The organism is Algoriphagus sp. NF (assembly GCF_028823735.1).
GTDB lineage: Bacteria > Bacteroidota > Bacteroidia > Cytophagales > Cyclobacteriaceae > Algoriphagus > Algoriphagus marincola.
In genome coordinates this window covers 1-42,551 of the sequence record NZ_JAPEIB010000033.1, presented here as the reverse complement: position 1 = coordinate 42,551, position 42,551 = coordinate 1, and the positions used below count along the sequence as shown (strand labels likewise).

33 protein-coding genes are annotated in these 42,551 nt (G+C 42.0%); 13 read left to right on the top strand and 20 right to left on the bottom strand.

The genetic code is table 11. From position 1 onward, the window contains the following. The 7 genes from OU792_RS14520 to OU792_RS14490 all read left to right on the top strand — a co-directional run. Positions 1 to 359: ABC transporter permease (locus tag OU792_RS14520; RefSeq protein ID WP_342453739.1), on the top strand; the 359-nt coding region annotated here is incomplete at its 5' end. A 191-nt stretch (positions 360 to 550) separates the two neighbouring features. Further along, a complete protein-coding gene (locus OU792_RS14515; RefSeq protein ID WP_274670550.1) occupies positions 551 to 2,911 on the top strand; it encodes an ABC transporter permease in 2,361 nt (786 codons plus the stop codon). An 85-nt stretch (positions 2,912 to 2,996) separates the two neighbouring features. Beyond that, complete coding sequence (locus OU792_RS14510) at positions 2,997 to 5,441, top strand: FtsX-like permease family protein (RefSeq protein ID WP_274670549.1); 2,445 nt, start codon at positions 2,997 to 2,999, stop codon at positions 5,439 to 5,441. A gap of 136 nt (positions 5,442 to 5,577) precedes the next feature. After that, entirely contained in the window at positions 5,578 to 7,989 is a 2,412-nt protein-coding gene (locus tag OU792_RS14505) for an ABC transporter permease (RefSeq protein WP_274670548.1), read from the top strand. An 11-nt stretch (positions 7,990 to 8,000) separates the two neighbouring features. Beyond that, positions 8,001 to 10,412, top strand: coding sequence for an ABC transporter permease (locus OU792_RS14500; RefSeq protein WP_274670547.1), 2,412 nt, complete (start codon positions 8,001 to 8,003; stop codon positions 10,410 to 10,412). A 133-nt stretch (positions 10,413 to 10,545) separates the two neighbouring features. Further along, positions 10,546 to 11,220, top strand: coding sequence for an ABC transporter ATP-binding protein (locus tag OU792_RS14495; RefSeq protein WP_134202526.1), 675 nt, complete (start codon positions 10,546 to 10,548; stop codon positions 11,218 to 11,220). Beyond that, a complete protein-coding gene (locus OU792_RS14490) occupies positions 11,207 to 12,568 on the top strand; it encodes a TolC family protein (protein WP_274670546.1) in 1,362 nt (453 codons plus the stop codon). The genes OU792_RS14495 and OU792_RS14490 overlap by 14 nt, the downstream gene beginning before the upstream one ends. A gap of 208 nt (positions 12,569 to 12,776) precedes the next feature. On the opposite strand, the gene OU792_RS14485 is transcribed toward OU792_RS14490, so the two are convergent. Then, positions 12,777 to 13,706 carry an EamA family transporter gene (locus OU792_RS14485; RefSeq protein WP_134202528.1) on the bottom strand — a complete coding sequence of 310 codons (930 nt, stop codon included), beginning with the start codon at positions 13,704 to 13,706 and terminating at the stop codon, positions 12,777 to 12,779. Positions 13,707 to 13,974: 268 nt separating this feature from the next. Between OU792_RS14485 and OU792_RS14480 the strand changes: the two genes are divergently transcribed. Beyond that, on the top strand, positions 13,975 to 15,006 hold the full coding sequence (locus OU792_RS14480) for a proline iminopeptidase-family hydrolase (protein ID WP_134202529.1): 1,032 nt from the start codon (positions 13,975 to 13,977) through the stop codon (positions 15,004 to 15,006). 38 nt (positions 15,007 to 15,044) lie between these two features. On the opposite strand, the gene trhA is transcribed toward OU792_RS14480, so the two are convergent. The 11 genes from trhA to purH form a co-directional block, all read right to left on the bottom strand. Next, on the bottom strand, positions 15,045 to 15,722 hold the full coding sequence (gene trhA, locus OU792_RS14475; RefSeq protein WP_274670545.1) for a PAQR family membrane homeostasis protein TrhA: 678 nt from the start codon (positions 15,720 to 15,722) through the stop codon (positions 15,045 to 15,047). Continuing rightward, positions 15,694 to 16,539, bottom strand: coding sequence for a sulfurtransferase (locus tag OU792_RS14470; protein WP_134202531.1), 846 nt, complete (start codon positions 16,537 to 16,539; stop codon positions 15,694 to 15,696). Before OU792_RS14470 ends, trhA begins: the two co-directional genes overlap by 29 nt. A 94-nt stretch (positions 16,540 to 16,633) precedes the next feature. Further along, positions 16,634 to 17,233, bottom strand: coding sequence for a DUF2911 domain-containing protein (locus tag OU792_RS14465; protein WP_134202532.1), 600 nt, complete (start codon positions 17,231 to 17,233; stop codon positions 16,634 to 16,636). A gap of 120 nt (positions 17,234 to 17,353) precedes the next feature. Further along, entirely contained in the window at positions 17,354 to 20,800 is a 3,447-nt protein-coding gene (locus OU792_RS14460) for a ThuA domain-containing protein (RefSeq protein ID WP_274670544.1), read from the bottom strand. Between the two features lie 215 nt (positions 20,801 to 21,015). Next, positions 21,016 to 22,173: a galactokinase gene (locus OU792_RS14455; protein WP_274670543.1), complete on the bottom strand. Its 1,158-nt coding sequence runs from the start codon at positions 22,171 to 22,173 to the stop codon at positions 21,016 to 21,018. A 1-nt stretch (position 22,174) separates the two neighbouring features. Further along, positions 22,175 to 23,200 carry a LacI family DNA-binding transcriptional regulator gene (locus tag OU792_RS14450; RefSeq protein WP_026947391.1) on the bottom strand — a complete coding sequence of 342 codons (1,026 nt, stop codon included), beginning with the start codon at positions 23,198 to 23,200 and terminating at the stop codon, positions 22,175 to 22,177. A gap of 133 nt (positions 23,201 to 23,333) precedes the next feature. After that, positions 23,334 to 24,311, bottom strand: a complete 978-nt coding sequence (locus OU792_RS14445) for a M28 family peptidase (protein WP_274670542.1) — start codon at positions 24,309 to 24,311, stop codon at positions 23,334 to 23,336. Then, a complete protein-coding gene (gene cysS / locus OU792_RS14440; RefSeq protein WP_274670541.1) occupies positions 24,301 to 25,794 on the bottom strand; it encodes a cysteine--tRNA ligase in 1,494 nt (497 codons plus the stop codon). The genes OU792_RS14445 and cysS overlap by 11 nt, the downstream gene beginning before the upstream one ends. 307 nt (positions 25,795 to 26,101) lie before the next feature. Continuing rightward, positions 26,102 to 26,320 (bottom strand): type II toxin-antitoxin system HicB family antitoxin, encoded by a 219-nt coding sequence (locus OU792_RS14435; RefSeq protein WP_026947394.1) that lies wholly within the window; start codon positions 26,318 to 26,320, stop codon positions 26,102 to 26,104. Further along, complete coding sequence (locus OU792_RS14430; RefSeq protein WP_134202537.1) at positions 26,310 to 26,573, bottom strand: type II toxin-antitoxin system HicA family toxin; 264 nt, start codon at positions 26,571 to 26,573, stop codon at positions 26,310 to 26,312. The genes OU792_RS14435 and OU792_RS14430 overlap by 11 nt, the downstream gene beginning before the upstream one ends. A 148-nt stretch (positions 26,574 to 26,721) precedes the next feature. Continuing rightward, positions 26,722 to 28,248, bottom strand: a complete 1,527-nt coding sequence (purH, locus tag OU792_RS14425) for a bifunctional phosphoribosylaminoimidazolecarboxamide formyltransferase/IMP cyclohydrolase (protein ID WP_134202538.1) — start codon at positions 28,246 to 28,248, stop codon at positions 26,722 to 26,724. Positions 28,249 to 28,463: 215 nt separating this feature from the next. On the opposite strand from purH, the gene OU792_RS14420 reads away from it, so the two are divergent. From OU792_RS14420 to OU792_RS14410, 3 genes are all read left to right on the top strand, one after another. Next, positions 28,464 to 30,308, top strand: a complete 1,845-nt coding sequence (locus OU792_RS14420) for a histidine kinase dimerization/phosphoacceptor domain -containing protein (RefSeq protein ID WP_274670540.1) — start codon at positions 28,464 to 28,466, stop codon at positions 30,306 to 30,308. Beyond that, positions 30,284 to 30,907 (top strand): response regulator transcription factor, encoded by a 624-nt coding sequence (locus OU792_RS14415; RefSeq protein WP_134202540.1) that lies wholly within the window; start codon positions 30,284 to 30,286, stop codon positions 30,905 to 30,907. The genes OU792_RS14420 and OU792_RS14415 overlap by 25 nt, the downstream gene beginning before the upstream one ends. A gap of 94 nt (positions 30,908 to 31,001) precedes the next feature. Next, positions 31,002 to 32,330: a hypothetical protein gene (locus OU792_RS14410; RefSeq protein ID WP_134202541.1), complete on the top strand. Its 1,329-nt coding sequence runs from the start codon at positions 31,002 to 31,004 to the stop codon at positions 32,328 to 32,330. Between the two features lies 1 nt (position 32,331). Here OU792_RS14410 and OU792_RS14405 read toward each other — a convergent pair whose 3' ends face one another. From OU792_RS14405 to OU792_RS14375, 7 genes are all read right to left on the bottom strand, one after another. Further along, on the bottom strand, positions 32,332 to 33,534 hold the full coding sequence (locus OU792_RS14405; protein ID WP_166669418.1) for a succinylglutamate desuccinylase/aspartoacylase family protein: 1,203 nt from the start codon (positions 33,532 to 33,534) through the stop codon (positions 32,332 to 32,334). After that, on the bottom strand, positions 33,527 to 35,398 hold the full coding sequence (locus tag OU792_RS14400; protein WP_274670539.1) for a CBS domain-containing protein: 1,872 nt from the start codon (positions 35,396 to 35,398) through the stop codon (positions 33,527 to 33,529). Before OU792_RS14400 ends, OU792_RS14405 begins: the two co-directional genes overlap by 8 nt. Positions 35,399 to 35,736: 338 nt before the next feature. Next, entirely contained in the window at positions 35,737 to 36,132 is a 396-nt protein-coding gene (locus OU792_RS14395) for a hypothetical protein (RefSeq protein WP_134203232.1), read from the bottom strand. 55 nt (positions 36,133 to 36,187) lie between these two features. Continuing rightward, complete coding sequence (gene purN / locus OU792_RS14390; protein WP_134203233.1) at positions 36,188 to 36,748, bottom strand: phosphoribosylglycinamide formyltransferase; 561 nt, start codon at positions 36,746 to 36,748, stop codon at positions 36,188 to 36,190. A gap of 77 nt (positions 36,749 to 36,825) precedes the next feature. After that, positions 36,826 to 38,145, bottom strand: coding sequence for a S41 family peptidase (locus tag OU792_RS14385; protein ID WP_274670538.1), 1,320 nt, complete (start codon positions 38,143 to 38,145; stop codon positions 36,826 to 36,828). 49 nt (positions 38,146 to 38,194) lie between these two features. Continuing rightward, the gene (locus tag OU792_RS14380; RefSeq protein WP_274670537.1) at positions 38,195 to 38,503 is read right to left on the bottom strand and encodes a Dabb family protein; all 309 of its coding nucleotides are present in this window, start codon (positions 38,501 to 38,503) and stop codon (positions 38,195 to 38,197) included. 245 nt (positions 38,504 to 38,748) lie between these two features. Further along, positions 38,749 to 39,177, bottom strand: coding sequence for a winged helix-turn-helix transcriptional regulator (locus OU792_RS14375; protein WP_134203235.1), 429 nt, complete (start codon positions 39,175 to 39,177; stop codon positions 38,749 to 38,751). A gap of 117 nt (positions 39,178 to 39,294) precedes the next feature. Between OU792_RS14375 and OU792_RS14370 the strand changes: the two genes are divergently transcribed. Both OU792_RS14370 and OU792_RS14365 read left to right on the top strand, forming a co-directional pair. Then, complete coding sequence (locus tag OU792_RS14370) at positions 39,295 to 40,182, top strand: nuclear transport factor 2 family protein (protein WP_274670536.1); 888 nt, start codon at positions 39,295 to 39,297, stop codon at positions 40,180 to 40,182. A gap of 271 nt (positions 40,183 to 40,453) precedes the next feature. Continuing rightward, positions 40,454 to 41,821: a hypothetical protein gene (locus OU792_RS14365; protein WP_208325335.1), complete on the top strand. Its 1,368-nt coding sequence runs from the start codon at positions 40,454 to 40,456 to the stop codon at positions 41,819 to 41,821. 180 nt (positions 41,822 to 42,001) lie between these two features. Here OU792_RS14365 and OU792_RS14360 read toward each other — a convergent pair. Beyond that, positions 42,002 to 42,551, bottom strand: a 550-nt coding sequence (locus OU792_RS14360; RefSeq protein WP_274670535.1) for a PCMD domain-containing protein, incomplete at its 5' end; no start/stop codon positions are given.

The window sequence follows — 42,551 nt, the reverse complement described above, 5'->3', positions numbered from 1 at the left end:
CCGGGCTATCTATTTTAGTTTCCTGTTTGGGTTTGTTTGGTCTGGTTTCTTTCGCCACCGAACAGCGTGTGAAGGAAATTGGTATCAGAAAAGTGTTGGGCGCCAGCGTTTTAGGGGTAGTCTCCTTAATTTCTGGAGATTTTATCAAACTGATTTTAATATCCATACTCATTGCCGTTCCTATCTCCTGGTTTGTGGTAAAAGAATGGGTCAACGATTTTGCTTATCAGATTGAATTGGATTGGTGGGTTTTTGTGCTTGCGGCTTTGAGTGCGATAGTCGTTGCCTTATTTACCATTAGTACTCAGGCCACGAAGGCGGCCTTGATTAATCCTGCGAAAACTCTGAAAAGTGAGTAGGGGAATAGAGTAGGAAGTAGGAGGTTGAGAGGGGGAAAAGGGAAAAGTGAAGTAAGAAGTAAGTGATCAGAAGTAAAAAATTATAGTCAAGAGATAAGAAATAAGATGGTTGAGCTAGAAAATGAGATTAAGAGTTTTAGCTAGTCTCTATTTAAGATTCCAACCTTCAAACTTATAAACCTTCCAACGGTATGTGGAAAAACTACTTTAAAATAGCTTGGAGAAATATCCAAAGGAGTAAGGGATATGCGCTGATCAATATTTTTGGACTGGGTATTGGCATGGCAGCTTCCATCCTGATCTTGATCTGGGTTCAATTTGAACTTTCGGTAGATCGATACCATGAAAATTCAGGTCGCGTTTATGCAGTTTGGAGAAATTCTGAAATGCAGGGGGAAATATTCACTTGGGATTATACTCCTGCACCCTATGGCCCCACACTAAAAGAACAATATCCTGAAGTGGAGGAAGTAGCAAGGATTACCGAATGGGACCCTCAATTATTGACTGTGGGGGAAACTAGTTTCTATGAAGAATCAACCTTTACCGATCCCGGTTTTTTCAAGATGTTCAGTTTCGAAGTGATAGCTGGTGATCCTGTGAGTGCCATGGAAGAGCCTGAAAGCGTGGTGTTGACCGAGTCTGTGGCTCGTAAGTTATTTGGCAATGAGTCTGCTATGGGTGAAACAGTCACTGTTGAGAAACAAATGGATCTGGAGGTAAAAGCTATTATCAAGGACCTGCCTGAGAACACTAATTTTCCATTCACCACATTTTTTTCTATGAAAAAACTGGATCAAATGGGTTGGCTGGGGGACTTTTGGGGCAATAACTCCATGCGCACATTCGCGATGCTGAAAGAAGGTTCTTCATTGCCGGATTTTAACGAGAAGTTTCAAGGTTTTACTGCCAAAAACTCTGTATACGATGATATCTCCGACTTCCTTTTTCCCGTTGCCGATCTTCATTTGTATTCCAAATTTGAAAATGGGAAGTCTGTTGGTGGTAAAATCGAACTGATCAGAATGTTTGGAATTGTTTCAGTTTTGGTTTTACTGATCGCTGGAATCAATTTTGTCAATCTCAGCACCGCCCAAAGCGATAAGCGATCCAAAGAAGTTGGCATCCGAAAACTTTCTGGTGCTGGTCGCGAGATGCTTATTGGGCAATTTTTAGCAGAATCCACCTTGATTGCTGTTGCTGCATATTTGGTGGCCTTAGTTTTGGTTTCCCTAGCATTCCCGTGGTTTAATGGACTCATTGGTAGGGATTTGCAAAACCCGATGACCCAGCCATTTTTCTGGATGATATCTATGGCTTATGTTTTGGTGATTGGGATTTTGGCTGGAAGCTACCCTGCATTTTTGATGAGCTCGTATCGTCCAGCAATTGCACTTAAGTCGCAAATGAATAAATCAAGGAGTTTTGGTGTGAAGCCAAGAGAAGTTTTGGTTGTCTTTCAGTTTGCTGTGGTTGTAATTTTGATTTCCAGCGTCTGGATCGTTAGAGATCAAATGAATTTCGTTCAGAATCGGGACATTGGGTTGAACAAGGATAATTTGATTTTTCACCCTGTGACCCAAAACATAAGGAATAATAAGGCCGCACTCAGAAACGAGTTGTTAGCCTTGCCTGGAGTGACTTCAGTTAGCTATACGTTTTCTCCTCTAACCAATATTTATAGCGATTCGAATGAAATGAATTGGCAGGGCAAAGACCCTGGCTTCAAACCTAGTATCAGCCGAATGGGATCAGATGCGGACTTGGTGAAAACAGCAGGAATGGAACTGATCGCGGGAAGAGATATAGATATTTACACATATGCTATGGATAGTCTTTCAGTATTGATCAATGAAAAAACAGTAGCGATTATGGGTTTTGAAGACCCCATTGGTCAGGTGATCGAGGATGATGGCTATAATTTTACTGTGGTGGGAGTAGTCAAAGATTATATTATGGACTCTCCATTTGAAGAAGTAAAGCCTATCGTGGTCATTGGTCCCGAGCGGGATTTGAATTTTATCCATATTCGCTTTGCAGACGGAGAGGATCTCTCAAGAAATCTGGCTGAGGCAGAAGCTGTTTTTAACAAGTTCAATCCAGAATCTCCTTTTGAATACAGTTTTGTGGATCAGGAGCATGCACGAAAGTTTCAGGCTCAAGAGCGTACTGCCAACCTCACTAGTATTTTCACTGGATTGGCTGTGATTATTTCTTGTATGGGATTATTTGGCTTAGCCACTTTTATAGCCGAGCGAAGAAAAAAGGAAATATCTGTGCGTAAAGTAATGGGAGCCTCTGTAGCTAGTTTGGTGACTTTAGTCTCTACAGAGTTTACTCGATTGGTGCTGATTTCCATACTAATCGGGATTCCTATAACCTGGTATTTTATGAGTGACTGGCTGAATACGTTTGCTTATCGCACCAGCTTGAATTGGGGAGTATTTATCTGGACAGGAGGCCTGACTATGCTCATTGCCTTACTCACGGTAAGTTCTCAAGCAATCAAAGCTTCCCTTGTGAATCCTGCAAAAATCCTCAAGAGTGAGTAGCGATAGGGGAGTAGGAAGAAGGAAGTACGAAGTAATTGGTAAGAAGTAAATTGTGAAAAGTGAATCTTAAAAACCTTCTAACGGTATGTGGAAAAACTACTTTAAAATAGCTCTAAGAAATCTACTGAAGCATAAGTTTCACACGGGAATCAATTTGATTGGATTATCCATCGCTTTGGGTGTTGGGATTTTGGTTTTCTTCTTTGTTCAGTTTGAAATGAGTTTTGATTCATTTCATCCGGAGAGCGATAAAATCTATCGAATTCAAAGTCATGAGCTAGTGGATGGAGAGATGATTGAGTCTTTCTCCTCACCCATGATTGTGGAGTCTACTTTCAGGGAAGAATTTCCTCAGATCGAAAAAATAACCGGATACATCACTGCTGGTGTGCAGGCAAAACTTCCTGATGAGAGCAAAGAAAATCAAAGCTTTTCGCTGGTTCATCCGGATTTCCTGGAAATGTTTGGCTTCGAATTGATCCAAGGGGACATCAGTCAACAACTGAGGGATAAGTATGAAATCGTCATCACTGAAGCTACCGCAGAAAAGTATTTCGGAAGTGAAAATCCCGTCGGCAAAAGTATAAGCCTCAAGATGGGAGAGGATTTCCAAGAGTATCAGGTATCAGGGCTTTTGAAAGATATTTCTGCCAATTCCTCTATTCAATTTGAAATCTTGATGCCTATTGCCAATATGGACTTTTTCTCTGACCCTGAGGGAATGACCTCTTGGTACAGCGTATGGGGACAGAATATCGCCAAACTTCGAAACCCGGAAGATGTCAATGTAATTCATGAGCGAATGGATGCGGTTATGAAATCCGCTCTAGGAGAGGATTATGCTCCCGGCGAGTTTTACTTCACTTTTCATCCCATTGCCGGAATGCACTTTTCTGAAAGTCAGGGTGACGGAGGCTTGGAGACCACCCGAAAATCTTTGCTTTGGATTCTATCCGGCATAGCCTTTCTGGTACTCTTGATTGCTTGCATCAACTTTACCACCATGGCAATTGGGCGCGCGACTACTCGGGCCAAGGAAGTGGGAGTCCGCAAAACGATGGGTGCTAATTATTCCCAATTGACTTTCCAGTTTTTGACAGAAGCATTCCTGATCACCCTAGTTTCAGCCATTGTAGGGGTGATCCTAGCCGAACTTCTTTTGCCGACTTTCAATACCCTTTTTGAAAAGCAACTAGACTTGAATTATGGCTTGGCGCAGATTGCCATCTTGATTGGTTTAGTCCTTTTAATTACTGCAATAGCAGGTGCATATCCCGCATTTTATCTTTCCAGTATGCGACCGATTCGAGTATTGAAAGGTTCTCTTTCTATCCGATTTGGAAAGCAAAACCTTCGGAAAGGACTGGTTGGATTTCAGTTTTTTATATCCTTTCTTCTGATTGCAGCTACGCTGATTATGGTCAATCAGATGAATACGATTCGTAATTATGACCTAGGTTTTGATACAGATCAGGTCTTGGTGATTGATATTCCAGATGTGCCGTCAACCAGTTTTGTGACTTCTTTGAAAGGAAGTTTTCAACAAGCAGATACCTACCAAAAAGCCTTGGCTGCACGCTCTGAGGTAGCATCTGCAGGAATCACTGTTGGAACCTACGGAGATCAGGCATTCTGGGAGGTGGCTTTTCCTTTGGAAGATGGAACTCAATTTAATTTCTATGTAAATTTTATTGGGGGTGATTACTTGGATGCTCTTGGTTTGGAGATCGTGGATGGAAGAGCTTTGAATCCCCAAATAGGTGCGGACAGAAGTGCATTTTTGATCAATGAAGCATTTGCCGAAGCTTTTAACTGGGAGGACCCGACGCAGGAACTTTTACCAAATACCCGTTTTGCTCCGCATCAGATTGTAGGGGTAGTCAAGGACTTTCATCATGCATCCTTGTATCAGCCTATCGAGCCCATACTCTTTGCGAAAACACCCGAGGCGGTTTTTAGTGGGATCAGCAATCTGATGATCCGCTCAAATACCAATCCGCGAGTATTGGTGAAAGCTAGTTCTTCGGATTTTGATTCCTTTAAGGCAGCCTTGGAGCAAGAATGGAATCAGGTGTTTCCGGGTGAAAGTTTCGAATTCACATTTCTAGACGAATCAGTAGAATCTCAGTATCGAGCAGACGAGCGTTTGGGTAAAATGGTATTTATCGCTTCCTGCATCGCGATTTTGATTGCATCCATGGGACTTTTGGCCATGGTGGCACTTTCGATAGCTGGGAGAACCAAGGAGATCGGAATCCGAAAAGTACTGGGCGCCTCAGGCTGGAGTATTTCCTGGATGTTTGGGAAAGAGTACCTTCTGATTACCCTTGCTGGATTGCTGATTTCTTTGCCGCTGAGTATTTATTTGATGCAAAGCTGGATTGAGCAGTTTGCAGTCAAAGCCTGGCCATCCTGGATCAGTTTCACACTGCTGGGCTTGGGCGGAATCGGCTTCACGCTACTGATAGTCTATCTCCAGTCCTTTAGAGCGACTCAGGTCAATCCGGTAAAGACGCTGAAGGATGAATGATGTAGGAAGTACAAAGTACAAAGTACCAAGTATGAAGTAGCAAGTAAAAAGTACTAAGTATCAAGTAGAAGGAATAAAGATTGTAAAATCAAGTATCGAGACTATCTAACCTTAGCGCTATAAAACTTTCAAGCCCATGTGGAAAAATGATTTAAAAATTGCCTGGAGAAATCTTTTGAAAAGTAGAGTGGACACGATGATCAATCTAGGGGGGCTTACGATCGGTTTTTTCGCAGTGTTCCTGATTGCGTTGTATGTAAATTTTTCGAAGAGTTTTGATAAAGATTTACCTCAAACAGACCAATTGTATCGAGTCAATTTAAATTCTCGAGTTTCCGGTAAGGAAATGGACAAAAGCGCCCGCACTGCTCCAGCCATGGGGATGATTTTCAAAGAAGATTTGGCAGAAGTGGAGGAATTTTCCAGGGTAATTATCATGGGAGAGGTCATTGCAGGGCAGGGTGATTCTTTCGTTAGAGAAGACCAGATTTTCATCACCGATCAAGCCTATTTCGAATTTTTCGATATCAATCTGACCCAAGGAAGTGAAGAAGGAATGGGGCAGCCGCTTCAAGTCTATCTCTCTGAGCGTATTTCCAAAAAGATTTTTGGGGACAAAGACCCCGTGGGACAAAACCTGGATATAAACAGTACGAATTTCGACGGAACGGTTGAATTTGAGGTGGCAGGGGTCTATCAGGATTTACCCACCAATCGGCATCTAAGGCCCGAATTGATGATTTCATACACTACGCTCCATCATTTTATTGGTTCCGAAATCGACAACTCCTTTGACTGGCTCAATCAGTATACCTATTTGAAGTTGGCACCGGGGACGAACGTGGAGAGTCTTACAGATCAATTAAATACAAGTCTTCAGACCCACCATGGAGAACAGCTACAAGCCAGCGGTACGGAATGGGATGTGGATTTAATTGCCGTAAATGATATCCATAACAGTCTTGCCTATTCCGGAGAGTACAACCAAGGAGTGGATGGTAAAAAGCTTAGCTATTTCGTTTGGATTGGCTTTTTTGTGTTGGTCATGGTGTATCTGAATTCCATGAATATCGCTACTTCCAAAGCTCAAAACAGAAGCAAAGAAATAGGGGTCAGAAAAGTATCTGGAAGCTCAAGGATACAACTGATTAGGTTGTTTCTTATGGAGTCCTACCTAAGTCATTTTATCGCAATTCTAATTGCCTGCTTTTTGATTTTTGGCTTTGGTGACTGGGTCAATCAGGTTTTGGACTTGGGTTTGCCGATAGAAAGCCTTCAGTTGAGTAATTATATAGGATGGATTCTTTCTTTTTGGGTACTTGGGTCATTTATTTCAGGTATTTACCCTGCCTTGCTTTTGACTTCATTCTCAGCCCAAAAAGCCATTAAGGGAGAAAGCAAACTTTCTTTTCGACAGGCATTTGGCAGTCCACTTTTGGTTGTTCAATTAGTCTTTTGTCTGGTTATTCTAGCAGGGATAATGACTACCTACAAGCAGATCGATTTCATGCGAAGCAGAGATTTAGGTTTGGAGCTTGATAATAGAATAGTCGTTCGATCCCCCATGCTGTTCGTGGATGGGAGTGGCAATTATCAAGAAAAAATGAAAGCCACCTTAGGAGCCTTACCAGAGGTTCAATCCATTGCTGCAGCTAATGAGATTCCCGGAAATGAAATTTATTGGAAAACGGAAGATTTTCATCTGGAGGGAAAGGAAAAGAGCGGCGTCATGTATAGTATGTTAAGTGTAGGAGAGGAGTACTTCAAACTTTTTGATCTTAAAATATTAGCTGGAAGACAATTTAATCCAATCGGAGAAGGAGAAGAAGCCATAATCAATCAAAGGGCTCTCGCAGGCCTTGGACTGGATAATCCAGAAGATGCCTTGGGAAAAAGTTTGATTTCAGGACGCGGTGAAGCAAGAATCGTCGGAGTGGTAGAAGATTACTATCAGGAGGCAGTCAATTCTCCATTGGACCCCGTTGTTCTAAATTATTCTCCTGGAGACCTGAATTATTATATTCTGAAAGTTAAGTCACTGGATGAAGTGGAAAACCTTTTACAAAAAATTGAAAGCTCCTTTCAGGCTAATTTCCCACAGTCGCCATTTGAGTATTTTTTCCTTGACGAGTTTTTCGATAAGCAGTACAAAGCGGAACTCCAATTTCAGAAGCTTTTTGCTTTAGCTTCTTTGGTGGCCATTTTCATTGCTATCATGGGAATATTCGGTGTGACTTCTCAGGTGCTCCTGAGCAGACTGAAGGAAGTAAGTATCCGAAAAATCTTGGGAGCTTCTGCCTCTTCGATTCTAATAATGATTTCTAAGGATTATCTCTATTGGCTAGGTGCTTGTTTTTTATTGGGTATTCCTTTGGCCTATTTTCTTTTTACAGAATGGCTACAGGAGTTTCCGGTAAGAATCGATTTAGGCTGGTGGTTTTATACCCTGCCGGTACTGTCTATTTTGCTCATTTTCTTTAGTACGGCGCTGGTATTGACGATTCGAACCGTTTTTGTCAATCCGGCTAAAATTTTGAAATCAGAATAACCAACAAAACCATGCTAAAAAACTATTTCAAAATCGCCTGGAGAAACCTCCTTCGCAATAAGGTCAGAACTACAATCCATATTTTGGGTCTTTCACTGGGGATTGCAATCTGCTTTTTGATCTTTAATATCGTCTGGCATGCTTACAGTTTTGATGATTTCCATCCGGATGGAGATCGGATCTATCGTATTGTCACCGAGAATGATTATGGTGAAATGAAGTACAGCTATCCTGCTGCCCCTGGTCCTTTAGGAGAGGTTCTTGATCAGGAATTAGCAGGAATAGAACAGGTAGGTAAGATTTATACCTTGGGTGAAACTCATGCAAGTGTCCCTGATGAAAATAAGAATTTTGGAAGGAAAGATTATATCACTTTTGCTGATCCTGGTTTTTTTAAGATTTTCCCAAGGACTTGGCTTGCCGGAAATCCCGAAACTGCCCTGAAGGAACCCAATCAAGTGGTGATTTCTGAGAAAAGTCTACAGACCTATTTTCCCAACCAGTCCATCGACCAAGTAATCGGAAGAGAACTTCGCTTTGTGGATGCGGATACCATTATGGCGACCGTTGTTGGAGTAGTGGAAGATTACCAGGAGAATACGGATTTTATTTTTCAGGATTTTATCTCTTTTTCTACCATTGCAAAAAATGAAAAAGAAGACTGGTACGGACTCCACTCCTGGACCAATATCAACTCAAGCAGTCAGCTTTTTTTCAAGTCTAGTTTGGGAACGACCGCAGCTAGCCTGAAGCAGGGGCTCAAAGGAATAGCAGGAAAATACTATGCGGATGAAGAGGAGGGTAGTACCACATTTGATGTAGAAGCCTTATCCGAACTGCATTTTTCCTATGGATTGATCAATGAAGCAGGAGCATCCAAACAATTGATTAAAGGCTTATTGATCATCGGTGCTATCATCCTGATTTTGGCCTGTCTGAATTTCATCAATTTGGAAACAGCACAAGCAATTGGTCGGGCCAAAGAAGTAGGAATTCGCAAAACACTCGGTGGAAACAAGTTACAGCTTATGTTTCAGTTTTTGGCTGAAACCTATTTATTGGTTTTGGGAGCCACCCTTCTCGGTCTTTTGTTCTCTGATTTGATCTTGAAGACCTTTCAAAGCTATCTTCCTGAGGGTTTTTCAGTGCCTTATTTAGCAGCATACAATCTGGTCTTTTTATTCTTTTTTGGAATTGTATTGACCTTGATTTCAGGGGTTTATCCGGCCTTGATTTTGGCAAATTATCAGCCTCAGCGAGCACTAAAGGGCGAAAAAATGGGTTCTTCAAAATTTTCTTTTGGAGTCTTTTTGCGAAAGAATTTGACGGTCCTACAATTTACCGTTTCCATGGTCTTTTTGATTTTGGTGATGGTGATCGGTTCTCAATTGAAATACATCAGCAGTCAGCCGGTGGGCTTTGACAAGGATGCCGTGGTTTATGCCTACTTGCCATTTATGGCTGGTTTTGAAAAAGCTTCTTTGTATCAGGATCAAGTGTCCCAAATGAGTTTTGTAGAAGGAGCGAGTTTGGGAGGAGATGCGATTTCTTCTTCCGGAATCTGGACCTCTGATGTAAGTGTGCCGGTTGATACTACTGAGGCAGAGTTCTTTACCCAGGTGAAAAATGTAGATTCCTCTTTTGTGCAAGTCAATGGAGTGGAAATCCTTTCAGGAAGAAATCTAACACAAAACCGAACAGAAGTTTTGGTCAATGAAAGCTTTATGAAAGAGGCTGGAATTAGTAGCCCTCAGGAAATCTTAGGAAGTTCGATCACAATTGGTGGTGGGCCGAAATCTGTAGTGGGTATTATGAAGGATTTCAATTCCAGATCATTGAAAGAAGAAATTATGCCCATGGTATTTCTTCAAAATCCGGATTATTACAATGTGATTTCGATCAAGCTAGGAAAGGGAATCAATTTAGAATCTGCTCTTCAGAGTCTGAAAGAGTCCTTTTTGGGTGTTTATCCCTACGAAGAGGTGGATTTTCGCTTTTTGGATGAGGAGATCGCCCAGTTTTATGAGGAAGATGTGCGAATTCAAAAGGTTCTTTCTTTTTCCAGCATTCTTGCCATTATCATTTCAGGAATGGGGCTCTTTGGGCTTTCTAGTTTTACCATTTCTCAACGTCTTAAAGAGATCAGTTTGAGAAAGATATTAGGTGCTAGTATTCCCCAATTACTGGCTTTGATCAGTAAGGAATACTTGATTTTGACAGGAATCGCATTTCTTTTGGCTTCGGCGCCTACCTATTGGCTAGCAAAGCAATTTCTGCAAAGCTATGCCTACCGGATAGCCATGCCTTATTTTCAGTTTTTCTTGGGTGGAGGAATGTTGTTGACACTTTGTTTGCTGATTGTGGGTGTGCATTCATATTTGGCTTCCACATCCAATCCTGCTGAAGTTTTAAAAGACGAATAGTTATTGTTCGCTGGCGGACAAAAATGTTCGAGACTTTGACAAGTTAAAATTAAAAAAAATGCCTCTGAAGCTTTTTCAGAGGCATTTTTTATGGCATGGAAGTGGAATACTTCTATGTAAATAAATTGCGATAATGATTCAGTTAAAAGAAATAGATAAGTACATCGAGTCCCGTTTTCAGCGGATTTTTCTGTTGAAGGGTATTCATCTGGAAATAAATGAGGGGGAGTTTGTGACCTTGATGGGTCCCTCCGGTGCCGGAAAATCCACCCTTCTGAATATCCTAGGCCTCTTAGATGAAGACTATGCCGGGGATTATTTTTTTGGGGACAAAAATATTTGCTCCATGAAAGAGCGTGAGCGCTCCAGTCTTCATAAGAGTGAGTTTGGCTACATCTTCCAAGCCTATCATCTGATCGACGAATTGACGGTCTATGAAAACATTGAAACCCCCTTGCTCTACCGGAAAGTCTCCTCTTCCGAGCGGAAAAGTATCATTGCAGAGCTTTTGGACCGTTTCAACATGGTAGCCAAAAAGGATCTATTTCCCGCACAACTCAGTGGTGGGCAGCAGCAGTTGGTAGGTATCGCAAGAGCCATCGCAGGAAGACCTCGGGTTTTGCTGGCCGACGAACCAACGGGTAATCTTCATTCTGCTCAGGCGAAGGAAATCATGGAAGTCTTTCAGGAATTGCACCGAGAGGGAACGACGATCATTCAAGCGACCCATGCCCGTGAAAATGCAGAATATGGTACCCGACTTATCAATCTTTTGGATGGAAAAATCGAAAGTGATGAGAAAATTTAATCAAATCATTGTATTCATTTGGTTCGTATTGACTCCCTTGACAGGGTTTTCTCAGGATACCTTGCTTTTGGACTTTCCAAAGGCAGTGGAGCTTGGAATGAAAGCCAATCTGGAGTATCGCATCCAAGAGAATAATCTGGAGATTTTGCAAAAGGAAAAGCAAGTAGCCCTGCTTTCCCATCTTCCAAGTGTAGGAATTAATTCGAATGTCTTGAGTCAGTCAGGACAGCAATTTCAGCAAGTGGAAGGCGAAATCGTTGTGACCAATGTGACGAATAATATTGTCTCGGGTGGACTCAATGTCAATATGCCGGTATTCAATGCCGGTAGGAGAATTTTGGATACGCAGTCCGCCAAGTTGGCCTATGAGGCAGGAGAAAAGGGCTTGGAAAGAGCTAAGCAGCAAGTCATATTTGATGTCGCACAACGCTACCTTCAGGTATTGCTTGATGAGGAATTGGTACGAATTGCGACAGAAAACCTAGAAAATCAGCAGGAACAGCTTCGTCAAATTACAGGTTTTGTGGATGCAGGGATCCGAACTGTTTCTGATTTGTACAATCAGCAATCTGAGGTAGCAAGATTGGAATCGGTCTTGGTAGATGCCGAAATTCAATTGGAAAATGACCGCTGGGCTCTAGCAGAATACCTTCAGCTCCAAGCAGGCGTCACAGCAAGATTGGAACCGGTCAATCCACGGGAAGGGGGAAGTGAATTTGAAAGCCAACCCCTCAATACGCTCTACGAAATGGCTATGGCTAACCGACGGGATTTCCAACAGCAACAATTACTTTCCAATTCCTTCAAAAAAGACATGCAGGCCGCCAAGTCTATGTTTTACCCAAGGGTCTCAGCCTTCTTCAATTACAATACCTTCTTCACTTCATTGGATGAGCGTGGATTTACCGAACAGCTTTGGCGTATTTACCCTCAAAGAACATTGGGTCTCAGCATCAATATTCCTATTTTCTCAAATTGGCAAACTCGATTGGATGTGACCCGTGCAAAAATGGCTTTAGAAAATCAGGAGCTGCAAGAACAGGCACTGGATCGCAGGATTTTCCAGGATATTCAATTGGCGCAGCAAAATTATCAAGCAGCCTTAAAGCGCAGGGCAAATACCTCTGTTCAAGTCAAAGCCGCTGAAGAAGCGAAGATAGCTGTAGATGAACGCTTTCGACTGGGACTATCAAATTTTGTGGATTTGGCGACAGCCAATCAAACTCTTGTCGCTGCGAAAGCGGACCAAGCTCAAGCGATTTACACCCTGTTTTTCCAAGAAGTGCAAATGCGATTTGCCTTAGGAACTTTAGAGATTCGGCCTACCGAAAACCCTGCTACCGAATAGGTAGAGTTTTTAGAAATCAAAAATTATAAGGTAAATCTGTTTTTCTACCAATAAGAAAAGTAAACGGTTTAGAATTAGCTGTGAGGTTCAGGATCTGGAAGCTTCTTTCTTCATTCTTCCAACTTCCTACTAGAAATACAAAGAAAATAACATTAAGGCATCATTGTAGATAATCATTCCGAATCTAATCTGACTTTCATCGAAAGGCCTATATTTCCATGGGCTTGGTCTTTTTTTCTTTTTTGCTCCAAGTGAGAAGTGCGACTGTGATTAGTATCAGGATAGTGCCTATCCAATCAATTCCCAAGAAGCTTACCTCTAGCCAAAATACCGCCGTCAAAGCTGCAGATAGGGGTTCTACGCTGCAAAGTAGACTGGCTGTAGTTGCACCGATAATGGAAACCGATCTTAAGAAGAAGTAGAATGAAAGTACGGTTCCGAATAAAATGATGTAGGCAAAGGCGAGTAAGGTTTCTCCATCCCAAAGTCCGGAAAGACTCCATGGTTGGGTGAAAATCGAAAAAGTAATTCCTCCAATCAGCATTCCCCAGCCGGTAATGGCCGCAGGTGAAAATAGCCTAAGAAGTCCCACTGGTTGGATGGTGTAAAAAGCCAAGGCTAAGGCTGACAAAATACCCCAAAGGAGGGCATCTTTTGATATGACAAGCAAATCAAAGGATCCGTGAGTAACCAATAAGAAAATCCCTGAAAGCGCTAGAATTAAAGCTAAGTACTCTGTTGTGATGGGCCATGTTCTGTTTTTTACAGCATAAAAAGCTACCACGAATACAGGCCCAATGTATTGAAGAATGGTAGCGGTGGCTGAATTGGAAAGGGAGATACTGTAGAAGTAGGTAAACTGAACGGCTACCATGCCTACAATCCCAAAGAGCAAAATTTGAAGAATATGGATAGGTTTTTTCCAAACTGAAAATGCAGCCTTCCGCTCTTGGGACAGCGAAAACAAAATCAAAATGCTCCCTCCGATGATCAATCGCCAAGTAACCAGCCAGGCAGGATCCAGGTTTTTCTCCTCAAAAAGAAACTGTGCACAGGTGCCGGAAATACCCCAAAATATGGCCGAACAAAGTGCCATCAGGATGCCGGGGATTTTCTGATAAGCGGTTGCCTGTGTCATATAAGTTAAATTCAGGCGAATATATTGAGGGTTTTCGATTTTTGATTCTAGGGCCCCAAAATTCATAAATAAAAAATGAAAGAGAATCGAGACTAAATTAAGTCGGTCAGGAATACGAATAGGCTTATTGATAAACCGAATTCTTAAGCTAAATTCAACATGGAAACTCAAATTTCGCTCATAGAAAGCGATTTTACATTTGAAATAGAACCAAGTAATTTAGGCTCAGATAAAAAGCCTTCCAAGATCAATTAAATCACATTCACCAATGAAAAACTACTGGATAGCATTTTCTTTAATCACCTTCCTTTTCCTTTCCTGCAAGTCAGAAAGGTCAAGTGAAGAATCTGAGCTGGAAAACACTGCTGAAATGACAATGAGTCAGGATGGGGTAAAAATGATTCCGATCAGTACACCTTTGGGAGAGTACAAGGTATTCACAAAGCGAGTAGGGGATAACCCCGATATGAGGGTGCTGTTGCTTCATGGAGGACCGGGAATGTCCCATTTGCAGTATGGTAATTTTAAGGAGTATTTCCCGCAGGAAGGAATTGAGTTTATCTGGTATGATCAATTGGGATCGGCTCATTCGGATCAGCCCGATGATTCTTCGCTTTGGACTATTGAGCGATTTGTCGATGAAGTAGAGCAGGTTCGGCAAGCTTTGGGGCTTGATAAAGATAATTTCTATCTCCTAGGTCAATCTTGGGGAGGGATGCTCTCCATGGAGTATGCTTTTCGCCATCAGGATAAACTCAAAGGTCTCATTATTTGCAATATGATGTCGAGTCTGGATGAGTATGAAAAATATGCCAAGGAAGTCTTGGGACCACAGATGCCAGATGAGGTTTTTGCTGAATTGATGGAAATCGAAAAAAATCAGGACTTCGAAAATCCCCGTTACATGGAACTCTTGATGGAGCATCACTATCCAGAGCATGTCCTTCGTATGCCTTTGGATGAATGGCCGGCAGATGTTAATCAGACCTTGGAACAGGTCAACCCAAATGTATATGTCTACATGCAAGGCCACAGCGAATTCGGAATTACTCCAGGGGCGAGTCTAGAAGGCTGGGACGTTCGAGATCAGTTGAAAGAGATCACGGTGCCCACCTTGGTAGTAGGAGGAACCCACGATACCATGGATCCAAATCACATGGAATGGATGTCGAAAGAGGTGGCAAATGGGAGATTTTTACTTTGCCCGAATGGTAGTCATTTAAGTCAATATGATGATCCGGAGCACTTTTTCCCGGGCGTGATCAAGTTTATCAAGGATGTTAATTCGGGAGAATTTTAAAAGGCAAAAAAGGCTCTGAAATTGATCAGGGCCTTTTTTTAGTTCAAAATATTCCAGACGGCGATGAAGTGACTAACTGTCCCTCCCAAAACAAATATATGCCAAATCGCATGAAAAAACAGTCGATCACTTTTTACATAGAAAAATACCCCAATCGTATAACTTAAGCCTCCTGCTCCGATCCAGAAAAGTGTTTCCATTGAAAGCTTTTCCAGCAGATCATTGAAAAAAAAGACCGCTAACCATCCCATAGTCAGGTAAAGAATGACTGATAGGGTCTTGAACCTTCCGGTGAAAAATATTTTGAAGAAGGTGCCTACCAATACCGTCCCCCAAATGATGGAAAGGAAAATGATCGATTTGTCAGTGGTCAGAATAGCCAAAACCATGGGGGTATAGGAACCTGCGATCAAAAAGTAAATCGATACATGATCGAGTATTTGAAGCCTATTCTTTTTAATAGGGTTCTTTGCAGCATGATAAGCTGTAGAAAAGGCGTAGACCATTAGGATTCCCAAGCTAAAAGCTATTGCTCCAATGATGAACTTGATATCCCGAGTCTCTAGTGATTTTTTGACCAAGAATGGAATTCCAACTAGGCCTAAAAGTAAGCCAAGCCCATGAGAAAAGGTATTAGCCAATTCTTCTGATGGACTTTGTGGACGTTTGACTCGGGGGGTAGTGTTTTTATTGGTCACGGTTGCTGGTTTTTCCAATAGGCATATTGTTTCGGCTCCATTCACTCCAGGAACCTACATATAGTGAAGGAATTTCCAAACCTGCATAATCCATGGCAAGGAGAGTATGGCAAGCGGATACTCCCGATCCACAGTGTACAATGATTTGATCATTATTTTCAAGCAATGGCGAATATTTCTGGTACAAAGCGTCTTTTGAAAGAAAGCGCCCCTTATCATCCATGTTTTCAGTCAAAGGAATATTAATGGCACCTGGAATATGACCTGGTATCAAATCGATGGGTTCCTGCTCTCCTCGATATCTTTCTGCTGAACGAACGTCGATCACCATGAAGTCTGGATTTCCCGCTTTCTGAGCTACTTCATCCATAGAGGCAATTGGAAGGGTCCATTCGGATGCTGGATAGGAATCGACTGGATTATTGGAAGATGTTCCTTTTTCTAAAGGGAAATTCTCAGCAATTGCTGCTTGAATTCCCCCTTCCAGAACTTGAATCTTGGTATGACCAAGGGCTCTAAGCATCCACCAAAATCTAGCTGCTGAATTTGCTCCATTTTGATCATCATAAACTACCACATGGGAATCCGGACTAATTCCCAATTTTCCCAAAACCTTACAAAACTCCTTCACCTCTGGAAGTGGATGTCGACCTCCTTCAGCCAGATTTTCTTTGATATCCGCTAATTCCAAATTTGGATCTACAAAGCGTGCTCCTTTCAAATGGCTTTCTTCAAAAATTTTCTTTGGGTTGGCGCTATTTCTAGCATCAACCAATACGAAGTTTGGATTGGTGGAAAGGGATGCTAGCTCGGAAGGGGGAAGGATAGGAGACATGGACTTTTTCTTTTTTTGTAAAGCTAAAAATACCCTTAATGAAAATAAAAAATCCCATCTTTTTAGATGGGATTTTGATCGGAATTAAAACTCCTTATTTGATCTGATTCTGGAACTGCTCCATTTTCTGGTCTACTTGTGTATCTACAGGGAAGGTAATTTTGATTGCTTCCCAAGCCATAGAAACCAAAGCGGTTTTGTTGTCATTTGCAGAGATTGTGTAGACCAAACGCTCGGTATTTCCACCTCTTTCGGTAGTAGCTTTGAAAGAGACTAGGTCATCCTTAGCCAAAGCTTCCTCATCGATTTTTCCGTCTTTCATGTAATTGTAAATCCACACACCTTTGCTATTGATGTGTACGGTCCAATCTCCAGTTTCGGCAGGGGTAATAAAGATGGAATACTTTCCAGCTCGAACGTTTTTACCGGCTATTGAAACATCAGTGCTAAATTCGATGGTAGTCTGAAGATTAGCTCCTGCTCTCCAAGTCACACCATATTTTTCTATCTCTCCAAAAATCTGTCTGCCACGGACAGCAGGTGAAGAGTAATCAATACTAATTTTAGTAAACCCAACTACCTGAGATACGGTCGCTGCAGGGCTCAAGGCAGGAGTTTGTAATTGGGCTAGAGCAGAAAAGGCGAATGCAAAAGCCAAAAAAGCTGTAAGAGTAAAGAGTTTGATGTGTTTCATTTTATTTGGGATTATGGATTTTTTGATTTTGAAATAAACCCAAATTTAATCGAGAAGTTCGAATTGGGACAAAAAAAGAAGCCGGACCTCGCGGCCCGGCTTCTTTGCAGATCATTTAAATCAATTTGGGTTGAATGTAATACCCGCAATGATGAAGGTTCCTAGATCTGAATTTTGAGGCTTACTCAAAATATAGATAGGATGTTTTTCAGCACCTGAGTTTTTATTCATTGGTATTGTAGCCTGTCCATACATGACTGGCATATTCGGGTCTTTCACCACTGGTCCTTGGGTGTAAGTTCCTGATCCGATGAGTTCTCCAGTAGGACTTCCGTGTCGGATCTCAAAGTCCACAGGTGTGGTTATCGGTTCTTGGGAAGCCACAGTGAAGGTAACTGATCCGATGCCATTCATATCTAGTGCAGGAAGTGCAAAATGACCCGCCTCGGAAGGAACAGTCAACAGGTTTCTACCTCCAAAGGCCATCGCTGCATAGCCATTCAGGTCACTGGCAAGGCCAGGATCAACAGAGTTTGAGATCAAGTATAAGGAATTACTTCCTGTCATTGGCTTAACATCAGTGCCGCCTGCATCTGTGTATGAGGCATTGATCATCAATGCACCCATTGGAGAAGGTGCCTTACCCATGGTTGGATCAAGTGTTCCAGTTGCAGGTAAGCTTGGCTTCTGCTCTCCTTTGAGTGAGAAGATATAGGCGATCAAAGCATTCAAATCTGATTCTTTTAGATCTGGATTAGCAGGCATTACGGTTTCACCCCAAACGCCTCCGCCTCCATTTTTAATCTTATCCATCAAGTAACCCCGATCTCGAGTTCTATATTTAGCAGCTACTGCTGTGTATGCAGGGCCAATAGACTTTTCATTTTCCTTGTGACAAGTTTTACAAGTGAGCGATTGGACGAGGGCTTTTCCTGTCATTGCTTCACTCATCACCTTGTGACCCATATCTGCTTCAGCCTGATCAAATCCTTCAATGTAATCCGCAGCCACATAAAGCTGGCTCATATCATCGGTAGCATGATCTTCATCTGTCACATTGACTTGGTATGCAACTCGCTTGCCTGGGAAATAGAATGATTGATTTCCTTGAACAGTAATGCTTACTTCAGGAGCACTGTTACCAGCATATACAACAGCTTTTGGACTTTCACCCGCCAAACCGGAAGGATCAGAAGCACTTACCGTTACTTCATACTCACCGATTTGATCAAAGGTTGTGGTTAAGGTAGGTCCTGAACTTGTTTCGGTTTTTCCGTTTCCAAGATTCCAAGTGTAGGAGATGGGATCACCTTCTGGATCTTCTGCCTCAGCAGTGAACGTCACAGTCAATGGTAATACTCCGGATTCCTTATCGGCAGTGACTGCTGTGACAATTGGAGCTCGGTTTCCTCCATTGAAATCAATTCTAGCAAGTCCGGAGTCTGCATTTTTACTGAACCATCCCGTACCATATTCCAAAATGTACATTTTGCCATCAGGCCCCATTTCCATATCAATTAGGGAATTGAATTTGGTTCCGGCCATGAATGGCTCCATTTTGGAGAAGTCACCGTTTTCTTCCATGGTGACAACTTTCACCCAGCCTCGAATCCAATCATAGATGAAGAGTTTTCCATCAAAGTAATCCGGGAATCTTGTATCGGCAGGATACATGTCCGAGTAATAAACTGGGCCAGCCATGGCATTTCTTCCTCCCGTACCTACTTGAGGGAAATCCGGGGATTTGTCATAAGGATACCAAATAAAGGCTGGTTGGGCAGCAGGCAATTCAGTAATTCCCGTATTGTGAGGAGAGTTATTCACTGGCTTTGCTGGATCGAAAGCAGGTCCGCTTTGTCCTGATTCGTAATTAAATTCGGTATAAGCGTAGTTGTTTCCCACAAAGTATGGCCATCCAAAATTACCTGCTTTTCTAGCTTGATTGACTTCATCATAGCCTTTAGGACCTTTAATTCCCATGGAGTCAGCACGTGCATCCGGTCCTACTTCACCCCAATATAGGAATCCATTTTTCTGATCTACTGAAATACGATAAGGGTTTCTGTTTCCCTGTACGTAGATTTCAGGTCTAGTTCCCTCTGTTCCTGGAGCATAAAGGTTTCCTTCAGGGATTGTATAGCTTCCATCTTCGGCTACTTTGATCCTTAGGATCTTACCTCTGAGGTCATTTGCATTACCTGAACTTCTTCTGGCATCCCATTGCTTGCGTCCATCTCGTGGATCAAGGGGAGCATAGCCATTGAGCGTGTAGCGAGAATCATTTTGGTTGAAAGGAGTGGAATTGTCGCCCAATGAAAGGAAGAGATTTCCATCCTTGTCAAAGGCAATGGAACCACCTGTATGACAACAGATATATCGATCTGATGGCACGTCCAAAATGACTTTTTCGGAATCCATATCCCAAACGCCATCTTTGAATACGAAGCGGGAAAGCCTGTTGATTTCTTCGTCTCCAGCTGGAGAGTAGTATACAAATACAAAGTTATTAGAGGCATAATTTGGATCTTTTTGGATACCCATCAATCCTTCTTCAGCATTGACTCCACGTACGCCACTTTGCCAATAAACATCCAATTTGGCTACTTCCTGAAGGCTTTGCTCTGCCTCATTCCAGAATAAGATTTCCCCTCTTCGCTGCGAAATCAAAATATCCAGATTAGGTAAAACCGTCAATTCAGTTGGTTCGGTAAATTCACCTACAGCAAGCATGGTTTTAGAAAAGCGGTTTTCCTCAGGAGTACGCTTTTGGGAAGCCTGAGAATAATCAAGGGCCATATTTTCACCAATGGCATACTGAATGCCAGCCAGGAGATGCTTCAAGAAATTTTCCTCTTGGTAAGATTCCTTGGTATGTCCTCCTCCTGTGTAGAATGCTCTTCCGCCATCGAATTCATGATACCAAGCGATGGGGTGATCGCCCATATCCAAGCCACCCTGATAGGATGATTCGTCAAGCATTAGCAGTTTTTTTGTGTCAGGATTGATTTTTTTGTAGGAATACCATTCATCTGTACGCTCCCAAGACTCAGGCAAAAAGTCCACAGATGGATGTTTTTCAGCAGTTTTTGTAATGACACCCGACTGAACATTGGGATGTGGATCATTGATACCTGGATGGTCAGCAAAATATCCTCCCACCAATTTATTGTACCAGCCCCACTCATACTCGGTGTCTGCTGCTGCGTGGATACCCACATAGCCACCTCCGGATTGAATGTATCGCTCAAAATCAGCTTCCTGATAATGATTCAATACATCGCCGGTAGTACTCAGCCAGATGACTGCAGCATATTTTTCAAGGTTCTCTTCATTGATGTCCTCAGCATTATCGGTAGCATCTACCTCAAATCCATTCTCAGCCCCCAGTTTTTGGATAGCTGCGACCCCGTCAGGGATAGACTCATGATAGAATCCTGCGGTCTTGTGGAAGACCAATACTTTTGGCGCACCCTCTCGCTTTTTGGAGCAAGAGCTAAAGAGAATTCCGCCGACCACTATTAGGGTGAATAGGGTCAATAGGTTTCTTAGGTTTTTGTTAAAATTCATGTAATCGTAATTTTTTGTCAAAATAGACAATTTTGAAAATTGAAGAGCTAAATAACTGAAATTCGGTGGATTTCGGTGATGGAATGCTCTATTTTTTCAAAATGATACAATAATTTTTTTTCCAGTTAAAAATTCATTCAAGTCCGATTGAGGGATCTGATTTTTACAAGGGTAAAAAAGGGGGAAATAGAAAATTGAAAAAGGAGGGGAAATGATTAATCAAGTCCCAAAATGATATGGGCTCCGGAGGAGATTTCTACTGAAATAAAAATGGCTTGTCGATTAAATCTAGCCAGATATTCACTCCCTATTCTATCTTGAAAGTGTTTTATTTGGCTCTTCCTCATCAAATTGATGGTACAGCCACCAAATCCTCCTCCCATCATTCTAGCCCCTAAAACACCCGGAAATTCCCAAGCTTTTTCTGCCAAGAAATCCAATTCGGGACAGGAAACCTCATAGTCTCTGCTAAGGCTTCGATGAGACTCATTCATTAGCTTTCCAAATGCTTTCAAATCACCTTTTTTTAGGCAATTAGCGGCTAGCTGTACTCTTTCGCATTCGGTGATCACATGTTTGGCTTTTGGGAAAAGAGAGGAGGGAAGCAGTTTCTCGGCCTCGTCCAGATTCTCATTTTTCAAGTCCCTCAAAGTTTGAATATCCGGGAAAATTGCTCGGAGTAATTGAACGCTTTCTTCACAAGCGGCTCTCCGTTGATTGTATGCCGAGTCTGCAAGAGAGTGCTTCACATTGCTATTGACTAGAAGTAACGAGTACTCACCGAGATCAATTGGGATTTCCTGATGCTGATTGCTTCTACAATCTAATAGGAGGGCGTGGTTTTTTTTTCCAAAAGCTGAAGCGTACGGATCCATAATCCCACAATTGACCCCTGCGAATTGATGTTCTGAGTTTTGAGCGTATTTAGAAATGGAAAGTGGATTGAGCTTTAACCCAAAAAGTTGAGAAAGTGCTGTTCCGATCGAGACGGATAAAGCTGCGGAAGAAGATAGACCTGCTCCTAGGGGTATATTTCCCCCAATCACCATATCAAAACCTTCAAAGGGATAACCAGCCTGTTTCAACTGTGCTAAAAACCCCATCACATAAGTGCTCCAATGCCCTTTTTTGGGTGAAAAGCTCTTCCAGTCAAAGGTGAATTCTTCTCCAAAATCCATGGAGTACAAGCGACAAAATGGAAGTTTATTTTTCTGAACTCCTGTCCAAATTCCAAATTGAACTGCTGCTGGGAATACAAAGCCTTCTTGATAGTCGGTATGCTCCCCGATGAGGTTGATTCGGCCCGGGGCAAAAGCAATGATTGGATTTCCTCCGAAATATTGATGGAAATGAGCCTTTAATTCTGAGGTCAAATCAAATTGATTTTTGGGATGACTTTCTTGGAACAAGTGTCGTGTCCAAAACGATGGAAATTGGATCATCAGAAGCCAAACCGTCCAACTGATCCAAAAGGTGACTGACAGCAAGCTTACCCATCTCGTATCCAGGTTGGGAAACAGTGGTCAGGGGTGGCTCCACTACAGCCGAGGTAGGATTATTAGTGAAACCTGCCAATGCTATCTGCTCCGGAACTTTCAAGCCAATGCTTTTCCAGTAGGTGAGTACATCTACCGCTACTGGATCTATCATGCAAAAAACAGCGTCTGGCAAGGGATCCATTTCAGCTATTTCTTTGGCTATCTGGATATTACCGCTTTCTGTCAGATCCGATACTTTGATGAAGTCAGGATTTTCTTCCATTCCATACTCTTTAAGTGCTTTGAGGTATCCTTCTTTTCGTTTTTTGGAAATGTAAAGATCCTCAGGACCTGAAACATACACAATGGAGCGACAACCTGTCTCTAGCAAATGGTTGCTTACTTGATAAGCTCCTCCGGCATCATTGAATGTTACTTTTGAAACAGGGATATCCTCTTGCACTCTATCAAATAGCACAAATGGGATTTCACGGTTATAAAGCTCAAAAAGATGCTCGTAATGGTTGGTTTCGCGGCTAAGTGAAATCAATAAGGCGTCTACTTGTGAAGCTACCAAGGTTTTGATGTTGGCAATTTCCTGATCAATGGATTCATTGGATTGGCAAATCATCACATTATACCCTCTTGAATTGGCGTGATCTTGAATACCGCTAATACAGGATGCAAAAAAGTGCGAGGTAATCTCTGGTACGATGACCCCCAGGGTTTTGGTACGGCTGATTCGAAGACTCTGAGCCAATAAATTGGGCTGGTAGTTCATCTCCTTCGCCATTTCCACGATTTTCCGCTTAGTCTCTTCATGGAGCTCAGGGGAGTCCTTCAATGCTCTAGAAACAGTAGATACAGAAACCCCCAATTTCTTGGCGATTTCTTTCATTGTGACCTGATGCCCTTTTTTCATGATAACTCTTTTTTAGAAAATCAAATAATACAGCAAATTGAAAAGAATACTCGATTCCCTTACGAAATGTTTGAATTTCGGCAATTCAAATCCTTTTACATTAGCAATATTGCAAAGATTTAGCAGAAAACTACTATTCTTGGAAAACAGTGAATAAAACCGTCTCACCCACGGCTTGGAGTGGTTTTTTGTCGATCAAGTCCAGATTATCCTGATGGGTGTGATGATAATGCCCAAACCCATACTGTGGAGAAAACTCAATAATGTCGATCATAGGAATCTGCGCATATTTATTGACAAAAAGGTGATCATCCAAGATTTCCGGAGAGTCTTGATTGATGAAAAATGCCGAATGTCCCAATTTAGAAGCATGATCCCATACTTTTTTGAGAATGCCGGAGGCGTATTGTCTGGAGTAGCCTTCTCGGTAGAATCGAGCTCCTTTAGCACCTACCAAATCCACCAAAATACCGTAGTATGCTGAGTAGTTTGGAGTGTGCTTATTTTGTGACCAATGCTGTGAACCCAAACACCACCAAACTTGAGAATTGTCTCTTACACGAGCTGTTTCTGGCTCTCCATCGTCCTCTCCGTCAAATAGGATAATGTCGATTCCCACATCCGGTTTGAGATCACCGGAACCGATTACTCGAGCTATTTCCATCAGGACGCCGACACCTGAACCTCCATCGTTTGCACCATCGATAGGTTCATCGATCCGCTCAGTGTCTTTATCAGCGATTCTGCGCGTATCCCAGTGAGCTGCCAGCAGGATTCGTTTGGTAGCCTGAGGATTATAGGATGCAATGATATTGCTGAGGTCCCAAGTGAGTCCATCATAGGTTTTAGCTTGAAAGTCCTGCGTTTGAACTGACCAATTCCAAGACTCAAGCTGATCGATAATCCAAGCTTTGGTATTAGCATGTCCCGTGGTGCCAGGAACCCGGGGTCCAAAACTTACCTGCTTTTCAATAAAGGCATAAGCCGAATCAGCACTAAAGGTAGGGTAGGGCTTGACTACCACCTCGGGAACTTTGGTTTCGGTAGTTTTTTCAGATGAACAAGCCCAGGCGAATGCCGACAAAAGCAAAATCCAGATTCTATTCTTCATATGCCCAGTCAATCTTGTCTTTCATATCTTTGACTACAAATCCCATAGATTTTAATCCAGCACGAATTTCATCTACTTTTTGGTAATCTCTCGCTGTTTTAGCCTCTCCATAGAGTTTCAAAAGAAGATCAAGCATAGGTTCTTGTACTTCACTTTTTTCTTCCATAAGACCCAGAATGTCCACCACGAATGTGATGAAAGTTTCCTTGAGTTTTTGGAAAACTACTTCTCCCAAAGCCGCCGATTTCAACTGACCCGTGAAAATGGAGTTGATCTTTTTCAGTAGGTTGAATAGGTGGCCGATGGCTTGAGCTGTGTTGAAGTCATCATCCATGGCTCTGTAGGCATTTGCAATACTGGATTCGATTTGCTGGATTTGCTTTTCATCCAATTCCACTCCGTTTTCAGGCTGGAATTCAAGTATTCTGGCAATTCGAAGTCCATTGATCAGCTTTTTGTAACCTTTTTGAGCTGCTTTCAGTGCCTCATTGGAAAAGTCCAAAGTGGAGCGGTAATGAGCTGTCAGCATGAAATAGCGAATAGTCATTGGGCTGTAAGCTTGCTCGAGCAAGTCATGACTGCCGCTGAAAAGCTCTTGCAGCGTGATGAAATTGCCCAAAGATTTTCCCATCTTCTGCCCGTTGATGGTAATCATGTTATTATGCATCCAGTAGCGGGCAGGGTCCTGATGATTGCAGGCATTTCCCTGAGCAATTTCGCATTCATGATGCGGAAACATCAGGTCCATTCCACCACCGTGAATATCAAACTGATTGCCCAGATATTTGGAGCTCATCGCGGTACATTCGAGATGCCAGCCAGGAAAACCGATTCCCCAAGGTGACTCCCATTTCATCAAGTGCTCGGGTGCTGCATTTTTCCAAAGGGCAAAATCTACAGCATTCCGCTTTTCTCCCTGACCGTCCAAGTCCCGGCTTCCACTCATCAGTTCTTCTAGGACACGGCCAGAAAGCTTACCGTATTTATAGGATTGGTTGTACTTCAATACATCAAAGTAAACCGAGCCATTGACTTCATAAGCCAAGCCTTCTTTGAGAATGGACTCAACCAAAGCAATCTGCTCTGGAATGTGCCCAGTTGCACGAGGTTCGATGCTTGGCTTCCAGGTATTGAGGGCGGCCATATCCCGATGGTAGGTGTCCGTATACTGCTGAGCTACCTCCATGGGTTCGAGTTGCTCCAGTTTGGCTTTTTTGGCGATTTTATCCTCGCCTTCATCCGCATCACCAGTCAGGTGACCTACATCGGTAATATTGCGAACGTAGCGCACACGATAACCCAAATGAGTCAAATAGCGATTGACCGTATCAAAGGTGACTGCGGGTCGGGCATGTCCTAAATGGGCATCACCGTAGACAGTGGGACCGCAGACATACATGCCTACAAATGGCGGGTTGATGGCTTGAAATTCTTCTTTTTCCCTGCTAAGGGTATTGTAGAGTTTGAGATTATGCGACTTCATAAGTCTTCAAAAGTACGAATTACGAATGATGAAACACGATGAGTAGGTAGTCTGGTTTCAATGAAAGCGCAAAATAGCTGAAAAATAGGGGAGATTGAAGTAAGGGAGGAATCTTAGCATGTTTTATTTAAGGGTTTCAAAAATTTATATTTTCTAGCCCTGATTTCTTCAATAGATCAAGAAGCTTTTCTTTTGGGAGGTTGTCAAATTCACTTTTATCAAAAATGTGGCTTAGGTAGACTTCTTGATCTTTGTCTACGAAAAAATAGATTTTTATAGCACCTCCAATCAAGTCTTGATTATCCTTTTAGGCAAACATCAATTTACCTTTAGGCTTCGGGATGGGCCTCCCAATTTCATTTGCTGTTTCAATCCATTCTTGAATTACAATTTCAACATTTTGAAGAGCTTCTAAATAACTAGCTCCATCGGCAGCACAGCCAGCAAGTTCTGGAACTTCAGCAATGAATGATTCGTCAGCCTCGCTCCAGTAAATAATAATTTCGTATCGTGGGTCAGTCTTCACTTTTTTTTACACTTAATTGATACTTCAATATAATTAATCTTACTTGTTTTACCTGATAAGGTTTTGCCTTACTATTTTTTTCTTGAAGATTAAGGATCTCTTCCACATCATCTTTGCTAAATATGTGGTGACTGCCTTTTATCCTTTCCGAAAAACCAAAAATCAAAATCAAATTTCTTAATTCTAGAAAGCTAATATTATTATCTGAGCTTCCTGAGAGGATTTTGGCTATAAGTTTTTCATACTTACCCATATTCTAAATTAATCTATTTTTTGAATTTGGTATTCATTTTTGAAATCGATTTCCCCAACAAAAAAACCTCCGATCCCAATGGAACCGGAGGTCTTTGAAACTCAGAGACAAGACCTTCGAGGTTTTCAAAACCTCAAAGGTCAGCCTATTAATGCTTAAAATGTCTGACTCCTGTCATCACCATGCTCATGCCATGAGAATCGCAGAAGTCGATGCTGTCTTGGTCCTTGATGGATCCACCCGGCTGTACCACAGCAGTGATTCCCGCTTCATGGGCGATTTCCACACAATCTGGGAAGGGGAAGAAAGCATCCGATGCCATCACCGCACCCTTCAGGTCAAAGCCAAATTCCCCCGCTTTGATAATTGCCTGTCTCAATGCGTCAACTCGTGAAGTTTGTCCTACACCGGAAGCGAATAGCTGAGAATCGTTGCTCAACACAATCGTATTAGACTTGGTATGCTTGCAGACTTTAGCTGCGAAAACCAAAGCGTCTAATTCTTTTTCAGAAGGAGCAACTTTGGTCACTACCTTAAAATCCTCCTTGCTTTCTGTAGCCAAATCCTTGTCCTGCTCGATAACTCCATTAAGCAAGGTCTTGATCATTTTGGTACCTGGCAAGGCCATTTTTTGGCGAAGCAGGATTCTATTCTTTTTGCCTTTTAAAACTTCCAAAGCTTCCTCTGTAAACTCAGGTGCAATCAATACCTCAAAAAACAAGGAATGCATTTCTTCAGCTGCGGCTTTATCGACGGTTTTATTGGTCACCAATACGCCACCAAAAGCAGAAGTGGTATCAGCGGCAAAGGCTTTCTGATAAGCTTCTTTCACTGAATCAGCCGTGGCACAACCGCAGGCATTGGTATGCTTGAGGATGGCAAAAGCAATTTGGTCAGAGAATTCGGCAATCAAGTTGACTGCTGCATCTACATCGACCAAGTTGTTGTAAGAAAGCTCTTTTCCGTTTAGTTGATCGAAAAGGTTCTCCAAATCACCATAAAAATGAGCCGCTTGATGTGGGTTCTCTCCATAGCGAAGTGCTTTAGCTTTGCTTTCCGAAACCTTCAAGGCTGGAATATTTTCGCTTTGGTTGAAATAGTTGAAAATATGGGTGTCGTAATTGGAAGAAACTTGAAAAGCCTGTGCGGCAAAGTATCTTCTATCTTCCAAAGTAGTTCCTCCATCTTGCTCCGTCAATTTTGCCTCCAATTCAGCATATTGATTTTTGGAAGCAATGATGGTTACATCTTTGAAGTTTTTGGCAGCGGCTCGGATCAAAGAAATTCCTCCGATGTCGATTTTTTCGATGATATCTGCCTCAGAAGCTCCGGAAGCTACCGTTTCCTCAAAAGGATACAAATCCACAATGACCAAGTCGATTGCCGGAATGTCAAATTCAGCTGCTTGGGATACATCGCCTTCATTTTCCCTTCGATACAAAATCCCACCGAATACCTTTGGGTGGAGGGTTTTCACTCTTCCTCCAAAAATGGAAGGGTAGGAGGTCAACTCTTCAACCGGAATGACTTCAGCTCCTTGTTCTTCTATGAATTTTTGGGTGCCGCCTGTGGAGTAGATTTTCACTCCATGTTTTTTCAGAAGGGCGATGATCGGTTCAAGATTGTCTTTGTAAAAGACTGAAATGAGGGCAGATTCGATTTTTTTGACAGCCATTTTTTGAATGGATAGGTTTGGATTTCAATGAAGGGGCAAAGGTAGGAAAAAAGGCTTTAAAGCCTTAAAGAGATTCAGGTTAAAACTTTGATAAAGGAATTTGATCACTTTTTCCCCGATATCCCAATCTTTGGTATTCGATCTGAGATGAGTTAAAGCGGAAATTACTATTTTGGAAGAGAAACAAAATCAAATTCGGTTTTAAGCTTTTGAAGATGAAGTTTACTTTTTTTTGGTTGTTTTTTCTGTCTTTCTGTTTTATTCAAAATACTGCTTTCGCACAGTCGGATACTAATTTGATTCTTACTTTGAAAGAGAGACTGGAAAACGTGTCTACCGTCGAAGAGGAGGTAGGCCTGCTCAATGATATAGCCTGGGAATACTACTATCAGAATTTTGACAGCGCGATGTATTACGCCAACCTAGCATTGGCTAAATCCGACGAACTGGAGGATGAGTATTGGCAGTCAGTATCGCTAGAGATGAAGGCGATTTTGATGGAAATGTCCGGTCAGTATGAGGAGGCGATTTCATTGTATCTGGAGGTTATTCCTCTTCGTCAAAAATCAGGTGGTGAAGGTTTGGAAAATACCTACAACAACATGGCGGCACTTTTTCAAAATCAGCAGAATTATGAGACATCTCTTATCTATTTTAAAAAATCCCTTGAAATCGAGGAGGAACGAAATAATCAAAATGGAATAGCTGCCTGTCTGATCAATTTGGGTATTTCTTACAAAAACTTGGGGAAACTGGATACTGCAGGAGTGCTCTTCCGGCAAGCAAATATACTCTCGGAAGCCATCAAGGACTCAGTGCTGATGATACATAGCAGCCTCAGCTTAGGAGATTATTTTTACCAAGATAATAAGAAAGACTCGGCTACCTACTTTTACGAAATGGCTCGGGTTAAGGGGCTTGCTACCAATGATCTAAACTCGGTAGGCGTGGCTCTTCAGGGCTTGGGCAATCTGGCAAGGGAGGAAGGACGGCTTGGGCCTGCGCTGGATTACCTTGATCAAGCAGAAAATTACCTGAATACTGTGAAGAGTTTTCTAGGTCTAAGTAATGTTTACTTCAGCAAAGCCAAACTACTCAAAGCCTCAGGTAAGCACCAAGAGGCCACAACATACTATGACAAATATATCGCGCTCAATGATTCCCTGAGAACGATGGAAATTCTCCGACTGACCGCTGATATGGAACAAAAGTATGAGTCTGAACGAAAGGAGCGACAAATCACCGAATTAGAGCTTCAAGCCGCCGAACAAGAGCTTCAAGTTCGCGCCAATCGGGCCCGTTTGAGTTATCTGGTTGTGGTGGCTTTACTACTCTTATTCCTAGGAGGTTTTTATGCTTATCGCTACCGAACGCAGCGAAAGAATTCCCTGATTCTGTCACAGAAGAATAAAACCATTGAAATAGCCCTAAAAGACAAAGAAGTCTTGCTGCAGGAGATCCATCATCGAGTCAAAAATAACCTACAAGTCGTCAGTAGCCTTTTGAGTATTCAGGGGAGAGAAATCGAAGATCCCAAAGCGCTTGAGGCAGTGAAGGAAAGCCAAAACCGGGTCAAGTCCATGGCTTTGATTCATCAGTATCTCTATGGAGAGCATGATCTGAAGAGCATCAATATGCAGGAATATGTAAGTCAATTGAGCCAAAATCTATTTGATACCTACCGGCTGGACCGGGACCTCGTTGAACTGAAGCTGGAGATTGAGACTATTCACTTGGATGTGGATACTGCCGTGCCGTTGGGGATTATTTTGAATGAATTGATCACCAATTCGCTGAAATACGCCTTTCCAGAAGGACAAGGTGGACTTTTGGAAGTTAGTCTTTTCGAAAGGGAAAACTGCTTGGTTTTAATGGTGAAAGACAATGGCATAGGACAAATTGCGGGGAAACATTCTGGTACCAATTTCGGAATGAAATTGATTCGTGCTTTTGAGCATAAGCTGGGTGCTGCGATCGAAATAGTTTCTGAGAACGGCTATCAAGTCACCTGTAAAATTTCAAAATACAAAAGAATATGGCTAGAAGATATCGCATCCTGATCGTCGAAGATGAGCCCTTGATCGCGGAGGATATCAGGGGCTATTTGGAGGACAGTGGATTTGAAGTGCTTGGTGTGGCACATGAGGGCGAAGAGGCTTTAGAAATTTTGAAATCCAGTCAGCCGGATGCTCTTTTATTAGATATCAATTTGGGAGATGGGATGGATGGAATTACCCTTGCGGGTGAAATTCGGAAAATCTATGAGTTTCCTTTTGTATTCCTCACGAGTCATGCCGATAAAGCTACTTTGGAGCGCGCCAAGCAAACGATTCCATCAGGTTATCTTTTGAAGCCTTTTGATGGTAATAGCCTCATGACATCATTAGAGGTAGCTATTTTTAACTTTCAGCATGCAAGACAAAAGTCTCACAACTTTGATTTTAAAAAAATAAACGATTTTCTTCCGAATGCTCTGAGCGAGCGGGAATTGGAACTAGTCGAGCAACTCCAAACCGGCAAAACCAACCGGGAAATAGCAGATCAACTTTTTATATCCGTCAATACGGTGAAGACTCATTTGCAGCATCTTTTTGAAAAGCTAGATGTGAGTAATCGAACTCAAGCGCTATTTCGAATCAAAGAACTTCTGGAGCATTAATCAAGCTTTCGCAAACTTGACAAAATCACCCAAATGGGTGAGGATGCCAAATGATAAGCTAATGATATTGTGTCATCAATTTTTAGCAAGAAAGATGATGACCATTCGGAAGTCCAAACTATTCAAATATTCTTTTTCACTGATCCTCTGTGAGCTGAGCGAAAGTGTCCTGCTTTTCTCAGGGGTTTTTCTTTTTGCTTTTGGACATGGGGAAGCCATCGGGGTGATAGGCTTGTTAGATACTTTTTTACTTTGCTGCTTTGCTATCGGCAATGCCTTGGCGGATAGTTACCATAATTTTTACACCAGAGCAAAGCAAAACAGCCGGCTTCCCCTTGCCAAGAGCATTTTCAATCGCTCTTTATGGGTGTTTTTAGCTCAGGGATTTAAGGTATTTCTAGTCACAGCTTTACTTGGGGTTCTACTAAGCGGTTGGATGTCCAGCGAATCGATTGAGATTTTTATCCAAAGTCTTCCGCTCTTATTGGTTTTAGTCTTGGTATTCTTTGCAGGACTTAGTCATCATGCCTTGTTAGTTGGGATGGGAAAGCTAAAAACCGTCGGTATTCTTGCACTCATCTCTATTGTGGTCAATACCAGTTTGATTTTAGGATTGCAGCAGTTTGCAGGTGAAGTATTTGATCCGGTTACCATGGTTTTGATTGCGGGGATTTGTTCGGAGTTACTTTGGCTGATTTTACTCCGCATTCATATCAACTCATTGCTAAGTGGGGTAGAGGCAAATTCAGCACCCTCAGCTAGACTTCAAAAAGTAATCGTCAAAGCTGGTTTTTTACCCGGGCTGGCAGTCTTCTTTTTCTACTTGTTCACGTATTTATTTATGGGATATCTGACGATCTGTTGTGCAGCTTCTGAGGTGATGTATTTCTCCATGGTGTTTGCACTTTGGAGCGTGATGATGGCTCCAGCCAATGGTGCCTATGAGGCAGCATTGCATCTTTTCTCAAAGGAGTGGAATTCTGGAAATCTTGAACGATTCGAAGCTATCAAGAGATCAGTGACAAGCTTATCATTCCTTTTGAGTTTGGGAGTTTTTTTTGCCCTTTCCTGGGTACTGATTTATACCATGCCTGGAGATCCATACTTGTGGTTAATATTGATGTTGTTACCCATATTGGCTCTTCTCAATAGTCGAACAAAATTTGGGTTTTTATCCCTTTTTGTTCAGATCCGTATCAGTCGCTACTCTAGCTTGAAGGTGGTATATGCGGGAATTGTCATCCTTACCTTGATGGCTTTCTCCATATTTTTTCAAGTAAATACACTTATTTTGATTCTTACACTTTTGGTGGGACAGGCTGCTTTGTGTTCCTTACTTTCTAGAGAAATTTGCTGGTCAAAATTTGTTATCCCGCAGTTTATTCGCTTCACCAATTTGAAAAGGGAGCTTCTTAGGGGATAGCCTAAACCTGATACCAGTCCTCTTCTTGATAATCCTTAAATCGGGATCTCCATTCCCTATTCCAAATGATCAGATAATGATCGCTTTTTTGCATGGCTCGGTACCCGAAAAGGTGTAGGATAGGCTTGGCTAGAAATTTTGCAATTCGTAAATCAACACGCATCGCATCTTTTTCTGGAGACGCCCATTGCACTCCTGGTAGCCAAGTGATGAGTCGGTCTAGTTTTCTTTTCCGAAGAAAGGCAGATAGGCTTAAAAATAACTGGGGTGTTTTCCGAATCAGGAAAAATCCATCCCTACCTTGAGCTTGATAAAGCGGCATAAAAATCTGTGTGTTCTCAGGTGAATAAACTTCTTTACCCCCAGAAATTGCAAGTTTTTCTCCCTTTGTCACCTCTTGAAAACTTTTAAATCCTGGATTCATTTTGAATTCACTCTCAGGCTCAACCTCAAATCGGAAAAAGATCTCATAGAAATCCTGGAAATAACCATATTCCTCCTTCCAGACCTTCAAACTCTCCTCAACCTTCATGTTTATGGAGTCACAACTTCCTGCAAAAGCAAGAGAAAGCTGAATGAATCGTTCATGATTTTGGACAGAAATAGGGTCTGTATGCTGACCTCCTTCAAAACCAAATGATACAAAACCCAACTCATTGATATAGGAAAGCACCGGTCCTTCGATATATTCCTCTATTCCCAAAATAAGCGGTAGGGGATACTGCTGCGCAAAAGCACGATTAATCAGGCTGTCATTGACTGGTATAAAAGGGATGGACTGACTGGAAGTCGTGTGTAGGTCGAAAAAATACAAGGGACCTGATTGGTTTTGAATAATCTCCTGAATCAGGGCAAATAGCTCCGCTAATTCAATTTCATCTTCATTTTCAGGTTGGAAGTTGTCTTTTGAAAGTGCTGCAATATTTTTTTTGGTCCAAAGTCGATTGAGGTCTTTCTCTTCAAATCGCTTGCCCTTTTGGAGTGCGCGGAGATTTCCGGCTAGAGCTGTTACTTTTCCTCTTATGGGGATTTTTTCCTTTCGAATTCTTTGAAGGACATTTCTTAAGGCCCAAACTCCCGAAGGTTCATTTCCGTGAATTCCGGCAAAGAAGATCAGGTGTGGCCCAGGTATTTCTCCCTCTATTTGGTCTATGACGCGATCAAAGTCAAAATCGGTTTGAATAGGTGGGCTTAGCTCAGACACTTTTGATGTTTTCCAAATCCTTAGTAGTGATAATTCCGACTAGATAGCCGTTTTGAACTACCGGTAAGCAGCCAATCTCTTTTTCTTTCATTAGTTCAATGGCATCCTTTATTGGGGTGGAGGGCTTTGCAACAATTACCTCCTTTACCATGATATCTTGGGCAAGTAGCTCTGAGGAGTTATCGTGGATTTCATCCCAAAACTGCCGAAGATGACTATAAGTAATGATCCCTACCAAGCGCTCTTTATTGTCCACAACGGGCAGGTGATGAATCTTATTCCAATGCATAAATTCCAGGGTTAACTTGGCTGAATCCAAGGAATCGGCGGTTATAAGTGTTGTAGTCATGATATGCCCAACATTCCCGGCTTTAGTTTCAAAAGCTTCAAATTGATGGGTTTCCGGCCATTGGTGAACCGGCGTTTCATCTTGTTGATTCTCGTAGATGGCTTGAGTCAAGGCTACAATAGCATCATCGGTTTTGTGCTTCTTTTTGAGATGTCTGAAGTTTTTGATCATCCATTGTGATCCTGTTTGCTTCTGGCATCGGTTTCGGATGATTCCCAGATACTTGTCTATACTATCTTGGGCAAGTCCCATTTTCTGTAGCCCAGCAGCTGCCAAGGGTAGTAATTCATTTAGGATTAATTCGCTTGCAGGGATGCTTTTACCCATCCAGTTTAAGCAGGTTTCATTTCCATAGCGTGCTGCCCTTACAAAATTGGATTTTGCTTCTTCAAACTCCATTTGCTCGGGTAGATTATCATATTCCTTTGGTCTTCCCTGCATCAAACCAGCCCAAAAGGCAAAGTTTGCGATCTCGTCCCTAGCTGTGGGACCCGAGGGAATGTAGCGATTTTCGATCCGTAGATGAGGTTTTCCATTCAAAACGCCATAGCAGGGTCTGTTCCAGCGATAGATGGTACCATTTTGCAGATTGAGCGCTTTGAGTTTGGGGATTCTGCCTGCTTCCAATTCTTCCAAAGCATGTTGCTCTATTTCTTTGGTGAGTAGAATTCGGTAGCTAGAAAGCTGTTTTTTGAAATAATCTACGATGTTTCCCTTTTCCCAGGAGTTACCGAATGAAACTCGCGCCTGCTTGGTAATATGTGCTTTAGAAACTTTTCGCGTATCGATACTTTGCTGGAAAAGCGCGATTCTTGTTTCGTTCCAAAGCTCCTTTCCCAAAAGTAGTGGCGAGTTGACACAGACAGCCAAAACAGGCCCTGAAATCGCCTGAGCCCAGTTGTATGCAGATTCAAAATCATCAGGCTGTATCTGAAGGTGCATTTGAAAACTCGTATTGCAGGCTTCAAACATGACCGAATCATGGACAATGGAAAGCTCATCGGCACCCATGAAACTCATCCGGAAATTTCCTCCACGGGCTTTCCGCATCAGGGTATTCAATGCCAAGTAGCGTGGGTTTTCTGTCATGTATTCGAGACTGAGTTCGTCCATGGATATCGTTGGAAGGATACCAGTGAGCAGAACTCGTTCTTCAAATTTCGCACTGCTTTTTTTGGCTTTTTCTAATAATTCTAGCAACTGAGATTCCATCTCCTCGAAGCAATTCCCCTCGAAAAGGATTGGATCCAGATTGATCTCCAGATTATACTTGGCTAATTCGGTTGTGAAATGTTCGTCCTGTACATCCTCCAACACAGCAGCTGCTTGATTGGAGGGACGGTAATGTTCATTGATCAGGCAAAACTCCTGTTCCGCTCCTATTCGAGTGACTCCTTTTTCCAGCAGGTCTTTCTTGACGAGTAGTTCCAATGCTTGCAGGTCCTCTAGAAGATGATTGATAAAAAGGTTTCTTGCCTGAGCATTATTTTCTAAACTGACCTGCTGATCGCCCATAAATTAGGTGATTGAAAAGTGAAGCTATTTTCTTTTAGAAGGGTATTTATCTCCCTGTACTCAAGATCAAAAATGATTTTAAAAAATTCAAGGCCTGATAATGATTTTCGTTGGTAATCTTACTTTCTAAAAAAAACAAAGAATACAATTGCTAAACTTATCAGAGAACATAAAATCAAGGCAAATTTAGAATTGCCCGGTGAGGCGACAGTAACTCCTACACCCATTCCAAAAATAAGTAGAGCCCCTGAAAGTGACAGATACATTTTGGGTCTGAGGGTCAAGTCCCCAATTTTTAGAGGTCTTAATTTCATAGTGAAGAATGCATGAGATAATCCTTATCTTTTTTTGAAAAGCAAAGAGACCCAATAGGCCACCAGTGTCAAAATGGATCCGATTCCGATTCCATAGCTTAACCTCCAAAACCATTGCATTGTTTGCCCCGGACCCTCAAAAGAAAGATTGCCAACGATTAAATAGGAAATTGGCACCCAAAGAATCGCTAAAAGAATCAGCAATTTTAATAAAGCAGCAAGAAAAGTATGAAATAAAGTCCCAGGATTTCTTAGGCTTTCCACTCCCCAATAAATCGATAAAGGAAGAGCAATGATTCCCATCCAGGTGATTGGAGTTCCCAATGGAATTTTATCTTTGGTATCCAAGGAAAGAGACAGCAAAGGTGAGCCAGTGACTAGAAGGATTAAAACACTTATCGTCACGATTAGGTAGATCAAGAAGTATATTTTTGTTTTGCTGATAATTAGAGGGGTTTTTACAGTAATTGATCTATTATTTGATCAGACTCTCAATCACCTCAGGAAAGTATCGATGCTCAAGGGCATGCACTTTTTGGGCGATATCCTCTGGAGTGTCTGTCGAATCTATGGCTGTGGCTGCCTGAAAGATGATTTTTCCATCGTCGTAGTTTTCATTGACCAAATGAATCGTGATACCTGTTGATTTATCTCCAGCTGCTTTGACCGCTTCGTGCACATGCATTCCATACATTCCTTTTCCCCCGTAGTTGGGTAGGAGGGCTGGATGGATATTCACCATTCGATCAGGAAAAGCCCGAATCAAGTCTTCCGGGATTTTCAGAAGAAAACCTGCCAAAATCACCCAATCGATCTTTTCTTGTTTCAATTTCTCCAGCAGCTTTCCTTCCTGCATTTCCTTTCTTGAAAAAGTAAAGTTGGGTACCTGAAATTTTTTAGCTCGCTCCAGAACAAAGGCATCGGTTTTATTAGAAGCAATCAAGGCCACAGAAGCTTTTTTACTTTTTTGAAAGTACTCCATGATTTTCTCGGCATTGGAGCCGCTACCGGAAGCGAGAATGGCTAATCTTTGCACAGTGCTGTTTTTATTTGCAGGGCTAAATTAAGAAAGGCCGCTTTAGAAAAAGAGCGGCCTTTGAAATCTTTTTGAAATTAATAAGCAGGGAATTCCTGCTGTAATCCATGAAAAGAGTCGATCATCTCCCAAGATGGACGGTAGAAATCTTGCTGTATACGACCATTGATGATGCCATCTAGGACAAATTGAAGGGCAGCATTCAGCCGGGAATCTCTCGTGTCACCCCAAGGAATATTCGGACTGTCACTGACGGAGAATGTAGCAGGGAATCCTTCGAAATATTCAGCCTTACCCTCTGCATTTGCAGTGGCAAAAGTGATGGGTACTAATTCAACATCGTTTTCAGCCAAGGTGCGGTTGTATCGGGATAGGGGAAAAGAGCCCACAGGTTTGCCGAAGGTATTATCTCCAATCAAGATCATATCCATGTAGGGATCCAGTGCATTGATCACCAATTCGGAAGCGGAGGCGGAACCACGGCTCGTAATGAAAATTACTCGAGATAGGTTCAGCGAACCGATTTTGGAGAAATTCTCTGATTGATTTAGCTCTGATTTATCCTCGTTCAGCTTATTGGTGTACATCACTTTCCCGGAGTTCGAGGACTGGATCAAGTAATTGAGGATTTGTTCGGCGACAGCTACCGAGCCCCCGCCATTGTATCGGAGGTCGATGATCAATTCATCAATCCCCTCGCCAGTGAAGTAGTTCATGGAGTTTTCCACCTCCTGACTTCGGGTTGGAGTAAGCCCAGCCGTGGCTTTGAAGCTTTGGTAGACCCAGTACCCTACTTTTTTATTTCCTATGGGGTAGACATTTTGGTAGAGTACCGAATTGGATTGATATTCAGCTTTGGTATTCGTCCGAGTAGTCGTGCTGCCATCCGGAAGTCGGAAGGTAAAGGTATTGCTGATCCCTGGGTCTGGAGGACCTAAATCGAAATTGTATCCGCCAGAGGAAGTTTTGTAGTCGGCAAGAGGTTTTCCGTTGATCTCGATGATTTCCCATCCTCGCTGCCAGCCATCTTTCCCAGCTGGTGCTTCGTCGAATACAAAGGTCAGGAACAGACGCTCATCTTGGTCAAAAGCAAAGCCGAAACCATGTCCCGCATTTCTTCCTACAAAGGCATTCTGAAACGCCTCTTGCGTGGTAATATATGAAAAGCGGTCTAGCGGCTTGTAAATAATATCTTCCAACAGCAGCTCATTGCTCGCGTACTGTGCGGTATTAATTTCTCCAGGAAGCTCCATATTCCAGAAATACCATTCCTGCATGGTCGAGAATATAGCATCCTTCACCACATCAGACTGCGGGTTTGGAGTTGGGTCATCTGTTGTTTGACAGGACCATATTCCGAAGACCAGCAATCCAAGAATCCATTTTATTTTCCTCATATCCATTGATTTTATGGTATTTACGAAATATCCTTTGAGGCGGATGTCATTAGACCGCGATGTCGTACACTTTTACGGTTTTCCACATGGAAGAATATTTATCAATAAACTCCAAGTGCAAGGGGTCTTTTTGATAGGCTAATTGGTCCTCGAGGCTATCGAAAAATAGCGTGCAGGATACTTGCCATGAATGATCAACCACCTCTCTTTTTTCGGTATCAGCAGGGGTACCGGCGATGAATCTTCCTACAGTTTTGCATTTTCCCAGCATAGGAACTGCCGCTGTTAGGAATTCTTGGGTGTCATTTTCATCATGTAACCAAAAATAAACTTGGTGGATCATCGGTTGTTTTTTCATGTTTTGTGCAATTGAGTTAATAGGTAAGAAAGCAGCTGCCGAAGCTGCGGAAATAGTTTTTAAGAAATTTCTTCGCTGTATCATGCTTAGGCTTGTTGAATGGCTAAAGATAGGCTTTCTGCAGAATTTGATATTCAATAGTATAATTCAATTTTGAGAATCAGAAGTGAAAGTTTAGGCAATTCACAATAGGTAGACTCTGAATATTGCAATTTGATATGAAGTCTGTTGATAACTTACCGCAATCATTTCCCAGCTAGCTTTTCCCTATATTTTTTATCCAGGGCTTTTGCAAATGCTGTTTTATCATTGCGAAGTGACTCCATGGATTCTCCGTTCACAATAGTAGGGTGGAGGTCTCGCAAATGGCTATCGCTCCAAGTAGCAAGTTCTACAAGGATAGGCGTCAAAGCCAATCCCTTTTCTGTCAATAAGTATAGATTGGTCTTTTTATTTCCCGGTCGTTTTGTTTTGATGATGATTCCCACTTCCTCCAAAAATTTGAGTTTTGCGGATAGAATATTGGTGGCAATTGCTTCCTCACTTTCGGCAAAGTCTTTGAAAGTCTCTTTGCCTTCAATCAGCATTTGCTTGATGATCACCAATATCCACTTGTCTCCTAGAATGTCCAAGGCTGAAGTAAAGGGACAATCACATCTGAAATCCTGTCGCATCTGATACGTCTTTTTTGAAAATTACTTGCAAAATGAAATTTATTTTCATTATTGCTTGCAAATTGAAAGTAATTATATACTTTTACTTGCAAATCAAAAGTAATTAATTCCGATCAAATGAAAAAAGCAATCACTGTATTTCTGCTGGCAGGTATCCTCGCTTCCTGTGGCATGAGTCAAAGTAAATCAATAGACGAGGATGATTCTTCAACGGAAAAAACAATGAATAACAAAGAAATTGTGGGCACCTTCTTAGGAGCTGTTGCCAAGCAAGACGCTGAGACCATGCGCAAACTTGCAAATGCCGATTACATTCAGCATAATCCATCCGTGCCGACTGGATTAGAGTCTTTTATTGGGTTATTGCCTGTTTTGAAAGAAAATGGGACTTATGCCGAAAACGTGCGGATGTTCCAGGACGGAGACTTTGTTTTTATGCACAACATCTGGAAAAATGCCAAGCCTTTTGGAGCAGATGAAATGGTGGCTTTTGATATCATCCGCGTGGATGAAAACGGCAAAGTGGCCGAGCATTGGGATGCAATGACAGTCTTGGTCAAAGAAACAGCAAGTGGTAGGAGCCAAACTGACGGACCAACTATTTCTGAAGATTTTGACAAAACTGAAGCGAATAAGAAATTGGCTATTTCGCTTGTAGAAGATGTTCTGATGGGTAAAAATCCAGAGAAGATTGGTGAGTACATCAGTTCTGAAGAGTATCATCAGCACAACCCACAAATCAAAGATGGATTGACTGGCATAGTGGAAGCGGTAGAATATCTCAGTTCACAGGGAAATATGTTTAAGTACACCAGAATCCATAAAGTATTGGGAGAGGGGAATTTTGTACTTACGGTGAGTGAAGGCGAATGGAATGGGGGCAAGAAACACGTTTTTTATGATCTATTTAGGATGAAAAATGACAAGATTGTAGAGCATTGGGATGTGATTCAAGAAATCCCCACAGAAGGGTTGGCACATACAAACGGAATGTTTGGATTTTAGTCAGCCTCAGGAATTTTTAATAAAAACCAGAATGAATCGCAGAATTCATTCTGGTTTTTTTGTGTTTAGAAGTAAAAGCTGATTATAAACTCGATAGTTCTATCAAAGTCATTCCTTGGATTTATTGTCCTCATATACCGACAATCATTTCCTTTGCACTTTTGTGGGAAATGTGTACTTATTCTCACTTCAGATTGGTAATATAGCCGCGACCGCTGGGATCCAAGCCTGACCTTAAGGATACGGTCCATATTAATTATTCCTTGATCTAATGAGAAAAACACCACTATTATTGGTCCTGATAATCTTTTCCTTAACTCCTTATGCAATTAGTCAAACCTTGATCGGTAATACCACCCCTCCCAATAAACTTCGGGTCTTTATCGATGGCTGTGAACGAAGAGATGGAGGCTGTGATATGGATTTTATTAGAACAGAAATTACGGCAGTGGACTTCTATAGGGATAATCAACTGGCTGATGTGTTTGTGCTTATCAATAATAATGAATCTGGTGGAGGAGGACGACAATACCAACTTATTTTCATAGGTCAACAAAACCTTCATGCAGGTAGGACAGACACTCTTTATGTGAATAACAAACAGACGGATACCGACTTTGAAGTACGTGAAAAATTGACTCGATATATCAAATTAGGTTTGGCTCCGTACGTGGCAAAGACCAAGGCAGGGGAGATAGTTGATATCAATATGAAGACTAGCCCAAGCGTTCTCGAAGACACTGAACTGGAAATGGTAGATCCATGGGATTACTGGGTTTTTAATATTGGCAGTGATGCTAATATTGAATTAGAGGAATTAAGCAGAGACATCAATTTTGGCGCAGATATCAATGTCAACCGGATCACAGATGATTGGAAGATCAATATATCCGGCAGAATAAATGAAAGGCTGAGAACAACGGTTCAGAAGGAACCAAGAGTCGACGGGAATGGAAACCCGGTTCTTGATGAAAATGGCAACCCCATTATCGACGAAGTTGAGAGTGATTTTGATGTGTCCGAATTTGGATTTGGACATCAGTTGGTAAAGTCTATTTCGCCTCAATGGTCTTACGGATACGATTTGGATGGTCGGCAGAACACTCGCTTCAATTACCAGTTTCAAGTCAGCTTCAGACCGGCAATTGAGTACAATTTCTTTCCGGAATCAGAGCAAAATTCTAGGTTTCTGCGATTGAACTATGGGATTGAGGTGAGGAATAATACCTATGTCGAAGAAACGATTTATGGTGCAAATCAAGAGACCAGAGCGCTCCAAAGTCTGAGAGCCAGTCTAGGATTAACTCAGCGATGGGGAAATCTTCAAGTTGGCTACCGTCTGAGAAACTATCTGGATGATTTTAGCTTTTGGACCACCGGTTTGAATATCAGCGCCGAAGTCCGGGTGACCGGTAACTTTTCTTTTTATGTACGAGCAGAGGGCAACTATGTAAAAGACCAGATTTACCTGGCATCTGGAGATTTTACCGAACAGGATATTTTGAGTGGGAGAGTCACTCTGCCCTCGGCCTATACCATCGATACGAGATTTGGATTTAATTACCGCTTTGGCTCAAATCTCAATAATTTCGTGAATCAACGGTTCTTCGGGAGAGCAAATTTTGTTGGGAATGATTGATCATTCATTCGAAGAAATGGATTAAGCAAGCACCGTAAACTCCGTCTTCCCATTAAAATTTAAAAAAAAGTCCACTCAAAAGTCAGCTAGCAAAAAGTGCTAGAAAATGAACTTTTGAATATTCAAGGAATGCATTGCTGCTTATTCGACAATTATTGATCGGAATAAAACAGTAAAGATCTAATAAACCAATTCAAAATTATTAACCCATAACTCACTACCGATCGCACCGGTAAAAAAGTCACCCAATGCACTGGAAGAAAACACTACAGTGATATGAGTAGGAGTGGCCTGCGGATCACCCCAAGATTCTTCGGGTCGGATGTTGGCATACTCAAATTCAGGGTCTGCAGGAGTCAGTTCTCCATATTTTATCTGGACTTCCAGGGTCGTAAAATCAGCTTGTAGCATACCATTTCTAAACCATCCTGTGCCGATTCTTTCTACAGATTCTCCATCTCTACGTTCTAAAAGAACATAGATATCGCATTCATCTCCACCAGAAAGTGGGTTGCCATTTGCATCTTCGTAAGATGCTCCTGGGATATATTTGTAATCAACTCTAAATGATTCTGGTCTTCCAATAAAGGGTGTTCCAAAGTCTATATTTGATCGTGGATCTGTTGGGTTTGGGAAACCTTCGGTAAATTTTCCTGTAAAAAGGGTGGCTGCTGCCATTCGAACCAAAAGAGGTGCTGCTACACTAGTTAATCGTGCGGCAGAATCCCCA

What these genes read in the sequence shown, in the direction of transcription:
- OU792_RS14470 (WP_134202531.1), bottom strand. Translation starts at nt 16,539, where the DNA reads ATGTCTCCTATCCTTCCCCCTTCCGAGCTAGCATCCCTTTCCACCAAT.
- OU792_RS14480 (WP_134202529.1), top strand. Translation starts at nt 13,975, where the DNA reads ATGAAAAACTACTGGATAGCATTTTCTTTAATCACCTTCCTTTTCCTT.
- OU792_RS14375 (WP_134203235.1), bottom strand. Translation starts at nt 39,177, where the DNA reads ATGCGACAGGATTTCAGATGTGATTGTCCCTTTACTTCAGCCTTGGAC.
- OU792_RS14465 (WP_134202532.1), bottom strand. Translation starts at nt 17,233, where the DNA reads ATGAAACACATCAAACTCTTTACTCTTACAGCTTTTTTGGCTTTTGCA.
- OU792_RS14410 (WP_134202541.1), top strand. Translation starts at nt 31,002, where the DNA reads ATGATGACCATTCGGAAGTCCAAACTATTCAAATATTCTTTTTCACTG.
- OU792_RS14450 (WP_026947391.1), bottom strand. Translation starts at nt 23,200, where the DNA reads ATGAAAAAAGGGCATCAGGTCACAATGAAAGAAATCGCCAAGAAATTG.
- OU792_RS14460 (WP_274670544.1), bottom strand. Translation starts at nt 20,800, where the DNA reads ATGAATTTTAACAAAAACCTAAGAAACCTATTGACCCTATTCACCCTA.
- OU792_RS14500 (WP_274670547.1), top strand. Translation starts at nt 8,001, where the DNA reads ATGCTAAAAAACTATTTCAAAATCGCCTGGAGAAACCTCCTTCGCAAT.
- cysS (WP_274670541.1), bottom strand. Translation starts at nt 25,794, where the DNA reads ATGAAGTCGCATAATCTCAAACTCTACAATACCCTTAGCAGGGAAAAA.
- OU792_RS14420 (WP_274670540.1), top strand. Translation starts at nt 28,464, where the DNA reads ATGAAGTTTACTTTTTTTTGGTTGTTTTTTCTGTCTTTCTGTTTTATT.
- OU792_RS14370 (WP_274670536.1), top strand. Translation starts at nt 39,295, where the DNA reads ATGAAAAAAGCAATCACTGTATTTCTGCTGGCAGGTATCCTCGCTTCC.
- OU792_RS14515 (WP_274670550.1), top strand. Translation starts at nt 551, where the DNA reads ATGTGGAAAAACTACTTTAAAATAGCTTGGAGAAATATCCAAAGGAGT.
- OU792_RS14490 (WP_274670546.1), top strand. Translation starts at nt 11,207, where the DNA reads ATGAGAAAATTTAATCAAATCATTGTATTCATTTGGTTCGTATTGACT.
- OU792_RS14505 (WP_274670548.1), top strand. Translation starts at nt 5,578, where the DNA reads ATGTGGAAAAATGATTTAAAAATTGCCTGGAGAAATCTTTTGAAAAGT.
- OU792_RS14400 (WP_274670539.1), bottom strand. Translation starts at nt 35,398, where the DNA reads ATGGGCGATCAGCAGGTCAGTTTAGAAAATAATGCTCAGGCAAGAAAC.
- purH (WP_134202538.1), bottom strand. Translation starts at nt 28,248, where the DNA reads ATGGCTGTCAAAAAAATCGAATCTGCCCTCATTTCAGTCTTTTACAAA.
- OU792_RS14365 (WP_208325335.1), top strand. Translation starts at nt 40,454, where the DNA reads ATGAGAAAAACACCACTATTATTGGTCCTGATAATCTTTTCCTTAACT.
- OU792_RS14495 (WP_134202526.1), top strand. Translation starts at nt 10,546, where the DNA reads ATGATTCAGTTAAAAGAAATAGATAAGTACATCGAGTCCCGTTTTCAG.
- OU792_RS14485 (WP_134202528.1), bottom strand. Translation starts at nt 13,706, where the DNA reads ATGACACAGGCAACCGCTTATCAGAAAATCCCCGGCATCCTGATGGCA.
- OU792_RS14430 (WP_134202537.1), bottom strand. Translation starts at nt 26,573, where the DNA reads ATGGGTAAGTATGAAAAACTTATAGCCAAAATCCTCTCAGGAAGCTCA.
- OU792_RS14445 (WP_274670542.1), bottom strand. Translation starts at nt 24,311, where the DNA reads ATGAAGAATAGAATCTGGATTTTGCTTTTGTCGGCATTCGCCTGGGCT.
- OU792_RS14380 (WP_274670537.1), bottom strand. Translation starts at nt 38,503, where the DNA reads ATGAAAAAACAACCGATGATCCACCAAGTTTATTTTTGGTTACATGAT.
- OU792_RS14415 (WP_134202540.1), top strand. Translation starts at nt 30,284, where the DNA reads ATGGCTAGAAGATATCGCATCCTGATCGTCGAAGATGAGCCCTTGATC.
- OU792_RS14510 (WP_274670549.1), top strand. Translation starts at nt 2,997, where the DNA reads ATGTGGAAAAACTACTTTAAAATAGCTCTAAGAAATCTACTGAAGCAT.
- OU792_RS14385 (WP_274670538.1), bottom strand. Translation starts at nt 38,145, where the DNA reads ATGAGGAAAATAAAATGGATTCTTGGATTGCTGGTCTTCGGAATATGG.